The organism is Lactobacillus fornicalis (assembly GCF_055362665.1).
Genome location: NZ_JBLTIM010000024.1, coordinates 1 through 50,335 on the forward strand (window position 1 = coordinate 1; position 50,335 = coordinate 50,335).

58 protein-coding genes, 1 other RNA gene and 1 other annotated feature are annotated in these 50,335 nt (G+C 34.7%); of the genes, 50 read left to right on the forward strand and 9 right to left on the reverse strand.

Annotated features, from left to right (window positions below):
• Positions 1–37: 37 nt before the first annotated feature.
• The 3 genes from ACNDLV_RS05585 to ACNDLV_RS05595 all read right to left on the reverse strand — a co-directional run bounded on the left by ACNDLV_RS05585 (position 38) and on the right by ACNDLV_RS05595 (position 2,581).
• On the reverse strand, positions 38–1,264 hold the full coding sequence (locus ACNDLV_RS05585) for an MFS transporter (protein WP_225305987.1): 1,227 nt from the start codon (positions 1,262–1,264) through the stop codon (positions 38–40).
• Between the two features lie 132 nt (positions 1,265–1,396).
• A complete protein-coding gene (locus ACNDLV_RS05590; protein ID WP_006585839.1) occupies positions 1,397–1,933 on the reverse strand; it encodes a GNAT family N-acetyltransferase in 537 nt (178 codons plus the stop codon).
• A 75-nt stretch (positions 1,934–2,008) separates the two neighbouring features.
• Positions 2,009–2,581 (reverse strand): DJ-1 family glyoxalase III, encoded by a 573-nt coding sequence (locus ACNDLV_RS05595; RefSeq protein ID WP_006585838.1) that lies wholly within the window; start codon positions 2,579–2,581, stop codon positions 2,009–2,011.
• Positions 2,582–2,672: 91 nt separating this feature from the next.
• On the opposite strand from ACNDLV_RS05595, the gene ACNDLV_RS05600 reads away from it, so the two are divergent.
• From ACNDLV_RS05600 to ACNDLV_RS05625, 6 genes are all read left to right on the forward strand, one after another.
• Positions 2,673–3,425 carry a sulfite exporter TauE/SafE family protein gene (locus ACNDLV_RS05600; RefSeq protein WP_006585837.1) on the forward strand — a complete coding sequence of 251 codons (753 nt, stop codon included), beginning with the start codon at positions 2,673–2,675 and terminating at the stop codon, positions 3,423–3,425.
• Positions 3,426–3,489: 64 nt separating this feature from the next.
• The gene (locus ACNDLV_RS05605; protein ID WP_498882954.1) at positions 3,490–4,170 is read left to right on the forward strand and encodes a histidine phosphatase family protein; all 681 of its coding nucleotides are present in this window, start codon (positions 3,490–3,492) and stop codon (positions 4,168–4,170) included.
• 8 nt (positions 4,171–4,178) lie between these two features.
• Positions 4,179–5,069: a cation diffusion facilitator family transporter gene (locus ACNDLV_RS05610; protein WP_006585835.1), complete on the forward strand. Its 891-nt coding sequence runs from the start codon at positions 4,179–4,181 to the stop codon at positions 5,067–5,069.
• A 1-nt stretch (position 5,070) separates the two neighbouring features.
• Positions 5,071–5,238 carry a hypothetical protein gene (locus ACNDLV_RS05615; protein ID WP_022091072.1) on the forward strand — a complete coding sequence of 56 codons (168 nt, stop codon included), beginning with the start codon at positions 5,071–5,073 and terminating at the stop codon, positions 5,236–5,238.
• A gap of 10 nt (positions 5,239–5,248) precedes the next feature.
• Positions 5,249–5,926 (forward strand): 2,3-bisphosphoglycerate-dependent phosphoglycerate mutase, encoded by a 678-nt coding sequence (locus ACNDLV_RS05620; RefSeq protein WP_006585833.1) that lies wholly within the window; start codon positions 5,249–5,251, stop codon positions 5,924–5,926.
• Between the two features lie 85 nt (positions 5,927–6,011).
• On the forward strand, positions 6,012–6,947 hold the full coding sequence (locus ACNDLV_RS05625; protein ID WP_006587659.1) for an AAA family ATPase: 936 nt from the start codon (positions 6,012–6,014) through the stop codon (positions 6,945–6,947).
• Between the two features lie 48 nt (positions 6,948–6,995).
• Here the strand turns inward: ACNDLV_RS05625 and pepC are convergent, their stop codons facing one another.
• Together pepC and ACNDLV_RS05635 are read right to left on the reverse strand one after the other, a co-directional pair.
• Positions 6,996–8,345, reverse strand: coding sequence for an aminopeptidase C (gene pepC, locus ACNDLV_RS05630; protein ID WP_006585831.1), 1,350 nt, complete (start codon positions 8,343–8,345; stop codon positions 6,996–6,998).
• Between the two features lie 66 nt (positions 8,346–8,411).
• Entirely contained in the window at positions 8,412–8,705 is a 294-nt protein-coding gene (locus ACNDLV_RS05635; protein ID WP_006587660.1) for a GNAT family N-acetyltransferase, read from the reverse strand.
• A 100-nt stretch (positions 8,706–8,805) separates the two neighbouring features.
• Between ACNDLV_RS05635 and ACNDLV_RS05640 the strand changes: the two genes are divergently transcribed.
• The 43 genes from ACNDLV_RS05640 (at position 8,806) to ACNDLV_RS05850 (ending at position 37,976) form a co-directional block, all read left to right on the forward strand.
• A complete protein-coding gene (locus ACNDLV_RS05640) occupies positions 8,806–9,345 on the forward strand; it encodes a dCTP deaminase/dUTPase family protein (protein ID WP_006585829.1) in 540 nt (179 codons plus the stop codon).
• Between the two features lie 13 nt (positions 9,346–9,358).
• Positions 9,359–10,735, forward strand: coding sequence for a DNA repair protein RadA (gene radA / locus ACNDLV_RS05645; protein WP_006585828.1), 1,377 nt, complete (start codon positions 9,359–9,361; stop codon positions 10,733–10,735).
• A gap of 74 nt (positions 10,736–10,809) precedes the next feature.
• Positions 10,810–12,309: a glutamate--tRNA ligase gene (gltX, locus tag ACNDLV_RS05650; RefSeq protein ID WP_006587661.1), complete on the forward strand. Its 1,500-nt coding sequence runs from the start codon at positions 10,810–10,812 to the stop codon at positions 12,307–12,309.
• 132 nt (positions 12,310–12,441) lie between these two features.
• A complete protein-coding gene (locus tag ACNDLV_RS05655) occupies positions 12,442–12,870 on the forward strand; it encodes a hypothetical protein (protein ID WP_006585826.1) in 429 nt (142 codons plus the stop codon).
• A gap of 117 nt (positions 12,871–12,987) precedes the next feature.
• The gene (locus ACNDLV_RS05660) at positions 12,988–13,335 is read left to right on the forward strand and encodes a hypothetical protein (RefSeq protein WP_006587662.1); all 348 of its coding nucleotides are present in this window, start codon (positions 12,988–12,990) and stop codon (positions 13,333–13,335) included.
• A 219-nt stretch (positions 13,336–13,554) separates the two neighbouring features.
• Positions 13,555–13,761, forward strand: coding sequence for a DUF6007 family protein (locus tag ACNDLV_RS05665; RefSeq protein WP_034530165.1), 207 nt, complete (start codon positions 13,555–13,557; stop codon positions 13,759–13,761).
• Positions 13,762–13,855: 94 nt separating this feature from the next.
• Entirely contained in the window at positions 13,856–15,277 is a 1,422-nt protein-coding gene (gene cysS, locus ACNDLV_RS05670) for a cysteine--tRNA ligase (RefSeq protein ID WP_006585822.1), read from the forward strand.
• Complete coding sequence (locus tag ACNDLV_RS05675; protein WP_006587663.1) at positions 15,270–15,713, forward strand: Mini-ribonuclease 3; 444 nt, start codon at positions 15,270–15,272, stop codon at positions 15,711–15,713. Before cysS ends, ACNDLV_RS05675 begins: the two co-directional genes overlap by 8 nt.
• Positions 15,700–16,455 carry a 23S rRNA (guanosine(2251)-2'-O)-methyltransferase RlmB gene (rlmB, locus tag ACNDLV_RS05680; RefSeq protein WP_006585820.1) on the forward strand — a complete coding sequence of 252 codons (756 nt, stop codon included), beginning with the start codon at positions 15,700–15,702 and terminating at the stop codon, positions 16,453–16,455. The genes ACNDLV_RS05675 and rlmB overlap by 14 nt, the downstream gene beginning before the upstream one ends.
• Positions 16,456–16,558: 103 nt before the next feature.
• A complete protein-coding gene (locus tag ACNDLV_RS05685; protein ID WP_225306003.1) occupies positions 16,559–16,708 on the forward strand; it encodes a hypothetical protein in 150 nt (49 codons plus the stop codon).
• Positions 16,709–16,843: 135 nt separating this feature from the next.
• On the forward strand, positions 16,844–17,110 hold the full coding sequence (locus ACNDLV_RS05690; RefSeq protein WP_225306004.1) for a hypothetical protein: 267 nt from the start codon (positions 16,844–16,846) through the stop codon (positions 17,108–17,110).
• A 56-nt stretch (positions 17,111–17,166) separates the two neighbouring features.
• Positions 17,167–17,385 (forward strand): P8 family protein, encoded by a 219-nt coding sequence (locus ACNDLV_RS05695; protein WP_006585818.1) that lies wholly within the window; start codon positions 17,167–17,169, stop codon positions 17,383–17,385.
• A gap of 147 nt (positions 17,386–17,532) precedes the next feature.
• Positions 17,533–17,682 (forward strand): 50S ribosomal protein L33, encoded by a 150-nt coding sequence (rpmG, locus tag ACNDLV_RS05700; RefSeq protein ID WP_006585155.1) that lies wholly within the window; start codon positions 17,533–17,535, stop codon positions 17,680–17,682.
• A 2-nt stretch (positions 17,683–17,684) separates the two neighbouring features.
• A complete protein-coding gene (gene secE, locus ACNDLV_RS05705) occupies positions 17,685–17,855 on the forward strand; it encodes a preprotein translocase subunit SecE (RefSeq protein WP_006585816.1) in 171 nt (56 codons plus the stop codon).
• Positions 17,856–17,956: 101 nt separating this feature from the next.
• Positions 17,957–18,514, forward strand: a complete 558-nt coding sequence (gene nusG, locus ACNDLV_RS05710) for a transcription termination/antitermination protein NusG (protein ID WP_006585815.1) — start codon at positions 17,957–17,959, stop codon at positions 18,512–18,514.
• A gap of 130 nt (positions 18,515–18,644) precedes the next feature.
• On the forward strand, positions 18,645–19,070 hold the full coding sequence (rplK, locus tag ACNDLV_RS05715) for a 50S ribosomal protein L11 (protein ID WP_006585814.1): 426 nt from the start codon (positions 18,645–18,647) through the stop codon (positions 19,068–19,070).
• Between the two features lie 96 nt (positions 19,071–19,166).
• A complete protein-coding gene (gene rplA / locus ACNDLV_RS05720) occupies positions 19,167–19,859 on the forward strand; it encodes a 50S ribosomal protein L1 (protein WP_006585813.1) in 693 nt (230 codons plus the stop codon).
• Between the two features lie 176 nt (positions 19,860–20,035).
• Positions 20,036–21,052, forward strand: a complete 1,017-nt coding sequence (locus tag ACNDLV_RS05725) for a glycosyltransferase family 2 protein (RefSeq protein ID WP_006585812.1) — start codon at positions 20,036–20,038, stop codon at positions 21,050–21,052.
• A gap of 101 nt (positions 21,053–21,153) precedes the next feature.
• Positions 21,154–22,074 (forward strand): ROK family protein, encoded by a 921-nt coding sequence (locus ACNDLV_RS05730; RefSeq protein ID WP_006585811.1) that lies wholly within the window; start codon positions 21,154–21,156, stop codon positions 22,072–22,074.
• A gap of 37 nt (positions 22,075–22,111) precedes the next feature.
• Positions 22,112–22,238: a sequence feature (ribosomal protein L10 leader region), on the forward strand.
• Between the two features lie 32 nt (positions 22,239–22,270).
• The gene (gene rplJ / locus ACNDLV_RS05735) at positions 22,271–22,774 is read left to right on the forward strand and encodes a 50S ribosomal protein L10 (RefSeq protein ID WP_022091069.1); all 504 of its coding nucleotides are present in this window, start codon (positions 22,271–22,273) and stop codon (positions 22,772–22,774) included.
• Between the two features lie 65 nt (positions 22,775–22,839).
• Positions 22,840–23,202: a 50S ribosomal protein L7/L12 gene (gene rplL / locus ACNDLV_RS05740; RefSeq protein WP_006585809.1), complete on the forward strand. Its 363-nt coding sequence runs from the start codon at positions 22,840–22,842 to the stop codon at positions 23,200–23,202.
• A 95-nt stretch (positions 23,203–23,297) separates the two neighbouring features.
• Positions 23,298–23,897, forward strand: coding sequence for a class I SAM-dependent methyltransferase (locus ACNDLV_RS05745; protein ID WP_022091068.1), 600 nt, complete (start codon positions 23,298–23,300; stop codon positions 23,895–23,897).
• A 9-nt stretch (positions 23,898–23,906) separates the two neighbouring features.
• Entirely contained in the window at positions 23,907–24,431 is a 525-nt protein-coding gene (gene tadA, locus ACNDLV_RS05750; protein ID WP_006587666.1) for a tRNA adenosine(34) deaminase TadA, read from the forward strand.
• A 10-nt stretch (positions 24,432–24,441) separates the two neighbouring features.
• Positions 24,442–24,539: signal recognition particle sRNA small type (gene ffs, locus ACNDLV_RS05755), an RNA gene on the forward strand.
• Positions 24,540–24,589: 50 nt separating this feature from the next.
• Positions 24,590–26,371, forward strand: coding sequence for a DNA polymerase III subunit gamma/tau (gene dnaX, locus ACNDLV_RS05760; RefSeq protein WP_006587667.1), 1,782 nt, complete (start codon positions 24,590–24,592; stop codon positions 26,369–26,371).
• Between the two features lie 40 nt (positions 26,372–26,411).
• On the forward strand, positions 26,412–26,741 hold the full coding sequence (locus ACNDLV_RS05765; protein WP_006585805.1) for a YbaB/EbfC family nucleoid-associated protein: 330 nt from the start codon (positions 26,412–26,414) through the stop codon (positions 26,739–26,741).
• Positions 26,741–27,340, forward strand: coding sequence for a recombination mediator RecR (gene recR, locus ACNDLV_RS05770; RefSeq protein WP_006585804.1), 600 nt, complete (start codon positions 26,741–26,743; stop codon positions 27,338–27,340). The genes ACNDLV_RS05765 and recR overlap by 1 nt, the downstream gene beginning before the upstream one ends.
• Complete coding sequence (locus tag ACNDLV_RS05775; RefSeq protein ID WP_006587668.1) at positions 27,337–27,576, forward strand: YaaL family protein; 240 nt, start codon at positions 27,337–27,339, stop codon at positions 27,574–27,576. Before recR ends, ACNDLV_RS05775 begins: the two co-directional genes overlap by 4 nt.
• A gap of 90 nt (positions 27,577–27,666) precedes the next feature.
• The gene (gene tmk / locus ACNDLV_RS05780) at positions 27,667–28,314 is read left to right on the forward strand and encodes a dTMP kinase (RefSeq protein WP_006587669.1); all 648 of its coding nucleotides are present in this window, start codon (positions 27,667–27,669) and stop codon (positions 28,312–28,314) included.
• Complete coding sequence (darA, locus tag ACNDLV_RS05785; RefSeq protein ID WP_006585801.1) at positions 28,314–28,634, forward strand: cyclic di-AMP receptor DarA; 321 nt, start codon at positions 28,314–28,316, stop codon at positions 28,632–28,634. The genes tmk and darA overlap by 1 nt, the downstream gene beginning before the upstream one ends.
• Entirely contained in the window at positions 28,634–29,482 is an 849-nt protein-coding gene (locus tag ACNDLV_RS05790) for a DNA polymerase III delta subunit-related protein (protein ID WP_006585800.1), read from the forward strand. Before darA ends, ACNDLV_RS05790 begins: the two co-directional genes overlap by 1 nt.
• A 17-nt stretch (positions 29,483–29,499) precedes the next feature.
• Positions 29,500–29,856 (forward strand): DNA replication initiation control protein YabA, encoded by a 357-nt coding sequence (yabA, locus tag ACNDLV_RS05795; RefSeq protein WP_006587670.1) that lies wholly within the window; start codon positions 29,500–29,502, stop codon positions 29,854–29,856.
• Positions 29,840–30,694 carry a 16S rRNA (cytidine(1402)-2'-O)-methyltransferase gene (gene rsmI, locus ACNDLV_RS05800; RefSeq protein WP_006585798.1) on the forward strand — a complete coding sequence of 285 codons (855 nt, stop codon included), beginning with the start codon at positions 29,840–29,842 and terminating at the stop codon, positions 30,692–30,694. The genes yabA and rsmI overlap by 17 nt, the downstream gene beginning before the upstream one ends.
• 2 nt (positions 30,695–30,696) lie before the next feature.
• On the forward strand, positions 30,697–31,425 hold the full coding sequence (locus ACNDLV_RS05805; protein WP_006585797.1) for an acyl-[acyl-carrier-protein] thioesterase: 729 nt from the start codon (positions 30,697–30,699) through the stop codon (positions 31,423–31,425).
• Positions 31,418–31,996, forward strand: a complete 579-nt coding sequence (locus tag ACNDLV_RS05810; RefSeq protein ID WP_269255670.1) for a folate family ECF transporter S component — start codon at positions 31,418–31,420, stop codon at positions 31,994–31,996. The genes ACNDLV_RS05805 and ACNDLV_RS05810 overlap by 8 nt, the downstream gene beginning before the upstream one ends.
• Complete coding sequence (locus tag ACNDLV_RS05815; protein WP_006585794.1) at positions 31,996–32,535, forward strand: folate family ECF transporter S component; 540 nt, start codon at positions 31,996–31,998, stop codon at positions 32,533–32,535. Before ACNDLV_RS05810 ends, ACNDLV_RS05815 begins: the two co-directional genes overlap by 1 nt.
• Positions 32,535–33,263: a tRNA (adenosine(37)-N6)-threonylcarbamoyltransferase complex dimerization subunit type 1 TsaB gene (gene tsaB / locus ACNDLV_RS05820; protein ID WP_006585793.1), complete on the forward strand. Its 729-nt coding sequence runs from the start codon at positions 32,535–32,537 to the stop codon at positions 33,261–33,263. The genes ACNDLV_RS05815 and tsaB overlap by 1 nt, the downstream gene beginning before the upstream one ends.
• A complete protein-coding gene (rimI, locus tag ACNDLV_RS05825) occupies positions 33,247–33,801 on the forward strand; it encodes a ribosomal protein S18-alanine N-acetyltransferase (protein ID WP_006585792.1) in 555 nt (184 codons plus the stop codon). The genes tsaB and rimI overlap by 17 nt, the downstream gene beginning before the upstream one ends.
• Positions 33,798–34,844 carry a tRNA (adenosine(37)-N6)-threonylcarbamoyltransferase complex transferase subunit TsaD gene (tsaD, locus tag ACNDLV_RS05830; RefSeq protein WP_006585791.1) on the forward strand — a complete coding sequence of 349 codons (1,047 nt, stop codon included), beginning with the start codon at positions 33,798–33,800 and terminating at the stop codon, positions 34,842–34,844. The genes rimI and tsaD overlap by 4 nt, the downstream gene beginning before the upstream one ends.
• A 174-nt stretch (positions 34,845–35,018) precedes the next feature.
• Positions 35,019–35,870 (forward strand): NAD(P)H-binding protein, encoded by an 852-nt coding sequence (locus tag ACNDLV_RS05835; RefSeq protein WP_006585790.1) that lies wholly within the window; start codon positions 35,019–35,021, stop codon positions 35,868–35,870.
• 25 nt (positions 35,871–35,895) lie between these two features.
• A complete protein-coding gene (locus ACNDLV_RS05840; protein WP_006585789.1) occupies positions 35,896–36,324 on the forward strand; it encodes an Rrf2 family transcriptional regulator in 429 nt (142 codons plus the stop codon).
• 103 nt (positions 36,325–36,427) lie between these two features.
• Complete coding sequence (locus ACNDLV_RS05845) at positions 36,428–37,456, forward strand: S66 family peptidase (RefSeq protein WP_006585788.1); 1,029 nt, start codon at positions 36,428–36,430, stop codon at positions 37,454–37,456.
• Between the two features lie 13 nt (positions 37,457–37,469).
• On the forward strand, positions 37,470–37,976 hold the full coding sequence (locus ACNDLV_RS05850) for a GNAT family N-acetyltransferase (protein WP_006585787.1): 507 nt from the start codon (positions 37,470–37,472) through the stop codon (positions 37,974–37,976).
• 249 nt (positions 37,977–38,225) lie between these two features.
• On the opposite strand, the gene ACNDLV_RS05855 is transcribed toward ACNDLV_RS05850, so the two are convergent.
• From ACNDLV_RS05855 to ACNDLV_RS05870, 4 genes are all read right to left on the reverse strand, one after another.
• A complete protein-coding gene (locus tag ACNDLV_RS05855) occupies positions 38,226–39,551 on the reverse strand; it encodes an APC family permease (protein WP_022091066.1) in 1,326 nt (441 codons plus the stop codon).
• A gap of 260 nt (positions 39,552–39,811) precedes the next feature.
• Positions 39,812–40,945 (reverse strand): glycosyl hydrolase family 8, encoded by a 1,134-nt coding sequence (locus tag ACNDLV_RS05860; RefSeq protein WP_022091064.1) that lies wholly within the window; start codon positions 40,943–40,945, stop codon positions 39,812–39,814.
• 11 nt (positions 40,946–40,956) lie between these two features.
• The gene (locus tag ACNDLV_RS05865) at positions 40,957–42,267 is read right to left on the reverse strand and encodes a glycosyltransferase family 2 protein (RefSeq protein WP_006585784.1); all 1,311 of its coding nucleotides are present in this window, start codon (positions 42,265–42,267) and stop codon (positions 40,957–40,959) included.
• 143 nt (positions 42,268–42,410) lie between these two features.
• A complete protein-coding gene (locus tag ACNDLV_RS05870; RefSeq protein ID WP_006585782.1) occupies positions 42,411–43,280 on the reverse strand; it encodes a hypothetical protein in 870 nt (289 codons plus the stop codon).
• A 322-nt stretch (positions 43,281–43,602) separates the two neighbouring features.
• Between ACNDLV_RS05870 and ACNDLV_RS05875 the strand changes: the two genes are divergently transcribed.
• A partial coding sequence (locus tag ACNDLV_RS05875) for a Rib/alpha-like domain-containing protein (RefSeq protein ID WP_498882966.1) occupies positions 43,603–50,335 on the forward strand: 6,733 nt, incomplete at its 3' end.

Genomic DNA, 50,335 nt, shown 5'->3' on the forward strand with positions numbered 1-50,335 from the left:
ACTATTTTACGGTCTCGATTAATTCTCACGGACTTTTTTACATATCTTCTTTAGTTAATTTCTCAAGTCTCAATACTAATGCTAATGAGCAGAAACCGAAGATTGCTGAGATAAATACGATATTTCCAATGTTAAACAATCCTGAACCAATTGCCATTGATGAAACAAATGATCCAACTGCAATACCGAAGTTTGAAAATACTGGGTTGAATGTTGATGATAAATCAAGTGCACCAGGGAATTGTTCATTGGCTAAGTCAAGGAATAGCACAGTAACGTTTGCACCATAACTTACGTTAACGATGCAGACAATTGCTATCAAAACAAATCCGATAATTCCAAGAATTAATGGGAAACTTTGTGGATTTGTTAAATTGATTAATAAACCAATTAATACTAATGATACAGGCATGATGACATACAAGAATGGGATGTCTTGCATATTTCCACGGTCAGCGTAGTAGCCACCCAGCTTGTTACCGAAGATTGAAACAATACCAAGAATGAATAATAGAATACTCAACACAGAATCTGTGAAATGAAGGTATTTAGTGATAATTTCGGTAATATAAGTGTAAAAACTATATTGTGCAGCAGTAACACAAATAATAAATAAAGCATTAGTAATTGTGATAGGGTGAACAATATATTTCTTTCTATCAGCAGAAATCTTAGCTGCTTCTTCAGGAGTACCTGCATGACTTTGAGGAGTATCCTTAGGAGCGTAAATAAAAAGCAAAACAAAGATGATAACAGTTAAAATTGTAACCATCCAAAAACTATCACGCCATGAAAATACACGTGCAATGGTGTTTCCAATAGGAACCCCAGCAACGTTAGCAATACTAAAGCCTGCGAAAACCCAGGAAATTAATGCAGCCTTTTTTTCTGGTGGTGCAATGAAACTTGCCATAACAACAGTGATTGAAATAATTGAACCAGCAGTTGCCCCAGCTAAAACTCTTGATAAGAGTAATGAAATAAAGTTTGGTGCGATTGCAGTCCAAGTATTAGCAACTAAAAAAATCACTAATAATGCAAATAAAACATTGTGACGCTTAAAGCGAGCACTCAATAAAGAAATAAATGGTGTACAGATTGAGTAAACCAATGCAAATAAGGTAACTAAAATACCTAATGTAGCAAGTGGTATTCCCATATCACTGTGGATATCTTTTAACACCCCAACAATCATATATTCGTTACAGCCGAGCATAAATGCAACAAGCACAAATAAAATCGACTGAATTCTATATTTTAACATCCGATTTTGTCTCCTTTTGTATTGTATATCCTTATTAGTTTATCGAGAAAACGCTACAAAATAAAGTGAATATGTTAAATTTTTTCAAAAAAATGCTATATTCTTGTCAGAATATAGCATAAACTATGTTAATTATTCATAATCTATCAAATTAAGTTCATAAGCAACTCTTTCCGGATCAATCGGTTCATTATCTACTTCAATAATTCCGCGATATTTAAAACCTGAACTAGTTGCAAGTTTTTGAACAATTTTATTAATAGGAGCAGTATCGATTCGATAGTTTTCGATGCCTTTAACTCTCATTGCTGAAATTAAGTTACTCATTAGTTGACTGGATAAATGCTGCCCTCGATAATCGCCACTGATTGCTAAGCGATGAATTGTAGCATATGGATCTTCATCATTTGCCCATTCACCATCTTCAATATTGGCATAGGTAGGGTCTTTTCCAATTATACATGCAGCGTAACCTGCAGTTTTTCCGTTTACTTTTAAAATCCAGCCATGTCCATTGTTAATATCTTCTTTGATTATATTCTCATCAGGATAGCCATTTTGCCATTGATTACTTCCAGCTTCTTTTAAAAACTGCTTTGAACTATTAATTATTGTCATAATATCATTCAAATCGCTAATTTTTGCTGGTTCAATAAAAACTAGGCTCATTTTACAACCTCCTTTACTTGTACTAAGTATAGTTTATAAAGAAGATTGTAAAATATCTAATGATATGCATACAGGTTAAATATTATCTTTGAGATAAGTATAAAGCATTCCATCCTCTAAGGTTTTTGTTTCAATGCCAAGTGCTTGTGCTAAAGCGTATGAAAAAGCCCATGCAGTTGCTGGTCCACGGCTGGTAATGATTTTTTGTTTAGAATCAGTTACAACTATATCTTCATGAAATCTTCCTGTAGGGCATTCTTTTCCAATTTCTTTTTCAAAGCCCGGGTAGCAAGTGTAATCAGTGTCATTAAGCAAACCATAACGACTTAATGCAATTGGGGCAGCGCACATCGCAGCATTCCATTTTCCAAGTTGGTGACGTTTTTTCATTAGCTGAGCTAGCTGAGAATTATCTCTTAATGCTTCAGCACCAGGTTTACCGCCTGGGAAGGATACTAAGTCATAATCTAAAAGACTGTCATCAAGGATTTTGTCACAAGTTATATTAATATCATGATCTCCATGAACTTGAAGCTTGGTTAAACCAATCATATCAGTAGGTACGCCTAGTCGTCTTAGAACATCAACTTGGCTCAAGCCTTCAATTTCTTCACAACCATCAGCAAAAATTACTGCAACTTTTTTCATAATTTAATCCTTTCTTTGATAAAATTATCTATAGTCTATTTTACGCATTTTTTACTAAAAAGCTAAGTTAGGACTTGAAAAGAGGATTTTTATGACAGGGGAAGTTTTAGTTTTTATTTTTTTAGTTGCAGCGGGGATTTTAGCCGGAATAGTATCAGTAGTATCGAGTATGGCGTCACTAGTTTCATATCCAGCTTTATTGCTTGCTGGAGTATCGCCAGTTTATGCCAATGTTACTAATACAGCGGCTTTGATATTTACGGGGATGGGTGCAGCAGCTTCTTCTGTAAAAGAACTAAAAAAGTCATGGCGAAATTATATTAAGTACATTATTTTAATATTGATTGGTGCAGTTATTGGGAGTTTTTTAGTTGTAATATTTCCTGGGAAAATTTTTGAAAAATTAGTACCATTTTTCGTTTTATTCTCAGCTTTTTTGTTTTTGGTTAGTGGTAAAAAAATCACCTATCAAAAAAGAGAAGATAATCAACTTATTGCTCAGATTGAAATGTTTGCGGCAGGAGTTTACACAGGTTATTTTGGTGCAGCATCAGGTATTTTGATGCTAATAGCCTTGCTGAGCGTTAGTAAAGATAATTTTGTTGTTGTTAATGCCGTGAAGAATGTTATAGGGTCTTTAGGTAATTTAATTGCATTAGTTATCTTTCTTTTCACTTCAAAAGTTTATTGGTCAAAGGCCATTCCATTAGCATTGGGGTTATTCATTGGGGGCTTTTTAGGGCAAAAAATCATTAAGTTTTTACCAGTTAAAGCTGTAAGAGTCATAACGTTTATTTTTGCTGTATTTTTAGCAATTTATCTTGGATGGCAAGCATATTGCTAGCCGCTTTTAAAAATTTTTTCTTATATTTGATGGTAGAATAGAATTAGTAAAAAGGAGGATATAAATGACAACTGAAGTATATTTAATCAGACATGGTGAAACAATGTTTAATCAGCTGAATAAGGTTCAGGGCTGGGCCGATTCCCCCTTAACTATAAAAGGTATAAATGATTTGAAGAAGACAGCTGAAGTGTTGTCACAAATTCATTTTGATAATATGTATTCATCTGATTTAAAAAGAGCAATTGATACTGTTCACTTAATGAAAAACGCTAATGAAGTTTCTGAAATAGGAAAAATAAAAAAACTACCGGAATTTCGTGAAGTGTTTTTTGGGTCATTTGAAGGTGACGATATTGATAAGACCTGGGAAGCAATTGGTCAAGCAGCAGGCGTTGGACCTGAAAGAAATGTTCAAAAAATTATCAATCAAGTCGGAATTTATGAATTTAGAGAAGCTACTAAAAAAGCAGACCCACGTCATTTAGCAGAAAATTCTGAAGAACTTGATACTAGAATGGTCAGAGCAATAAAGAAACTACAAGAAGAAACAGAAAATGAAAATCGTGTTCTTTTAGTATCACATGGGGACTTTATCAAGACTTTGGGGATTAAGTATTGGAATAAGAGTGATCGCTTGCATGATATTGAATTCCCAGACAATGGTAGTATTACCCGGGGAATATTAAGCGATGATGGAAAGTTTGAGATTGTTGATTACAACATTAAAGCAGAAGAATTTTAGGAGTAATCATGAAACAAAATAAAATCACAAGTAAATATCTTTTTGTAACTATATTAAATATAGTAATTACTTTGGCTGAATTTTTAGGTGGTATTTTTTCTGGCTCATTAGCCTTACTTTCAGATGCGGTTCATAATTTAAGTGATGTGGCTGCAATTGTAATATCCTTTGTCGCTCATTTAATTGGTCAAAAAGACCGTGATAAGCATAAAACTTTTGGTTACCAAAGAGCTGAAACCTTAGCTGCATTTACTAATGGAGTTGTTTTATTTGTGATTAGTTTCTTTTTAATGATTGAAGCTTTTGAGCGTTTCAGTAAGCCACAAGAAGTAAAGGGACAATTGATGCTCATAATAGCAGTCATTGGGTTAGTGGCAAACGGCATTTCAATGTTAGTAATGAAGCATGATTCTTCCCATAATTTGAATGTTCGGTCGACTTTTTTGCACATGTTGTCTGATGCTTTATCAAGTGTTGCTGTTGTAATTGGTGCAGCTATCATTTATTTTTGGAAGAGTAATTTAGTCGATCCATTAATGACTTTGTTAGTTTCTATTTTTGTAATGTTTGAAGCGTATAAAATTACTAAAAAAGCAGCTAATATTTTGATGGAATCAAATCCTAATGTAGATTTAGATGAAGTTAAAAAGATTGTGCTTGCTTTTCCAGAAGTTACTAATTTACATCATTTGCATGTTTGGCGCTATAGTGATGATTTGATTATGATGGATGCTCATGTCAATGTAACTGAAAAAATGAGTGTAGTACAACTTGAACAACTTTATATGAAAATAGGCCAGGTACTTAAAGAAAAATTAGGTATAAATCATGTTACTTTACAGGCAGAATATCAGCGTGGACTAAAAGAAAACATGATTGTTTTGAATAAGGATGATTAATATGGAAAACAAATACTTTTTGGTAGCTGTATTACTGATAGTGGGAATCTATGATATGTCTTTTTATTATAATCGTAGACACCAACCAAATAATCAGAAAGGATTAAAGGCCTATTTGATTTTTGGTGTGATTTTGTTTGCAGCTGGAATTTTAGCCTTATTTAGATAGGATTTTGATAATGGTAAAACTTGTTTTAGTTAGACATGGCGAAAGTATTGCAAATGCTGAAAATATTTTTACTGGTTGGAATGATATTGGCTTAAGCAAACGAGGTATTGATGAAGCAAAGATGGCTGGAGAATTAATCAAAGAGATGCCAGACTTTGCACCAACACATATTCATACTTCATTATTATCACGTGCAATTATGACCGCAAATATCATCAGTGAAGTAAATGATTTTTTGTATTTGCCAATCACTAAAACTTGGCGACTAAATGAACGACATTATGGAGCTTTGCGAGGGATTAATAAAGATAAAGCTCGAGAAATCTTTGGTGTAGAACAAATTAAGAACTGGCGTAGAGGATTTGATGAAGTGCCACCACTAGCGAAAGATAGCCTTAATGATCGACGCTATGATATGATAGATCCTCAAATATTACCTAAGGCTGAAAGCTTGCATCAAACTCAAAAAAGATTGATGCCATATTATCATGAGCATGTAGCTAGCCAACTCATTCAAGGGAAAGATCAATTAATTGTTGCTCATGGTTCTAGTTTACGTGCTTTAATCAAAAAGCTTGAATCAATTGATAATCATGATATTGTTAACTTAGAAGTACCAAATGCAGAGCCGATTGTTTATACAATGAATTCTGAGCTTAAAATAATAGATAAGAAAATTTTAAGCTAATTGCATTTACAAACATAAAAAACGCATATTTTATGGTAAAATCTTTAACAGTGTAAAGAAATTTCTAGGTTATGGAGAATAAGCGATGCGCAAAATATTCTTATTAAGAGGAGCCCCAGGATCGGGGAAGTCCTCATTCATTGCCCGCCATCACTTACAGCCATATGCAATTAGTCGTGATTCGATTCGCCTACTTTTAGCTGACTTAACAGTATACTATGAAGAAGAAGCAGACTATTTGCATCAAGTGATTCCGCGGCATGTTAATGTTCGAACAGAACAATTGGTTGATAATTTAGTTGAACATAAGATGTCTTATGGAGAAACAGTTATTGTTGATGGAACGCACATTGCCCCAAGTGCAATTGAGCATTTTAGGCCATTAGTTGACAAATATCGCTATGAATTATTTGTAGTCGATTTAATGCAAAATAATACGTTAGACAACTTGCTCAAGCGTAATCAAACAAGAATGCATTATGATTGGGTTAAGCCGGAAGTTGTTAAACAGATGTTTAATACTTATAAAGCTCATCCAGAAGTTCCAGAGTGGGCCAAAATGATTACACCTAATCAAATGGAACGTGCTTTATCTCAAAGAGAAAGCAACTTGGATCATTTTGAGCATGTGATTGCAGTTCCTGATGGGGTAAAAGAAGAAGATTTTCCACATGTTCATATTTCTAACTTTTACTTCTCATTTAATGATAAGTTTACAGAAAAGTATGGAACTTATCGCAATGTAATTTCAATTGCTAAGACAAGAGAAGAAGCAATTGAGGAGTTTAAATTGCCTTATTTTGTATTCAAGTTCCATCACAAGCATTTCCTCATTTCAGCTTATCCAATTAGAAATGAGATGTTAGATCCTATTAGAAAAGTTAAGGGAGTTTGGACTTATTCAACTGGGTTATATAACTTGGCTGATTTCGTAAAGGAATTTCCTGAAAATAAACAACAACATGTACATCAATTTAATCTAAGTAAGTTGGATAACAGTCGGTTGTTACATATTTGGTAATAAAAAAGACTTCACGCGATGTGAAGCCTTTTTTGTATAAATCAATAACTAAAATTCCATTGCTAATGCGCCCATTGGATCCCATGGTAATAATTGGATAGGATTCTTACTGCCGTCTTCAAAGGTTTGTTTAAGTTCATCTGATAAGAACTTCTTATTGATAACAGCTTGGTAAACAAAGCTATTAAACCAGTCATCGCTCATAACGAAGTAGCCTTTAAAACCAGCTTTTTCACCCCATGAATTTTCGATTTTCCACTTAGTTGGTTTGCCGTCAACTAAGTCAACACCAGTAATGACCATCGCATGATCCATTAAACTTTCACCGGTATCAAGCTTTTCAGCCTTACTCATTGAAAAGTCAACGTCAAATAATTCATCTCTGCGGTAAAGCTTAGTATCTAAAAGACCAGCTCTACGTTCAGAATCTTTAACAACATTTGAGCCAAACCAAACAACTTCGCCTGATTTAAGTTGATTAATAATTAATTCCTTCATTTCGTCAATTGGTAAGTTAAGGTGACGAACTTGGCGACCGCCTACAACATTACCTAAATATTCAACTGAAAATACTTTGTGGAATGGCTTGTCTGTAGTTGGAGCATTAATAGTTGAGATATAATCGCTTAAATTCCAGCCAACATACTTTTTAAAGAATTCTTGTGGGGTAATATCACAGTCAATGTGGTAATTTTTGTCATCATCGCGATATTCAAAGTCAAATTTTTTAGGTGGAACTCCCAAAGAAATTGCTAAAACTCGAAATACTTCGTTGAGCATTTCATCTTTTGCACTTTCAATTTCTTTTGAACTTTTTCCGGCTTTAACAAGTTCTCTAAGCTTTAAACCATCTTTTCTAAGTAAAGTGTTTAAAGTGTCATTTAAAGCTGCGGAACTAGTTGCACTGAAAGTTTCTGGATATACAGACTTGGGAACAATTCCATATTTTTCAATTAATCCACAAAGCATGTCCCATTGGCCACCATCTTGTTGTGGTGTAGCAAATAAGAATGAAACTTTACGGTCGCCTAAATCTTGATTGGCAGTAGCAATTACGTTTTCAAAGAACCAATTTGATTTTTCAAATTTGTCCCAGAAGTTAGTGTAATTTTGGGATAATTCAAATCCCTTAATTTTAAAGTTCTTTTGTAATGGGTGACGCATTGTATTAAGAGCACTGAACATCCAGCAACGCCCAGAAGCCTTTTGATCAGCAACTTTACCAGTTTCAATTTCTACTGAAAAGGTAGGGTTTAAATCAATTTGGGTTTGTGTGTCTTGGCTAGCTTTAAAAATTCCGTTAGTTTGAGCAGCACGTGCAGCGATACGTGCATCCTTTCGACTTATAAAATCTGCTTTAAAGTTTTCAATTGCAGCTTGTGAAATTTCTTTTGCCATAATTTCCTCCTAAATTGTTATTTTAATAAAAGTTAAGTATATTTTAACTTAATTACTTAAATGAGTCTATAAAATTAGTGAAGGCTTATAAAATAAGTCAGTTAATGCAGCTTGGTTTTCTTTGAAATAGGCTAGGATTGTAGGACCTAGTGGCATGACTTTTAAGTGGTTGTCACGTGCATAGCTTAATGCAAATCTAATTAATTCATCAACTAAATCTGATTTAACTTCTGGACTTACAAATATATGGTCAATCGCCATAACTTGGTTATTCTTTATTAAATGATAGTGCAAGCGATATTCAGGCACGTTATTACTATTTAAATAAAAGTTATGACTTTTTAAATCATGTTTAAACAAATTTACACCTCAAAATAAAATATATTTACTTGTTTTACGTATTATTATAATAGAAAATGTAACAAGTAAGTATTTGGATATAAAGGAGAAAACCATTTTTATGAAGGTTCGTGGCTTTGAAATCTGTGAAAAATATAAGGATGCCGATATTAATTTACCTAAGCGGCAAACAATTGCTAGTGCTGGATACGATTTAGAGGCGGCGGAAGATTGTGTGATACCAAGTATTTGGCGCTTGAATTTTGTAAGAATTTTCCGTTTGATTAGAAATGGGCATGAACTTAATGAACGAGATTATGAATATGCTGATCAAATTTTGCAGCCAATCATGGTTCATACAGGTGTAAAAGCATACATGCCAGATGATGAAATGTTAATAATTGCTAATCGTTCTTCTAATACTGTAAAAAGAAGACTTTGCTTACCTAATAGTATTGGTGTGGTTGATAGTGATTACTACAATAATCCTAATAATGAAGGCGAATTAATGATTCAGTTAATTAATTATGGAGTACGCCCTATTCATATCAAGAAGGGGGAACGCGTTGCACAAGGTATTTTTATGAAGTATTTGCGCACTGATGATGATGCGCCAGTATCCCGCCAACGAATTGGTGGTTTTGGTTCGACTAAAAAGTAAAGAGATGAGATAGATGGCAAAAGCACAAACAAGATACAAGTGTCGTTCATGCGGCTATATTTCAGCTTCTTATTTGGGAAGATGTCCTAATTGTGGATCTTGGAACCAATTTGAAAAGGAAGTCCAAGAAGTGCGAAAAGCTAGTACTAAGCAGACCCCTAGTCGCTTAATGCCTACAACAGGCTTGCATGAACCTGTAACTTTAGAAAAGGTAAAAGCTGAAAAAGAAACACGTATTCCGACAAAATTTAGTGAATTAAATAGAGTATTGGGTGGAGGAATAGTTACTGGTTCACTTGTTTTAATTGGCGGTGACCCGGGAATTGGTAAGTCAACCCTGATGCTTCAAATTATGAGTACATTGGCAAGTGAGCATAAAGTATTATATGTTTCCGGTGAAGAATCAGCTAGTCAGATTAAGCTACGAGCAGATCGCTTGGGTGTGGGAAATAGTGGAATGTATCTCTACCCTGAAACTAATATGAGCAACATTCGTGATCAAATTAGTGATTTGAAACCAGATTTTGTGGTAATCGACTCAATTCAGACAATGAATGAACCGAGCCTTGATTCGATGGTGGGGTCAGCAGCGCAAGTTAGAGAAGTTACTAGTGAATTAATGCATATCGCAAAGATTGATCAAATTACGGTATTTATTATTGGTCACGTAACTAAGGAAGGTGCAATTGCTGGACCAAAAATATTGGAACACATGGTTGATACTGTGCTGTATTTTGAAGGAGATGAGCATCATGCTTATCGAATCTTGCATTCAGTAAAGAACAGATTTGGCGCTGCTAATGAAATTGGAATGTTTGAAATGGAAAATTCAGGACTCAAAGAAGTTACGAATCCATCTTCAATTTTTTTAGATGAGCGTTTGCCTAACTCTACGGGATCATGTGTAGTTGTATCACTTGAAGGAACTAGGCCTATTTTAGCTGAAGTGCAAGCGTTAGTTGCCCCTACAGCATTTGGTTATGCTAAAAGAACTACCAGTGGGATTGACTATAATAAGGCAGCCTTGTTACTAGCGGTTTTAGAAAAAAGGGGAAACTTGATGTTACAAAACCAAGATGCCTATTTAACTACGACTGGTGGAATAAAATTAACTGAACCAGCAATTGATTTGGCAATTGTTATGGCGATTGGTTCAAGTTATAAAGATATGGAAATCCCATCTGAAGACTGCTTTGTTGGAGAAGTTGGGCTAACTGGTGAGGTGCGAAGAGTTAATAAGATTGAATCTAGAATCGCTGAGGCTGAAAAAATTGGCTTTAAGAGAATTTTTATTCCCAAATTTAATATGAAGGCAAGTTTTTCGAAGCGAAAAATTGAAGTAGTACCTGTTTCAACAGTGGCTCAAGCTTTAAAATTAGTTTTTGGCTAAGGGTTTGAACTTTTCCTATAATATGCGTAAAATGAAAAAGTAACTACTATTTTTTAGTGAAAGAGGCAATTATTTTGGCTAAACAAAAAATTCGGGTTAGATATGCTCCAAGCCCAACAGGACATTTACACATCGGTAACGCAAGAACTGCATTATTCAACTTCTTGTTTGCTCGTCACAACAAAGGGACTTTGGTTTTAAGAATCGAAGATACTGATACTGCAAGAAATGTTGAAGGTGGTTCTAAGTCACAAATGGAAAACCTTCACTGGTTAGGTATTGACTGGGATGAAGGTCCAGACAAGGGTGGTAAATACGGCCCTTATCGCCAATCAGAAAGAAAAGAAATTTACAACAAGTTAATTAAGCAATTGCTTGATGAAGGTAAGGCTTACTACTCATACATGACTGAAGAAGAGCTTGAAGCTCAACGTGAAGAACAACGTGCTATGGGTATTGCACCTCACTACGTTTACGAATACCAAGATATGACAGCTGACGAAATCAAGGAAGCTCAAGCAAAAGCAGAAGCAAAGGGGCTTAAGCCAGTTGTTAGAATTCACATTCCTAAGGGTAAGACTTACGAATGGGATGATATCGTTAAGGGTCACATTAGCTTTGAAAGTGATACTATTGGTGGCGACTTCGTTATCCAAAAGCGTGATGGAATGCCAACTTACAACTTTGCCGTTGTTGTTGACGACCATTTGATGGAAATCAGTCACGTTTTACGTGGGGATGACCACATTGCCAATACTCCTAAGCAATTAGTTGTTTATGAAGCATTTGGTTGGGAACCACCTAAGTTTGGTCACATGACTTTGATTATCAATGCAGCAACTGGTAAGAAGCTTTCTAAGCGTGACGAATCAGTTTTGCAATTTATTGAACAATACCGTGACCTTGGTTACTTACCAGAAGCAATGTTCAACTTCATTACTTTACTTGGTTGGTCACCAGTTGGTGAAAGTGAAATCTTCTCACAAAGACAATTGATTAAGGACTTTGATCCTAAGCGTTTATCAAAATCACCAGCCGCCTTTGATGAAAAGAAACTTGAATGGGTAAACAACCAATATGTTAAGACTGCTAATAGAGATGAATTACTTGATTTAGCCCTTAACAACTTGCAAGAAGCAGGATTGGTTGACAAAGATATCACTCCAGAAAAGATGGAATGGGTACGTCAATTAGTTAACATTTACTCAGTTCAAATGTCTTATACTAAGCAAATTGTTGATTTCTCACACATTTTCTTTGAAGATAAGCAAGCTTTGACTGAAGAAGAAGTTGAAGAAATCAAGAATGATGAAGGTCGTGTTGTAATTGAAGAATTTAGAAAGCAACTTGACCTTGTACCACGCTTTACTGCTGTTCAAGTTATGAATGCAATTCAAGCTACTAGAAAAGCTACTGGTGTTAAGGGGAGAAAGCTCTTTATGCCAATTAGAATTGCTGCTACTGGTTCAATGGTTGGTCCTGGTATTGGTGAAGCTATTGAATTAATGGGTAAGGATAAGGTTGAACATAATATTGATTTGACTTTGTCTGAAATGACTAAGCAAGGCTTATAATGAGAAAATCGCGTTGAAAGACGCGATTTTTTTGTTTTAGGATTAAAAATTAGCTTTTGGGGATGAGCTAATTGCATTGAAAAGTAGCCTCCTTTAAACTAAAAGAAATTATTAGAATTAAGGAGAAAAATTATGCAATTAACAATGTGGTTAGTGCTACTGATATCAATTTTGGGGCTGGTTTTAATTGGACTTTCAATTAAGAAGTTCAACAACCGTTTCAACTTATTTGTCGAAGGTATCGCTTTTCTTTATGTTGCAGGGATTTTTTTACTTGATAGCTTAGTTAGTGTTAAGGATGCAATAAATTTAGCTTATTCTTATATGGCTTTACTTTTTGGCATTTTTGGGAGCTTATTTTTAATTGTTGCTTGGATTACTAAAGCATATAAGAACTTTATTTTGCAAGATTGGATATCAGCTGCTGCTTTAGGGATTATGGCTGAATTAATAGCACTTAGCTTTAAATCCCCGAATTTAGCAATGAGTGATTATGTGATTTTGGGATTTACGTTAATAATTCAATTTTTAGTAGTTGGATTCGTAAAATTTAATAAGTAATTGAAAAGAGCCTGTTTGATAAATAAGCTCCCTATATTTGGTAAAATAAAGTTAGAAAGAAAGCTGTTGAGAGGTTGGTTTATAGAGTAGAAAAGATAAACTAGGGGGAGACTAACAATGAAAAAGCGTCCAATAGTTTTATATACTTGCATGATTATATTCGACACTTTGGTTATATCTTATTTGCCAGCTGGTACAATATTTCAAATCTTAGGTAGTGTAACTCTTATTTCTCCAATCATAATAGGGATGTATGCGATAGCTAATTTTAAAAGAGATGATTTTAGATTTTCTTTACTAAATGCTTTGATTTGCATTCCATATGTATTTTTATTAGTTGAGTACTTAATTTGGAGTGGATGGATAAGAATTGTTGTTAACATTATGATAGTTCTTTTTTCAACAGTAGGTATATATGCTTATTTAAGTTTGAAATCTAATCTGAATCATAAGAAAGTTAGCTAGTTGTGGTTAATAGCTATAGCTGGTAAATTTCTAGTTTGATATACTTAATTTAGATAAAAGAATAGTAGAAATGAGGATAAAATAATTAAAAAAGAACGCGCAACTATTTTATTTATTTGTATGGTTATACTTAATACTTTAATCATATCTCGTCTACCAGATAACTCATTACTTCAAATTTTATGTAATATAGCCCTTTGCGTTCCAAGCACAATTGGGATGTACAAGGTAGCTAATTTTAAAACACAAGTTATTAGATTGTCTTGGTGGAATGTTTTTATGTGTATACCATATATTCTTTTATTAGTTGGATACTTAATTTGGAGTGGTTGGGTAACAATTATTGCCAACATTATGATAGTTATTTTTTCAACAGTAGGTATATATACTAGCTTAAATATAAAATTTAAAAATCTAACTAATTAGGTTAAAGAGGCACCTGATAAATAATCAAATGCCTCTTTTTTTCTATCATCTGGTAGAATAGTAAAATGAGAAGTTCAAGAGGGAAGGTAAGCAAATGAAAATTTATAATACTTTGACCCGCCAAAAAGAAGAATTTAAGCCACTTGTTCCTGGCAAAGTAAGCATGTATGTTTGTGGACCAACTGTGTATAACTACATTCATATTGGAAATGCTCGTTCAAGTATCGCTTTTGACACAATTCGGCGTTACTTAGAATACAAGGGCTTTGATGTAAAATATGTTTCTAATTTTACTGACGTTGACGACAAGATGATTAATGAAGCTCGAGCTGAAGGTATTACTGTGCCAGAGTTGGCTAAGCGTTATATTAATGCTTTTATGGAGGATACTACCGCTTTAAATATTGAACCAGCAACCCTTCACCCTAGAGCAACTGAAGAAATTAAAGATATTATTGCCTTTATTAAGGACTTAATTGAAAAAGGCTTTGCTTATGAAGTAGATGGCGATGTTTATTATCGTGCTAAGAAGTTCAATGGTTATGGCAAGTTGAGTGACCAAGATATTGCTAGTCTTGAAGAAGGGGCTAGTGAACACGTGAATGAGGCAGAATTTGCCAAAAAAGAAGATCCAATTGATTTTGCCTTGTGGAAAAAGCAAAAGCAAAGTGACGAAATTGCTTGGGAATCCCCATGGGGCAAAGGTCGACCAGGTTGGCATATTGAATGTAGCGTGATGTCAACTAAATATTTAGGTGATACGATTGACATTCACGGTGGTGGTCAAGATTTGGAATTTCCACACCATGAAAATGAAATCGCTCAAAGTGAAGCCAAAACTGGTAAAAAGTTTGTCAATTACTGGATGCACAATGGCTTTGTGACAGTAGGAAAAGACGAAGAAAAAATGTCAAAATCACTTCACAACTTTGTGACAGTGCATGATATTTTGAAGCGAGTTGATCCGCAAGTATTGCGCTTTTTCATGGCAAGTGTCCAATATCGCAAGCCAATTAATTATTCTGAAGAGAATTTAAAGCAGGCTGCAATTATTTTGGATAAAATTAAAAATACTGTTTTAAATGTTCAAGATAAGTTGCAAGATACTGATTCTCAAGAAAATAAAGCCTTGGCTGTAGCAATTGAAGATAGTGAAAACCGCTTTAAAGAAGCGATGGATGATGATTTTAATGTTCAAAATGCATTATCAGTAGTTTATGATTTATTGCCAATAATTAATAAAAATATTAGTGAAAGTACTAGTGACTTATCAAATCTGAAACAATTTTTACAGCACTTAGAAAATTGGATGGCAATCTTTGGAGTGGATATTCACAAGCTAACTGCTGAAAAAGTAAGTGATGATGATTCAGAAATTGAAGAACTAGTAAAAAAACGTGATGAAGCTAGAAAACATAAAGATTTTGCCACAAGTGATGCTATTCGTGACCAACTAGCTGCTATGAATATTGTTTTGCAAGATACACCGAAAGGAACTAAGTGGAGACGTGGGTAAAATAAAACAGCTTTTTGAAAAAAATATAAATCCTGATACTTTAAATGGCCAAACGCTTGCTTATTTGGGAGATGCAGTTTATGAGATTTATATTCGACGCCATTTACTAAAAGGAGGAGTAGTAAGACCCCAAGTTTTACAAAGGGATGCTACCCATTATGTGTCTGCTAAAGCACAGGCAGCTTTGATTACTAAAATGCAAGATGATCAAATTTTAACAGAAGCTGAACTTGCTACTTTTAAGCGCGGAAGAAACGCCAAAAGTCATACCCATGCCAAGAATACAAAGGTAGCTACTTATAAGTTATCCACAGGATTTGAAGCTATTTTTGGCTATTTAGAATTACTTGATAAACAAGAAAGAATTGAAGAATTGGCAACTTGGTGTATTAAGCAAGTTGAAGCAGGAGGAATTGATAATTATGACTTCAGTTAAAGGTGATTTCGTTTTTGGAAGACATGCTGGGATTGATTTTCTAAAGAATGAATCAGCTGATAAGATTAACAAGGTCTTTTTACAAAATGGTGTACAAGTAGAATTTGCTAATCAGGTCTATGGCTTAGCAAAGAAAAAGCATTTAATTGTTCAAGAAGTTCCAAAAAATAAACTTGATAAACTTGTGCCTGATGCTAATCATCAGGGCTTGGTACTTGCAATTTCTAGTTTTGAATATGCAGATTTAGATAAATTGGTTAAAAAAATTGCTGATAAAGAAAATCCATTTTTATTAATGTTAGATTCAATTGAAGATCCTCATAATCTTGGTTCTATTTTAAGAAGTGCCGATGCGACAGGTGTTGATGGAATTATTATTCCTAAAAGACGTGCTAGTGGGTTAACTAGTGTAGTAGCTAAAACTTCTACTGGTGCTATTGACCATGTCCCTGTTTGTCGTGTGAATAACCTTGTTCAAACAACAAAAGAATTGAAGAAGGCTGGCTACTGGTTCTTTGGTACTGCCATGGAAGGACAAGACTATCGCTATTGGGATGCTAAAGGAAAATGTGTTTTAGTCATTGGCAATGAAGGAAAAGGTATTAGTCCTTTACTTTTAAAACAAATGGATCAAACTTTAACTATTCCAATGGTAGGCCATGTTCAATCACTTAATGCTTCTGTAGCTACAGGTGTTTTACTGTATCAAATGTTGAACAGCAAAATGCCTTTGTCTAAATAAAATTAGACAGAATATACTACATGCTTAATTAAATTTAGGTTCGCTAAATCATAAAAAAACTTCTCTGTAGACTGATAAAAAATCTATCACAGAGGAGTTTTTTATGAATACAGTAGAAAATCTAGTTCGAAAAGTTAAAGAAAACGATGATATTGCCCTGCTTCTGCTATTTGAAAGGTATAAACCGATGATAACAGCTGTTACTAAACGGTATTTTATTCGCTGCCTTGATGAAAATGACTGGAACCAATAGGCTTTAATTGTTTGTTATGAATCCGCCGGATTATTTGATTTTGAGCGTGGGACTACATTTGGGAGCTTTTTTAAACTTCGTTTGCAAAATAAAGCAAAAAATTTATTACGCTTTGAGCTGGCAAAAAGACGGGCTTTGTATGCTAACGCAATTTCTTATGAAGCATTAAAAGAACGTGGCCAAATCTGTGATCCCAGTTATGAGCAATCCGATTTGCCAACAAGTATTGAATTAAGTAATTTTATCCAAACTTTATCTCAATTAGAAGTTGTTGCATTGATGGTAATTACTGGAATGATAGATTTGAAGCAGGCAAGTGTAACGGCTCAAACTTCACCTGAGACAATTAAAAGAGCAATAGCAAGAACTAGGATAAAAATGAGAGCGTATTTTCTGCGCTAAAATCAATAAACTGTAGTAAAATAAGAGTTGTAGAAATTATTAGGAGGTATTTTAAGATGACAGAAGATGTTTTAAAGACAAGATTGTTGGACCGTCATATGAAGGAAGTCTTCGATTGGAGTGACTCAAACATTCCTGTAAGAGATGCCATTTGGGACTACTTCATGGAAAAGAATGGTAAAAATACCCTTAAGACTGAGGAAGATATGCTTCCTTTCTTGAAAGACTCCGACGATAAGATTGAAGCCTTCGTCAACGAAAATCTTAAGAAATAAGACCAACTAAATAATTCTACGCCCGGTGGATACGCATGTTTGTCCACTATTAAAAGACCGCTAGTAAAACTAGTGGCCTTTTTACTTGTTATAATTGCGAAAGTTGTTTTTTTTTGCTAGTATTAGATACAGTTTGGAAGTGAGATTATGGCAGTGAAAAAAGCAGCGTTAGCTTGCACGATTTGTGGTTCGCGAAACTACTCAATCACCGCAAGTAAGACTCGAACTGAAAGATTAGAAATTAAGAAGTTTTGTAAACATTGTAAAAAGATGACCTTACATAAAGAAACGAGGTAGCTATGTTTAAGTTCTTTAAGAGTGTTGGTCAGGAAATGAAGAAAGTTACTTGGCCAACAGCAAAGCAAAACAGACGTGATACAACAACTGTTATTGTGACTTCAGTTTTATTTGCATTATTCTTAGGTGCTCTTGATTGGGCATTCAGCACTTTAACACAAATGACATTTTAATAGTTTCAGAGATAATTATGTGATATAATCATCTTGCTAGTTAAAGAACCTCTACTATGAGAGGTTTTTTTGTTTGTCCAAAATTTAAGGAGAAATTATAAATGGTAGAAACTTCAGCAAAAAAATGGTACGTTCTTCATACTTATGCAGGTTACGAAGATAAAGTTAAAAGTGACCTTTTATCACGTGCACAATCAATGGGGATGCAAGACTTTATTTTTAGAGTTGTAACCCCAGAAGAAACTAAAGTAGAAACTGTTCGTGGTAAAAAGCAAGAAGTTGAAGAAAAAATTTTCCCAGGTTATGTTTTAGTTGAAATGGTTATGACCGATGAAAGTTGGTTTATTGTTAGAAATACTCCAAACGTAACAGGATTTGTTGGTAGCCACGGTGGTGGTTCTAAGCCTTCACCATTATTAGATGATGAAATTGCTCGAATCTTGGAAAACCAAGGTGTAGAAGCTAAGAAACCAGATATTGATTTTGAAATTGGTGAAACGGTAACTATCACTGAAGGTGCATTCGACGGAATGGTTGGTAAAATTACCGATATTCAAGAAGATAAAGAAAAGATTTTTGTTTCAGTTGATATGTTTGGGAGAGCAACAACTGCAGAACTAGATTACGATCAAGTAAAGAAATTTGATGGTAATGAATAATTAACCTTATTTTTTTCTTGTTTTACATTACTTAAGATGGTAAGATACTAGAGTATCTTTATTATTGTGGGAGGAAGACTAGGTAAGTCTTCCATTTTAACCGCATCACGGAATCAAGGAGGTTTTGACCGTGGCAAAGAAAGTTATTAATGTTGTTAAATTACAAATCCCAGCTGGTGCAGCAACACCTGCTCCTCCAGTTGGTCCTGCATTGGGTCAAGCCGGCATTAACATTGTTGGTTTTACTAAGGACTTCAATGCAAGAACTGCAGACCAAAAGGGTATGATTATCCCTGTAGTTATTACTGTATATGAAGATCGTTCATTCGAATTCATTACTAAGACTCCACCTGCAGCTGTTTTATTAAAGAAGGCAGCTAAGGTTGAAAAGGGTTCTGGCGAACCTAACACTAAGAAGGTTGCTAAGGTAACCAAGGCTCAAGTTAAGGAAATCGCTGAAACCAAGATGCAAGACCTAAACGCAGCTGATGTTGAAGCAGCAATGCGCATGGTTGAAGGTACTGCTAGAAGCATGGGCTTCGAAGTAGAAGACTAAAGCTTACTAGGAACGTCGGATCGTTAATTAAAGTTAACGAATCAAGTGGGAGAGCTAAGAGGGCTCGTTTGACCACATTTGCAAGGAGGAAATCGCATGCCAAAGCATGGTAAACAATATTTAGAAGCTGCTAAAAAAGTTGAAAAGAACAAGTTTTACTCAGTAGCTGAAGCAATGAAGCTTGTTAAGGAAACTTCATACGCAAAGTTTGATGCAACTGTTGAAGTTGCTTTCAACCTTTCAGTTGATCCTAAGCAAGCAGACCAACAAATTCGTGGTGCCTTAGTTTTACCTAATGGTACTGGTAAGACCCAAAAGGTTATCGTTTTTGCTGAAGGTCCTCAAGCTGAACAAGCTAAGGAAGCAGGCGCAGACGAAGTTGGTTCTGACGAATTAGTTGAAAAAGTTCAAAATGGTTACTTAGACTTTGATGTTGTTATTGCAACACCAATGATGATGGCTAAGGTAGGTCGTCTTGGTCGTGTCTTAGGTCCTAAGGGCTTAATGCCAAACCCTAAGACTGGTACTGTTACTATGGACGTTAAGAAGGCAGTTGAAAACGTTAAAGCTGGTCAAGTTGAATACCGCGTTGATAAGCAAGGTTTGATTCACGCACCTATCGGCAAGGTTTCATTTGAAGATGAAAAGTTAGCTGAAAACTTTACTGCTTTAAGAGATGTTATTTTACATGCTCGTCCAGCAAGTGCTAAGGGTCAATACGTTAAGAGCGTAGCCGTAAGTGCAACTTTCGGCCCTGGTATCCACCTCGACCCATTAAACATGAACTAATAAAGTTTAAAGATATTAAGAAGGAATCGCATTAGCGATTCCTTTTTTGTTTATTTTTAATTGTTATCGCTTCCAATAAAATTGCAGATAATTTGCAATTGTTATGGTAGAATTTACAAGTTATAATAAATTCACTGATGTAAATTTTTAATAATCAATGAGAAGAGATTAGACTATTGAAAAAAGTTTTAAGTATTATCGTACCTTGTTATAATTCTGAAGATTATTTAGAAAAATGTGTAAATTCTTTAGTAGCTATTCGTGACGACGTTGAAATTATTTTGGTTGATGATGGTTCTAAAGATAAGACTCCAGAATTGATTGATCAATTTGCTCAAAAATATCCAGAACAAATTATTCCAATTCATCAAGCTAATGCAGGGCATGGTGGGGCCTTAAATAAAGGCTTTTCAATTGCTAGTGGTGAATATATTAAAGTAGTTGATAGCGATGATTGGGTTGATTATGGTGCTTACTTAGAAATTGTTACTTTTTTAAAGCACTTAATTCAGAAAAAACAATCAGTAGATTTATTGATTAGCAATTATGTTTATGACAAAGTAGGTGCTAAGCATAAAAAAGTAGTTCATTTCCCTCATTTGCCTAAAAATAAATTTTTTGGTTGGGATGATGTAAAACTATATTTAGGACAATATTTGATGATGCATTCACTTATTTATCGTAGAGAAGTAATTACCAATAGAGCTCATCTGCAATTACCAACTCATGTTTCATATGATGACAATATATATGTTTTCGAACCTTTACGTCATGTTAGAAAGATGTATTACTTGGATGTGAACTTTTACCATTATTTCATCGGTCGGGAGGATCAGTCGGTTAATGAAAGTGTAATGCTTAAAAAGATAGATCAGCAGTTGCTTATTAATAAGCGAATGATTAAGTTTTATGCAGAACATATTGATCCCAACACTTCATTAGGAAAATATATGAAGTTCTATTTAGAAATAATTACAGCTGTTTCTTCAATTATATTAATTCGTGGTAAAAAGTCTGAATATATTGAGAAGAAAGATGAGCTTTGGCAATATATAAAAATCAAAAATCCTAAGTTATATCATTCATTAAAAAGACGGCCACTTGGAATCTGTATGAATTTGCCAACACGATTGGGAAATAAAATTGCTTCGGGATTTTATATTGTAGCGCATTTAGTATATGGATTTAATTAATGATTATTTGTTCTCTATGCTAAGATAATGGTAAAATAGTAGATAATTAAAAACATCTCGCTTGTCGGGATGTTTTTTTATGGAAATAGCGAGGAAATAACATGAGACAGTATTTAGTTTTTGATATCGGTGGAACTAACTTAAAATATGCTTTGTTGGATAGCGCCGGAAATATTATTGAAAAGGACAAGAAACCAACTGTTAAATCAGGCTTAAATGATTTCTTGAAAGAAATGTATGAAATTGCTGACCAATATAAGGGAAAATTTAAAGGGATTGCAATTTCTTGTCCTGGTAAAATTGATGTAGACAATAAGATTATTCACTTTGGTGGTAGTTTACCATTTCTGGATGGTGCTAATATTCAAGAATTATTTGGTGACAAATATGGTGTCCCAGTTGGTGTGGAAAACGATGGTAAAGCAGCTGCCCTTGCAGAAATGTGGTTAGGTGCCTTAAAAGATGTAGTTAGTGGTGAAATGCTAACTTTAGGTTCTGAAGTGGGTGGCGGAATTGTTGTCGGTGGACAATTAATTCATGGTGCTCATTTCCAAGCAGGTGAGCTTAGCTTTATGCGTTATGATATGAATTGTGCTGACTGGAGTGGTTTTACTGGTCAAAAAGGTTCAGCGGTTAACATGATTAAGCGCGTGAATGAAGCTTTGGGCAATAGCGATTTGGAAGATGGGCAAAAAGCATTTGAAGCAATTAATGCTGGAAATGCACAAGCATTGCAAATCTTTGAAGAATATTGTGCGGATGTTGCTAATATAATTTTATCCGTGCAAGCGGTTGTTGATGGTGAACGAGTTGTTATTGCAGGTGGTATTAGTGCGCAAGATATTGTTATCGAAACAATTAGAAAACAATATCAAGCTTTAGCTAACAAGTTTTATCGCGTTAATAATGAATTAACTATGCCAGAAATCGTTCGAGCAAAATTTGAAAATGATGCTAATATTTATGGTGCATTGTATGCATTACTTTTAGATATTAATGGACAAAGTGAAGAAGCAAAATAATATTAATTCTTGACTTTTAGTCTAGAACTTGGTATATTATTCAAAGTAAATTCTACCTAAGACTCGGGTGACGATAGAAGTCTCAATATCCCGCCGAGGCCAGAAGATAATGATGAGTTTTACAAGCTCCATGTCTCTTGGCATGGAGTTTTTTTAGGCCTTATAGAATTTATAAAATCTCATGGAGGTGAACCAATTGAGTAAAGCTGCTATTGCTGCAAAGGAAAAGTTAGTTGATGCTTTTGCTGAAGAACTTAAAGCTGCCAAAGCTATCTTGGTAATTGACTACTTAGGTCTTACTGTTGATGAAGTTACTAACATGCGTAAGGAACTTCGTGAAAACGATGTTAAGATGAAAGTTATCAAGAACACTTACTTAAGACGTGCCGCAAAGAAGGCTGGTATCGAAGGTTTAGAAGATACTTTCGTAGGTCCTACTGCTGTTATCTACACTGATAACGCTGATGATATTACTGAACCAGCTAGAATCGTTTCTAAGTACGAAGACGACTTTGATGTAATTAACATCAAGGGTGGTATGCTTGAAGGTAAGCTTACTTCAAAGGAAGAAATCAAAGAACTTGCTTCTATCCCAGGTCGCGAAGGCTTGTTATCAATGCTTGTTTCTGTATTGCAAGCTCCTGTACGTGACTTTGCATACGCTGTTAAGGCTGTTGCTGAATCTAAGGATGAAGACTAAGATTCAAAGTTATAATTATTGTAATTGTATTTAATTTTAATATCTAAATTTCGGAGGATACTTAAATGGCTTTAGATACTGAAAAGATTATTGAAGAATTAAAGGGTGCTACTATCCTTGAATTAAACGACTTAGTAAAAGCTATCGAAGAAGAATTTGACGTTACTGCTGCTGCACCAGTTGCTGCTGCAGGTGCTGCTGCAGGTGCTGCTGCTAAGACTGAATTCGATGTTGAATTGACTGAAGCAGGTCAAGAAAAGGTTAAGGTTATCAAGGCAGTTCGTGAAATCACTGGTCTTGGCCTTAAGGATTCTAAGGATCTTGTTGATGGCGCACCTAAGGTTATTAAGGAAGGCGTTTCAGAAGACGAAGCTAACGACATCAAGGCTAAGCTTGAAGAAGTTGGCGCAACTGTTACTGTTAAGTAATTTAGTCTTTCTAAATAAAAAGGACAATCTACGTTATGTAGATTGTCTTTTTTTTGCTTATTTTTGTTATAATCTTACTAGAAATGAGGAGAGATATGGCAGAGCAATATTTTACAGAAAATCCTAATACTAAACACGATTTAAGGGTTATCGATTATCATTTAGCAGGTATTGATTTAAAGTTAACAACTGATGCAGGAGTTTTTTCAAAAAACAGAGTAGATTATGGTAGTGGTGTTTTAATCCGTAATATGCTTGAGGAAAATCCAGTTTCAGGCAATATTTTGGATGTGGGATGTGGTTATGGCCCAATTGGCCTTTTTGCTGCTAAAAAGTGGCCAGATCGTCAAGTTGATATGGTTGACGTTAATGAACGAGCAATGGACTTAGCTCGAAAAAATGCTGAAGTTAATGGTGTGACTAATGTTAATATTTTCGCTTCAAGTGTGTATGAAAATGTGGATAAACAATATGCAATGATTTTAACTAATCCACCTATTAGAGCGGGTAAGAATATTGTTAGTGAAATTTTAGAAAAAAGCTACGAACATTTACTAGTTGGTGGAAAATTACTTGTTGTTATTCAGAAAAAGCAAGGAGCGCCAAGTGCAAAGAAGTTAATGGAAACGACTTTTGGCAATTGCGAGATTGTTGAGCGTGATAAAGGATATTACATTTTAAGGAGCGTAAAATAAAGGACAATTATGTTTTCTAGTGAAGAAAAAAAGCACTATATGGAATTAGCATTTGCTGAAGCTAAAAAGGCTGAAGCACAAGATGAGGTACCAATTGGTGCAATTGTTGTCGATCCTAAGGGACAAGTTATTGGGCGAGGTTATAATCGCCGTGAATTAGATAATGTTGCAACTCACCATGCAGAAATTTTGGCAATTAATGAAGCTTGTAAAACGCTAAATTCATGGCGCTTAATAAATTGTAGCTTATTTGTGACGCTAGAGCCTTGTGCAATGTGTGCTGGTGCAATAATTAATGCTCGCTTAAAAGAAGTGTTTTACGGTGCTCCTGATCATAAAGCAGGTGCAAGTGGAAGCGTTGTAGATTTATTTGCTGTGGAAAAATTTAATCATCATCCACAAGTAATTAGAGGACTTTATCGTGATAAAGCAAGTAGCATGTTGACTAATTTTTTCAGAACAATTAGGGCTAAACAAAAAGAAAAAAAGCTAAAAGCAAAAGAAAACAAAGCTAGCTCTAGCCAAATCGACTAAAATACGTTATTATATTTATCGGGCAATGTTTGTTTTCTGAATCGTGTCAGGACCGGAAGGTAGCAGCACTAAGGAAATTCAGGCATGTGCCTTTTATTAGATAATTAACAAGCTCCTAGCAGCACTAGCTAGGAGTTTTTTTACTAAGGAGAAAACTAATGGCTTATCAAGCGCTATACCGTAAATGGCGGCCTAGGACATTCGATAGTGTAGTTGGACAAGAAGCTATTACTGATACTCTGAAAAACGCTATTATTCGAAATAAAGTTTCACATGCATTTTTATTTGCAGGACCAAGAGGTACTGGTAAGACTTCTTGTGCTAAAATTTTTGCTAAGGCCTTGAATTGCCTTAATCTGCAAGATGGTGAGCCATGCAATGAGTGTGAAAATTGTAAAGCAGCTGATTCTGGTGCTATGCCTGATATTATTGAAATTGATGCTGCCTCTAATAATGGGGTTGACGAGATTCGCGAGATTCGCGATAAGGTAAAGTATGCGCCAACACAAGGAAAGTATAAGGTTTATATCATCGACGAAGTTCATATGCTTTCAATTGGTGCTTTCAATGCCTTGCTCAAGACTTTGGAAGAGCCACCTGAACATGTGGTATTTATTTTGGCAACTACTGAATTGCAGAAAGTTCCTGCTACAATTATTTCTCGAACTCAGCGTTACAATTTTAAGCGTATTAGCAAGCAAAATTTAGTTGATCGTATGAAATTTATTCTTGAACAAGAAGATATTCCATATGAAAATCAGGCTTTGCAAGTAATTGCGCAAGTAGCTGATGGAGGGATGAGAGATTCTTTAAGTATCCTAGATCAATTGCTTAGCTTTGAAAAAGAAAAGGTCGAATATAAAGACGCTTTGAATATTACTGGCTATGCAGCCAGAGAAGCTACTGAGCAATTGTTCTTGAACTTGTTGAATCAGAAAGTCAGTGAATCATTAGAATTAAGTCATAAGCTTTTGCAAGATGGTGCAACTGCCAAGAATTTGCTATCAGAGTTAATTAGCCTAGCTACAGAAACTATGTTGGTACTCAAGGCAAATAAAGATAGTGAATTTTTGACTAAAGATTTTACTAAGCAAATTACAGATGTTCCAGAAAAGCGGTATTTTCAGCTGATTACGGCAGCTAATGAAGCGCTTAATGATTTACGATTTACTAATCAGGAAGAAATACCTTTAGATGTATTTTTGGTAAAAATAGCTAATCCGGTTAAAGAAATGGTGGAAAAGGTCGCTGATTCTCATAATTCCGAAATAAATCCAGCTATTAATCAAGAATTAGCAGACTTGAAGGCGCAAGTAGCTGCTTTAACAAAAAAAGTTAGTCAATCTAGTGGTTTTGCAACAAACAATCAAGTATTTAAAATTGATGATGCAAAAAAGAAGCCTCAATCTCCTAAAGCAAGTGAGCCACAGGCTAAACCAAAACCTAAACGCAAAAAGACGGTTAATTCTGAATTAAATCGTCAGGCAGTTTACGCTGTCTTGGAAAAGGCAACGAAAAAAGATCTAGAAGATGTACGTAATGTTTGGCCAGATTTACAATCTGTTTTAGGTGTATCTGAGCAGGCATTATTAAAGGTGTTAGAGCCGGTTGCTGCCAGTCATAATCGGGTAGTAATGAAGTGTAAATATGCCTTTTGGTTTGAACGAACTAGTGAAAATACCAACTTGATGGCTACTTTAAATTCAGAATTAGCTAAGTTTTTAAAACATGACTCTGAAATCGTTTTGGTGCCGGATGCAGATTGGCTTCAAGTTAGAAAAGATTTTCTTGCTAAGCACAAAGATGAAATCTTAGCTCGTCAAAAGCAAGGCAGTGCAGAAATTGAAGTTGACCAACAACAAGAAGACAGTCAGGAAAAAGAAGTAATTGCTAAGGCAAAAGAAGTTTTTGGTTCTGACAATATTAATGTAAAAGATTAGAATAGATAATAAGAATATAAAGAATGTAGAGGTATTTATAATGGCAAAAAGACCTAATTTTGGTGGTATGGGCGGCATGAACATGCAACAAATGATGAAGCAAGCAAAAAAATTGCAAGCCCAAATGCAAGAAGAACAAGCTAATATTACTGCACAAGAATTTGTAGGTAAATCTGCAGATGATATTGTGACAGCTACTTTTTCAGGGGATAGACGCTTAAAAGATATTCAAATTAAGCCTGAAGCAATTGATCCTGAAGATCCTGATATGTTACAAGACTTGATTATTGATGCTGTAAATAAGGGATTAACTCAAATTGATCAAGCAACTCAAGCAGGGTTAGGAAAGTATACTAAGGGGCTATTTTAATGCAATACCCATTACCGATTGCGCGATTAATTGAAAGTTATATGAAGTTACCCGGAATTGGTGAAAAAACTGCAACAAGATTAGCTTTTTATACATTGGATATGCCAGCAGATGATGTTGAACAATTTGCCCAATCTTTAAAAGATGTTAAGACACTTTTGCATCAATGTTCAATTTGTGGAAACATTACGGAAACTGATCCATGTCAAATATGTCGGGACAGTAATCGTGATCGTAGCACGGTTATGGTGGTTGAACAGCCCAAAGATGTTATGGCTTTTGAAGAAATGGGAGAATATGATGGCATGTATCATGTGTTACATGGCGTTTTATCACCAATGGAAGGAATTGGACCAGAAGATATTAATATCAAAAGTTTGATAACACGTCTTCAAAAAGATGATGATATCAAAGAAATTATTATTGCATTAAATTCAACTCCTGAAGGTGAATCTACAGCAATGTATATTGCAAAACTCTTGAAGCCAGCAGGGCTGAAAGTCACTCGTTTGGCTTCTGGGCTCGCAGTAGGAACTGATATTGAATATGCAAATTCAATCACTTTAAAACGGGCTGTTCAAGGGAGAATCGACTTATGATTTTTGGAAAAAAGACGCAAGTAAAAGAAATAGGCGATCAACACTTGATGGCGACTATTTCTAAACTGCAAAGACAGCTTTTAAATGAACAAGAGCTTGATCCTACGACAGTTGATTATTCAGAAGATAATATTATGGCCAGTAAAATTCTAAAGGCTAAATATAGCTTTTTGTACAGTGTTGCAAGACAAAGACATACAAAATCTAGTATTACTAATAATGCAATTACACAATAAATTGAGTCCCCTTTGGGGACTTTTTTTATTTCAAGTCTATTAATAAATAACTTTTTCAAGTAAAATCAATTATTGGAGGATTTTTTATTAATGGCAGGTTATTTTATTACATTTGAAGGCCCAGATGGCGCGGGCAAGACTACTGTTTTAGAAAAATTAGTTGAAGAAATAAAGAAAAAAGTTACTTGTGAAATCTTGGTAACACGTGAGCCCGGTGGTTCAAAAATAGCAGAAGCAATTAGAGATATTATTTTAAATCCTGAAAATACAGAAATGGATGATAGAACAGAAGCTTTACTGTATGCAGCAGCTAGAAGTCAACATATGGCTGAAGTTGTTTTTCCAGCATTAGAGGCAGGAAGGTTAGTTTTCTCTGATCGGTTTGTAGATTCATCATTAGCTTATCAAGGAATGGGAAGAAATTTAGGAATTGAAAAAGTTGCAGAAATTAACCAGTTTGCAACTGATGGTTTGAATCCTAACTTAACTTTGTTTTTAGACATTGATCCTAAAGCTGGACTAGCAAGAATTGCTAAGGTTCGACCAGATAAAGAAGATCGTCTTGAAAAAGAAAAATTATCTTTCCATCAAAAGGTTTATACTGGTTATCAAGAAATAGTAAAAAGGTATCCAGAAAGAATTAAAGTTGTGGATGCTAGTCAAGATATTGATCAAGTAATTGCTGATTGTTTAGCTATTTTAAAGCAGCAATTACCAGATTTATTTGAGGTAAAATAATGAAACTTATTTATGCAATTGTTCAAAATAAAGATGCAGGTCGTCTTTCTAAGAAATTTAATGAGAATAATGTACGTGCAACTAAGTTAGCATCAACTGGTGGATTTTTAAGTGAAGGTAATACTACTTTTATTATCGGAGTTCAAGATGAAAAGGTAGACTCAGTTTTAGAGCTTATTAAGGACTGTTCACAAAAGCGCCAAGAATTTGTTAATCCAGTTGTTAATAGTCATGCAGGTGAGTTTACTCAACCATTGGAAATTACTGTTGGTGGGGCAATTGTTTTCGTAACTCCAGTTGATGAGTTTAAACGATTCTAATGATTGATTTAAAACAAGCAGCACCAAAGCAAACTATTTTTTTGAAAAATGCATTTCAACAAGACAAATTGGCTCATGCCTATTTGTTTGTTGATAATTTAACGCAACGGGCTTTAGCAACCGCTTATTGGCTAGCTTGTTTGGCCAACTGTACAGGGGATAATCGACCTGATGGTACTTGTATTAACTGCAAAAGAGTTTTATCAGGAAACCATCCGGATGTTTTTTTGGTTAGACCTGAGGGGAAGCAATCTCTTTCAATTGATCAAATTAGGCCTTTAAAAGAAGAACTCGCTAAAAGTCCCGTTGAAGGAACTAGACGCTTTTTCTTCATTGAAAATGCTCAAACCTTAACTATGCCGGCAGCAAATGCGTTACTTAATTTGTTAGAAGAACCTGTTGCCCCAGTTACGACAATTCTACTTACCAATAACGCTCAGCAAATTTTGCCAACTATTCGTTCACGTACCCAAATTTTAGAGTTCAATGATTTGGTTGAAAATAGTTCTAAAGATCAAGATTTACTTTTATATGGCTTTAGCCAAGAAGATTTGGATAATTTAGGTGAAACGGGAGAACTTGATCAAGCCGTTAAGTATTTTTACCAAGAATTGTTGGAAAACAATGATTTAGCGGTTATTAGCGCCCATAAATTAGCCGGGATGATAAAAAACAAGGTGCAAGAAGAGTATGTTTTTTATCTTTTAAAAAAGTTTTGCTCAGATGGTATTAAGAAGCAGCAATTGTTTGGTAATCAAACCTTATTAGAACGATTATTAGATTGTGACAAAATGAAGTTTAGTAATGTTAGTTTCCTAAATCGACTTGATTACTTAGCACTTAGTTAAAGAAGTAGGTGAGTGAAGTGGATCCATATTCAGAATTAAGACAAGTTCATCAAAATCTTGAAGCAATGTCTAAAATGGTTGCAGGATTAGAAAATGATATTCTTGATACTTTAAAAGAAAATACTGAATTGAAGATGGAAAATCAACTTTTAAGAGAAAAGCTTGATAAATTAACTGCTGAAAAGGCAGGTAAAGAAGTCAAAAGTCAAAGCGGTTTGGCTTCCCTACGTAAAATTTATGAGTCTGGTTATCATATATGCAATATGTATTATGGAACTCACCGTGATCCTAGTTCAGATTGTATGTTTTGTTTAGATATTTTAGATAACTTTGAACATAAAGGAAAAGGGGCAGGTCATGCAAATACAAAGTAGCTTTAAAGAAGAAAAAGGAAAGTTATATCTGGTACCTACACCTATTGGTAATCTTGAAGATATAACTTTGCGAGCAAAAAGGATTTTGCAAGAAGCTGATTATATTGCTGCTGAAGATACCAGGACTAGTGGAATTATGTTGGATAAAATTGGTATCCACAATAAAATGGTGGCTTTCCATAAATTTAATTCTAAACAAAAGGCTCCTGAATTAGTCCAAATGATGAAAGAGGGAGCTGTGATTGCTGAAATTAGCGATGCAGGGATGCCTGTAATTTCTGATCCAGGCTATATTTTGGTTCAAGAATGTATAAAAGCGAATATTCCGGTCGTTCCGCTTCCGGGGCCATCTGCTTTTGCTACTGCATTAATTGCATCTGGATTTGATGCTCAGCCTTTTACTTATTATGGATTTTTGCCCAGAAAAGCTAGTGAACAAAGGCCCTACTTTGAGGCGATGAATCAAGCCAAGGCAACAGCAATTTTTTATGAAGCACCACATCGGTTAACTAAAACTTTAGCTACCCTTGCGTCAGTTTTGGACGATGATCGGCAAATTGTTTGTGCAAGAGAATTAACAAAAATTCATGAAGAATTTGTACGAGGTAGCATTAAAGAAGTTTTGGAACATTTTGAACAAGTGGATCCGCGAGGAGAGTTTGTAGTGCTTGTTTCACCAAATACTGATGAAGCTCCTAAGGTTTCAATGGAAGAATTGGTAAAATTAGTAGACCAATTAGTTGCTACCGGAGCAAGCAAAAAAGATGCCATAAAACAAGTAGCTAAGCAAAATGACGTTTCTAAGAATGATTTATATGATTTTTATCATCAAGGATAACTATGAAATATCAAGAAAACTATCAAATTCAATATGCAGATTGTGATGAAACAGGCCATGTTAAGTTACAAGCCTTGATTGATATTTTTATGCATGTTTCTAATCGACAACTTGAAAATTCTCAAGCTGGCTCTAAAGAAATGGCGATGAAAAATCAGGGCTGGGTTGTAACCCAGTATCATATGGACTTTAAACGGCTTCCAGTAGTTGCTGAACAAGTAAAAATTATAACCAAACCTGTTGGTTATAATCGTTTCTTTGAATACCGCGATTTTTCATTACTGGTAGATGATAAAGAAATTATAAAAGTTCAAAGTCAATGGGTTATTTTGGATTTAGAAAAAAGACGAATCGTTCCAGCTGATTCAGAAGTAATGGCTAGATTTGGTTCACCATTATTAAAAAAGAATCCAAAAATGCGACGGCTAAGAAAACAAGATAATTATGAACAAACAAGGCAATATCGAGTTCGATATGATGATTTGGATTTAAATCACCATATGACCAATTCGCATTATTTCTCATGGATGGAAGATATGCTTGAACGAGCTTTTTTAAATGCTTATGAACCTAAATCAGTTGATATTAAATTCGATAAAGAGGTTTTATATGGCCAAAAAGTCACGTCAAGTTTACTTATTAATGAACAAACAAGTTACCACTTAATTAGTCAGGGTGATCAAGTGGCAACAATTGCAGAAATTACGTGGAAAAAGAGGAACGATGAATAAATATAAAGATAACTTTTTCAAATTATCTCTTCAAAATTTAGTATTATTGGGTCTGGTTATTGCAATTAAACTTTGTTTATCAAGTGTTGCAATTGGGCCAGCTTTTTTTAAGATTAGCTTAGCCTTTTTAGGAAGTGTAGCATTAGGTTACTTATTTGGCCCAGTTTGGGGTGGCTTAGGTGGTCTGGTGTCGAGTCTTTTACACCTGATAATTTTTGGAGATAAAGCAAATATCTTATTAGGAACAATGCTGTCTGCAATTTTAGTACCTATGATATATGGCTTTTTCTTTTATAATAAAGAAATTAAGGCTTGGCGAGTAGTTATGGGGCATTTAACGGTCACGGTTTTAATTAATATTATGCTTAATAACTACCTCTTTTCATTAGTTTCAGGCGTTTCGCTTCAAGTGGCATTTATTCAGAGATTACCTAAGGAAGTGATTTTGCCATGGGGACAAATGATATTAATGTATTTCGTATTAAAAGGACTAGTTCCTATTAGACAAAGAATGGTTTCTTTTGAAAGAAATCATAGTGAAGCTCAAGAAGTGGAAGGAGAGGCTAATTGATGAAAAAGTTTTTCTTTAAGCTAAGTTTACAAGAATTGATATTCTTAGCATTAGTTATTGCAATAAAGATTATCTTAGGACGCTTTTCTTTTGGTCCTACATATGTAAAAGTAGGGTTAGGTTTTATTGGTAGTGTTGCCTTAGGTTACTTCTTTGGCCCAGTTTGGGGTGCAGTTGGTGGCGGAATAAGTGATTTAGTTAGCTCAGCACTTTTTGGTAATGAAGGTGGCTTTTTCATCGGTTTCACATTGACTGCAATGCTTGCGCCAATGATTTATGGGGCTTTCTTTTATAAAAAAACAATTAAAATTTGGCGAATTGTTGCGGCTAGTTTATTAGTAACAATTTTTGTAAATATATTATTGAATACGATTTGGCTACATTTTATTTATAAAATGTCGTTTACAGTAGCCTTGACGGCAAGACTATTAAAAGAAATAATTGTCCCTTGGATACAAATGATTATTATTTTCTTTGTTTTGAATGGCTTACAGCGAGTAAATGAACGCAAGGAAAAATTAGAAAAGAGTAGAATGTAATGAAAATTTTGAGTGTTTCAACTGCTACCAATTTTTTAACTATTAGTCTCAGTGAAAATGAAAAGCTCATCAAGCAAGTAGAAGAAAAAGATCAAAGAAATCATAGTGAACATCTTGATCCTATGATTGATAAACTTTTAAAAGATTGTAATTTATCTTTGAATCAAATTGATCGCTTTGCAGTTGCAATAGGTCCAGGTTCATATACTGGACTTAGAATTGGAATTACTACTATGAAAATGTTTGCTAGCATTTTAAATAAAGAGATAGTAGGAATTTCTACGCTACAAGCTTTAGCAGCCAATAAGCAAACTGCTGATAGTTTGACTTTGGTTTGTTTAGATGCAAGAAATGATAATTTCTTTGCAGGAGCTTATACAAATGGAACAGAAGTAATTCCAGATGGACATTATAGTTTGGAAGCATTATTAAAAGATCTTAAAATTGTTTTAGCTGATAAAAATATTCAGAAACTAATTATTTTAGGTTCTGGAATGGATAATCATAAAGACTTGCTAAATAGCCTTTCTTGTGACATTATTTGGGGTAATGAAGAAGAAAATCTGGTTCATGCTAGCCAAATTGCTAAGTTAGCATTAACCAGTGAAGTTATAGATGCAGATCAACTTGTACCACGCTATTTGAGACGAACACAAGCTGAAATGGATTGGCACAAGAAGACTGGTAAGCCGTTTGAACCAGATAGTAATTATGTTGAAGAAGTTTAGGCATTTTTTTAAAGAAGAACCAGAAGTTAATTTAAATTTCACACCATATGTGATTAATCTTGCAGGGCGAACTATGCAAGTTATGCAAGCTAGTGAAATGAATATACCAGATTTGTTAGAATTAGAAAAAAAGGTATATCAAGGGAAACAACCTTGGTCATCATTTTCATTTGCTAGTGAACTACGCAAAAAGCATAATTCTTTATATTTAGTTATTTATGATAAGGCTCAACTAGTAGGTTTTATTGGAGGAAGATTTATTCCTTGTGAGGGTCATATTACCAATATAGCTGTTGCCCCAGCTTATCAAGGCCAAGGAATTGGTCATTATTTAATAAACTTGATAATTGAAATCGCTAAGAAAAATGGTGCAGCGCAAGTTAGTCTTGAAGTAAGAGCTGACAATGAACCTGCACAAAAAATATATAAAAGCTTAGGTTTTGAAGCTCAATTCGTTCGGACAGGGTATTACCAAGATGATCATATGGATGCTATAAATATGGTCTTACATCTTGAAGGGAAAGAAGATACAAAGTGACAGATAAAAAGGATATTCGAATTTTAGCTTATGAAAGTTCATGTGATGAAACTTCAACTGCGGTTATTAAGAATGGCCGTGAAATTGAAAGTTTAGTTGTTGCTACACAGATAAAATCACATCAACGGTTTGGCGGAGTAGTTCCAGAGGTAGCTTCTCGACATCATATTGAAGTAATCACTCAAATTACTAAAGAAGCATTAAGTGAAGCAAAAGTCACTTGGAATGATATAGATGCAATCGCAGTGACTTATGGGCCAGGTCTAGTTGGAGCCCTTTTAATTGGTGTTAGTGCAGCAAAAGCTGCAAGTATGGCTACAGGGATTCCTTTAATCGGTGTTGATCATATTATGGGTCATATTATGGCTGCTCAACTTGAAGATGAAATAGAATATCCAGCCTTAGCTTTACAAGTATCTGGTGGGCATACAGAATTAGTTTTGATGCATGATCCGATTAATTTTGAAATTATTGGTGATACTCGTGATGATGCAGCTGGAGAAGCTTATGATAAAATTGGTCGAGTTCTAGGTGTTAATTATCCAGCTGGAAAAACTATTGATACCTGGGCTCATCAAGGAAACGACACTTTCAATTTCCCTAGAGCGATGCTTGAAGATGATGATTATGATTTTTCATTTTCAGGACTCAAGAGTGCTTTTATTAATACATGTCATCATGCAGATCAAATTGGTGAAAAGCTTGATAAATATGATTTAGCTGCTAGTTTTCAAGCCGCAGTTGTTGATGTTTTAAGTCATAAGACAATTCGGGCAATCAAAGAATTCAAGCCTAAAACTTTTGTTTTAGGTGGTGGTGTGGCAGCAAACCGAGGTTTACGTGAACGTTTAGAAGCAGAAATTGGTAAGTTAGATACTAAACCAAAGGTAATTATTCCGCCAATGAAATTATGTGGTGATAACGCTGCGATGATAGGTGCAGCTGCATATAATTTATATAAAGCAGGTAAATTTAGTGGATTAGATTTAAATGCAGATCCTTCGCTTGAATTGCCATACGCTGATGCAATTTTAGATAGATAAAAAAGCTGCTTTGTCAACTATTATTGATGAAGAATAATTTTAAGAATCAAGCCATTTATATAGCTTGATTCTTTTTTTGATCTTTTTGTTTTATAGTTGTTGACAATAAACTAACATGTGATACACTAAGCGTGTAATAAATAAATCAACAAGTAAAAAGAGAGAGGTAAAAATATGAAGTATGCAATTACTGCAGCAACAGGTAATTTTGGACAAGTAGCTGTTAAGCTCTTAAATAAGTTAGTTGGGGAAGATAACGTTATTGTTGTTGCTAGAAACTTAGAAAAAGCAAAAAAATTATTTCCAAATAATGAAGTACGTCAAGGTGATTATGATGACAAAGATGCTATGATTAAGGCATTAACAGACGTTGATAAAGTGCTATTTATTTCTTCACAACCAGGTGGCAAGGTTGATCGTGCAACAGCACAAAAGAATGTAGTAGATGCATTAGTTAAAAATAATGTTAAATTTGTTGCTTATACGAGTTTTCCTAAAGCTGAGAATTCCGATAACTGGCTTGCAAGTGATCATAAGATAACAGAAGAAGCTATTAAAAAAGCCGGACTTCATCATTCTTTCTTGCGTAATAATTGGTATCTTGAAAATGAAATGGGCTTTTTACAAAGTGGTGCAAATAAGCAAGCGGCACTTTACTGGGCAAAGGGCTATGCTGGATGGGCTTTAGAGCGTGAATATGCTGAAGCTGCAGTAAATGTTTTAACAGCAGAAACTTCAAAAGAAATTTATGAATTTTCAGGTAAGCGTGCCAACTATGAAGATTTAGGTCATGCATTGCAGGCTGCAACTGGAAATAACTTTGAAATTAAGCATGTGAGTCAAGATGAATATGTGAAGTATCTTGAAAATACTGGGTTAAAACCTGAAATGGCAACTTTATTTGCATCATTTGAACAACCAATTTATGATGGGGCACTTGATGAAGATACAACCGATTTAGCTGATGTTTTAGGTCATTCAAGCTTATCTTTAGAAGCTGCAATTAAAGAAATACTTGCACGTTAAAAATTAACAAGTTAGAATAAGTGACATGAAGTATTCTTATAAATTTAGTGATGCTATTCACTTACTCAGCTACTTAGAAATTTTTAAAAATGGGGATTTATCTAGTAAGGCAATTGCCGCTAGTATTGAGTCAAATCCAAGTATTATTAGACAATTAATGTCAGATTTACGCAATGTAGGTTTAATTGAAACTAGGCAGGGGAAAGCAAGTGCCAAATTAACTAGAAAGCCAAGTGCTATTACTTTGTTTGAGATTTATATGGCAATAGATATGGATCATGAATTAATTCATGTTGATCCCCAAACTAATCTTAAATGTCCAGTGGGGCGTAATATTCAAACAAGTTTAAATGGATTTTATGAACAGATTCAAAATAGTGCTTTTAATCAGATGAAGGCAATAACTTTGCAAGATGTTATTGATGACATTTTAGAAAAAGAAAAAATGTATTAAGTTAAAACCACTCATTTTTTATAACTGGGTGGTTTTTGTTTGGGATTAAATTTTGCTGTGCTATAATACTTCATAATTTAAATTACATTGTGAGGTGTCAGTTATGAAAGTAAAAAAAGTTGCGATTGTCAGCCTATCAAGTGGTGTTTTAGGTGAAGATGCAGTATCCCATGAACGAAAATTAGGCTTAAAAAGACTAAAAGATTATGGCTTAAAGGTAGAGTTTATGCCCCATAGTTTAAAAGGCATAGACTATATCAAGAAACATCCTGAAAAACGAGCTGAAGATTTACTAGCTGCCTTTAGAGATGATTCAATTGACATGATTTTATGTGCAATTGGTGGGGATGATACTTATAGATTATTGCCATATTTCTTTGAACATGATGAATTAAAGGAAGCTGTTAAGCAAAAAAGCTTTTTAGGATTTTCTGATACTACCAAAAATCACTTCATGCTCAATAAAGTGGGACTAAAAACTTTTTATGGACAAGCCTTTTTAACTGATGTCTGTGAATTAGATCGAGAAATGTTGCCATATAGTAAGAGCTATTTTGAAGAACTAATAAGTACAGGTACTATTAAAGAAATTCACCCAAGTGATGTTTGGTATGAAGAAAGAAGTGACTTTAGCAGGCAAGCAGTTGGCAGTCCACGAATTAGCCATAAAAATACAGGTTTTGAACTTTTAAGAGGAACAAAACAATTTAGTGGTGAAATTTTGGGAGGCTGTATTGAATCACTGTATGATTTTTTTGATAATTCACGCTATGAAGACACTGTCTCTTTAACTCAAAAATATCATTTATTCCCTAGTCTTGATGAATGGCGAGGAAAAATTTTACTCTTAGAGTCCAGTGAAGCAAAATCTACTCCAGAAAAATATCGCAAAATGGTTCGAGCTTTAGCTAATTATGGTATTTTTGATGTAGTTAATGGAGTTTTGGTAGGACAACCACAAGATAAAGTATATTATGAAGAATATAAGGATATATTACTTGAAGAGATTAAGAATGCTGACTTACCAATTGTATATAACTTAAATATTGGACACAGTACACCACGCTGCATTATTCCTTTTGGGATTAAGGCAGAAGTGGATATGAATCAACAGGTAATTAAATTTTATTAGAAATGGAATAAGTATGGATTTTAAAGCTAGCTTGCCTCAAGGAATTAGTGCAAGCCTGTTATCAGAACAGGATTTATTCCAAATTTATAAACTTTGTCAGACTCAGCCACAATATTTTAAGCAAATGGGGCAAATTTTGAGTTATCAACATTTAAAACATCTGTTAACAGCCTTGCCGGATAGTGGTTTGTCACAAGATTCAAAGCAGTTTTGGGGCTTTTGGAAAGGTAAAGAATTGATAGCTTTTTGTGAATTGATTTTAAAATTTCCAGAAGAAGATGCTGCAATAATTGGATGGTTTATGGTGAAAAAATCAGCTACTGGTCGTGGATTAGGAAGTGCATTAATTAGGTCTCTAAAAATGCATTTAGTAAATTTCAAGATTAAAGAAATAATTTTAAGTTATTCTGATAAAAATTATTCAGGTAAACATTTTTGGCAAGGACAAGGTTTTGAACCAACAGGAGAAATGGAAAAATACCCTGAAGTAACTATGATAACGATGTCTTGTAAATTGTAAACAATTTTTAGTTTATTTAAGTGAACCATCTTCTTCAAAAAGTGGTACATTTAAACTAACCTAGTTTTAGGTATTACTACAATCGAAAAGAGGAAACTACTATGAGTAAGTATGTTGTAGAACTAAATGAAGAAGATTTACAAATGTTGAAAGATTGCCATTCTAAGAATCCTTCAATTATGAAATCATTAAATGAAGCTAAAAAGGAAGATTAGTTAAAGAAAAAAGCACCAATTGGTGCTTTTTTCTTTAAATCTTTTCGCCGTAATATCTTTTTACTAGATAAAAAATAGGTAAACCTAAAACTACAAATCCCAAGAATAAAATAACTCCATGAAAATCATTGATTAACTCACAACTTAAAACAAAAACTCCGCCAGCGATTGCAACAATTGGGACTAGTGGATAAAGTGGTGTTGAGAATGGTCTGTTTTTGTTTTGTTTACGTAAAATAAAAATACCGAAAAAGGCAAGTAAATAAAAACAATAAACAGTAAACACACATAAATCTGATAGACGATCTGGATTGAAAAATAACATCATTGCAAAAGCTAGTATTGAAACAAAAATAGTTGCATTTATTGGGGCTTTGCCTTTTTTACTTAAAAAGGCTAAAGATTTTGAAAAAGGAATATCCTTTCTTTCTGCCATTGCAAAGACTATTCGTGGAAATGTTAACATCTTACCATTTAAAGTTCCAAGCATAGAAATAATAATTCCAGCTGACATTAATTTACCACCAATTGGGCCAAAGGCTTTTGTAGTCATATAAGCAGGAGCATTTTCGCCGAGCTGATGAATTAGTTCAGCTGGTAAAAAGCGTAAAATTCCAATAGTAATTAATGTATAGATAATCAAGACACAAGTAATCCCTAAAATGATGGCTTTAGGAAGTAATTTTTGAGGATTCTTCATTTCGCCACCTAGATTAGCAATTAAAATCCAACCATCATACCCGAATAAAGTTGCTAGAACCGCTACACCAAAATTCCCAGTAGATTGGTTAATTTCAGTCATTGTTTGTCCTAGTGCATTTTGATTTCCCCAGAAAAGTCCAAAAATAATGATAGCAGCGATAGGAATTAACTTACCTAAAGTTGTTACTACAGAAAAAAGAGCACTAATTTTGTTTTCTAAAAGATTCATTAGTCCAATTAAAACTATACAACTAACAGCAAAAGGAATACGCCATTCAGTTCCTAATCCAAAGAAGTTGGTTAGCAAAATACTCATAAAACCAGCAACTGATGCAATGATTGCAGGACCATAAACTATTATTTGCATCCAACCAGCTAAAAAACCAGCAATTCTTCCGTAAATATTTTCAATATAAATATAAAGACCACCGGTGTATGGCATTTGTGCGCCAATTTCTGCAATGGTTAAACCACCGGCTAAAGTAATAATCCCACCTAAAATCCAAGCCAAAATTGCTAATGTTGAATTTCCAGCACTATCTAAAACTGATCCTTGTTTGAAAAAAATTCCGGAACCAATAATTGTTCCAATAACAATTGAAATTGCAGATCCAAAACCGAGTGAGCGTTTTAAATGCTCTTTAGGCTGTTGTTTCATCTTGTTACTCCATTCTCTTGGCAATAAAAAACGACCCTTTCATTGGTTAAGTTACTATAACTTAGTGGTTGAAAGAGTCGGTAGTAATATCTTAAATTTGAAAATACCAAATTACCCAACCACAGCTATCAATGAGGTTGAGGAAAGGGAGTTATTTAATTGAGAATGACTAATTTTAATCATTTATTATCCCTCCTGGTATTAATTTATTTAAGAATATCATATCTAAAAACTAGGGTGCAAGTAATAAGCGAAGGAAATTATTCCCAACCTTCTACCGCAACTAAAGTAGTAAGAGTGGCTCCATAGTAATCATTTTTAGGTAAAGCTTTGCTGAAAATATATTTTTGGCTGACGAATAGGTTGTCATAGCCTTGGCCACGATATTGATTGACTGCATAAAAGATTGGAGCACTAAAGCTAGGTGATTGATTTTTGACTAAGCGTTCACCATTTAACTTGTAGCCACCAAAGACATTGTATTGTTTAGAAAAGTAATGCAATATACGCTTCTCCACAAATTTTGCTTTGGGACTTTCACTTTTTGCTAACATAATTGGAACGCGACAAGCATTGTAGGCATAATAGCCATCATTTTTTCCGGCAATTGTTTTTGGTGCAACTGGTTTGGCATAATTTCTTCCTACCCAAGCAAAATCAGGAACTAATCCTGCTTTATGTTGTTTTGATAATTTTACTAATTTTTCTAGCATGGAGTCTTGGACAGCATACCATTGTTTATTCCCAGTCGTTTTAGCTAAGTTAGTAAAAACAAAAGGCAATACGTCAGAAGTTCTCATTAAGTTGGCATAGTAAGAATCTAATCTAACCCAATCCCCCGTTGTTAAGGCGCCAGTTTGTGGATTATACTCGTAACGTAAAATATCATTGGCTAGTTTTGCTTCTAGACTATGGTAATAGTTTGCTTTTTGCGGCCATACTTTAGCAGCTGTATTTAAAGCAGTGGCGATATATAAGTCGCCATCAGTAGCGCTATTGTATTCACTGACCCACTTACCATGATGGTTATAATATTGCTTCCACTGCATTAAACTAACTTTTTGAGTATGGTGGTCACCTACGTAGTCTTGATGTGCAAGATAATAATTTAGTAACTTATCAAATTCCGTCTCACTTGCCCAACCGCGTTTACCAGCTTTAGCTGTAATAATTAAGCCAAATCCTTGTGCTTCAGATAATGCAACAGGGTGCTTGTTTGTTCCAGCATTGACAAATACTTGATTTGAGTTCTTAGTAACTAAATAATTCTTTTTCCAATCTTGATATGTTTTTATCTGTATTTGTTCAGGATTTTTAGTTCTAATAAAGTAAAAAGTCGCAATATAATTTGCAATAATGATCGGTAAAATTACCCACATGATTTTTTGCTTCATGATATCCTCCATTAATCATTAAAACGCCGCGTTTTAACCCAAACAGTTTTATTTCTGTGAAAAAGATCATCTAATATAACGGAGCAAACTGCATGAACAGAAACTATGATAAATAATTGTGAATAAGTAAAGTATGAAGCTAATCCAAGCCATATTTGGTGAGTGGTTGCTTGACCATACTGAGTTGACATAGCAGTATTGATTTGCAATAAATATAAAATAATCATGAACAACCAATTGAGTAGTAATAATTGTGTGATTAAAATATTACTTTCTCCAAAGGTAAACGGAATTTGAAACTCTGGATTAAATAGACGAATAATTAAGGCGATGACATTAGAAAAGAAAATCCAATCGGATAAAATAATAGCAGCATTAAACCAAAAGAAAGTACATGAATAATATAATGTTTCTAGTTTTACTCGCCAATTAGAGCAATCAAATAAATGAACAAAGTTATTAATGACCACTTGATAATTTCCCTTAGCCCAACGTAAGCGTTGGAAATAATAGTCATGTAATCGCTCAGGTTCTTGTTGAAACGCTTCGGAATTATATGCTAAGGCAATTAATTTACCTGATTGCATAATTTTAAATGAAATATCTGTATCTTCAGTTAAGGCTCCATTACGCCAACCACCGATTTCTTTAACAAAGTTTCGTTGGATTATGAAGTTAGTTCCAGGAATACGGCCAATTTGGAATAAATGCCAAATTCCACAATGTTGGATACGTTGGGTAACAACAATTTCTTGATTAATACAACGAGTTAAGAAATTTTGTTCAGCATTTCTTGTTTTATTACGTCCGAAAACTGCCACATATTTTTGCGGATTTTCAAGTGCTTTTCTAACTAGGAAGTATAGTGCATTTTTTTCTGGCATTGCATCAGCATCATAAACTGCTAAGTAGTCACCTTTGGCAATTTTCAAGGCATCATTCAATACGCCAGCTTTACCACCAGTACCTTTGCGCTCAATAATTTGAATATGATAACCATTTTTTTGTGCTGATGCTGTCACTGACCGCATGACATCGGCAGTTTTATCTACACAATTATCGGCATAAAGTAATAATTCTAACTTATCTTTAGGATAATTTAAGTCTAATAAAGCTTGAGTAGTTTGGGCAATTACTAATTCCTCATTATGAGCAGGAACAATAATTGAAATTTTAGGATATTTTTTTAGTGGTTTTACATCAACCAAGACTTTTGATTGCTTTAACCAAAAGTGTGTTGCTCCACCAAGTGTAATCATTGACATCAATATTGAGAGCCAGATTGAAATAAGAGTTATTATCATCAATACTTCGCTAAGCATTTTGTTCCTCCTTTTCGTAGGAACTTTCTTTACTTAGAATTGTTTTTTCTACTCTAAAATAAATGACCCACTGACATACTAATAAGATGATGATTAATATTGCAAAAAGAATCGTAATGACATCGGCTAAAATAAAGAAGAAATTAACCATTTATTTCAGCCCCCTTTAAGTATTCAACAACTAAGTCAGTTTCCATATCACGGGTCAAGTGACGTAAAGCGTGTTCTAATTCGGTATATGAACTTACATTAGTTTGATCTACTTTTAAGGTACCCCATTTAAATTGAGGATTGTGGTTTTCAACCTCTAATGCTTCTAGAGCTTGTTTAGTTTGCCTATTTTTATATATATAAGTATCTTCAGCTAAGGCATATGAAATAATCAAAAAAGTTGAATTGCCAATATAATATAGTTGTTCAGATGGAAAGCGCAATTGCTTTAAAACTTTTGAAATTCGTCTTAAAACAGTTTTGTATTCAATATCATGAAATTGCTTAAATTGGTTACTATGAACCCAATGAACAGTTGCTAAGTGAATACGCAAGTTGGCTTCTTTTTCATTAGCAATAAATTTTGCTTCTTTGTGATATAGTTTTGCGGCATTATATGTCGTTTGTAATTTTACAACTGGATCATAATGTGAGAGGTAGCTTTCGATTGCGTTGCGATCACGGTCAATCCAGCCCCAATGTCCAATGATTGTTTTAGCTAAAGCTGTAAGAGAAGCAACTAAAGGATAGGTAAGTAATAAAAGAATTTTTTGGGAATTATCGATAACAACGTAACCGATAAGTAAAATAGCTGCTCCTATAGTAGTTAACCCGATAATTAACCAGGTAATTAAGATTGTAGGGATTAAACTACCAGTAATAACTCCTAAAATAATTAATATTGCAGTTGAACTTAATACGAGTGGAGAAGCTAACCCAGCTAACCACATTAAAGCAGTGCATATGCATATAACTGCAGCTAGTGCTGTAATTCCAGCACTAACTAAATGTTTACGAATCATAATTGTTTATTTCCTCCATAAAACGTTAATCCCGTCCCCTAAACGGATAATTATAGAAAAATAAACAACCCCCTAAAAACATTATTTTACGTTAAAAAGTATATATGTAAATAAATATTTACTTTGTTTTAATAAAATAGTTGGCGGTATTTATAACTACATAATTAATTGAAAGGATAATTATAACCCAATAGTTAGAAAACGTTTAACTCCATGGGGGGGTAAGGTTCAGGCTGTATACCACATTGAAATAAGTAGCCAAATGTATTAATATTGTCTTAGATGAATAAATATATATAGAAATGTATTGGGAGGAATAATAATGCTTTCTAAAAATAATAAAAAGATGAGGGCCATGAAAATGGCTACTGATCGACAACAACACTTTTCTTTGAGAAAGTTAAGTGTGGGGCTAGTTTCTGTGTTAATGGGGACCACAGTTTTTTTAACTAGCCAATCAATTACAGCGAAGGCTGATACTTTACCAGTTACTACTTCTTCAACAAGTTCTTCAGCTGATAATACAAGTCAGGAAGCAAGTTCAGAAAGTAGTGCAACTAATGAAAGTAAAGTAGCATCATCTTCTTCACAATCAACAGAAAGTGAAGCAAGTACTAGTCAATCAAGCAATAATAGCCAAAATACTAGTAAAGATGAAGTAGCTACTAATCAAGCAACTTCTGCTGAAAGTAGCAACACTGATAGTCAAGTAGCTAACAATAATACAACTGAATTAAAGGTAAGTGGGACAGAAAGAGCTGCAAATACCGATGCTTTGGCTGAAAGTAAAGCTACTAATGATGCGTCTGTTCAAGAAGTTTCTAATTGGAATGACTTTGATAGGGCATTAAGAAATTCTACGATTTCTACTATTAACATAAATGCAGATTTTAGCAGTAATAATTATCAAAATAATGTAAGTCGTTATAATATTGCTTCACGTACATTAACGATTAATGGTAATGGCCATACTGTAGACATGGGATCAATTGGTTATTACATGAACCCTGCTGGTAATAAAACTGCAGATTGGACTATTAATAATGGTACTTTCTTTTCAAAGAGTGCTACTGGACCTTTTGCTTTCTTGACAGGTTATGACAGAAATTCCAAGATTGCTGAAGCTAGCGGTGCAGTTCACAGAATTACCTTAAATGATGTAACAATTTATGCTGGCCAAGCTGCATATGCTGTAAACGCAGAAATTGTTCTTTCTGGTACTGACAACTTAAATTCTGGTGCATCTTACTATTCAACACTTGCTAACAAGACTATATATACCGAAACTGGTGGTAACAGATCTGGTGTTGAAGCGCAATGGATTACTATTAGTCCAAATGCTAATGTAACAGTTAACACAGACCATGGTGCAGTTTTAACAACTGAACGTTCTGATAGTAACAATCGTAAAATTGAAGTTGGTGAAAACGCCACTTTAAACGCTAATTATTTACATACAACTTATGGTTTGCCAGATAATGGAACTAAAGTCGCAGTTTTATCAAATGGTGCTGACTACGGTACTGTGATTTTCCATGCAGGTTCAAATGCAACTTTCAGTATGCCTAACAATCGTGTCACTAACTTAAACGGTAATGGTAACTCTAGTTGGGGTGATGGCTCTGTTCTTTACTTAGGTGCTGCTAATACTACGATTGAAAAAGGCGCTACTGTAACTCTTAACAACCCTAAGGAAGCCCAAACTGATAACTCAATCTTCCTTCGTAATGACGGTACCCAATTAAATGTCTTTGGTAAGTTAATTATCAATGATGGCGCTCGTGACTATACTTTACGTATGGATAACAAGGTAACATTGAACGTTGGTCAAAAGCTTAGTGATAGCGATTTTAGCACTGATAATGGTCAAATGATTATTAACCGTGATGGTGACTTCTATTTGAACAACGATGGTGGTGCTCTTTCACTTTGGGGACCAATTACTGTCAATGTTAATTCTGGTGCTCGTTTAGAAGTTAACTCAACTGGTATCAACAACGTAAGAGGTTCTGGGAATAGCCAAGCACTTTTAAGAGTTGGTGGCAGTAGCAAATTAAATGTTTACAAGCGTGGTACTTTTATTTTAAGAGATAGTAGTAACGGTACTTTATCATTAGTTAACCAATATGGTGCAAATGGTAACTTTAATTTCGATAACACTGCTGACGTAATTTTTGATATTAGTCAAAATGGCAGTAAAAACAGTCGTATCTTCTCATTACCTGGTCAATTAGTAGCAACTAACGACTCAGTACGTGCAATGCTTAACCCAACTTCAAGTATTACTAATATGGGTACTTTTAAGCGGGTTCAATTGCCATTAAATGGCTCAGGGACTATTACTGGTACCACTTTACACTCTGAATATCAACAAGCTGGTTATAACAACATTGTAAGTATTAACAATGCTATCAGAAACGGTAAATTACGTTACCTCGAATTCTCAACTCGTGAAGTTAACAAGCCATCAATTACTGGTGAAGGTCAAGGCTTTACTGACAACGGTGCACAATTAAAGGGTAGCGTTGTAGATGAATCTACTGATACTGGTGCTGTTGCGGTAGTTTACGATTCAAATAACAATGAATTAGGTCGCGGCAATGTTGATGATAATGGTAACTTTACTATTAACTTAGCTAAGCCACTCCTTAATAAAGAAGGTGTTCGCGTTAGAATCGAAACTCCACGTGGTGCTGGTGCATTTGCAACCACAGTTGCTCCTTTAGGACCTACTGTTAAGAGTCCAATTACTGTTGGTCGTGATCAAAACTTAGTTGGTCAAGATGCAAGTCAATACATTACTAATAAAGATGCTATTTCTAACTTGAAGCCAGGTTCTACTACTTTTACTGATTCTGATTACGAACCAACATTTAGCAAGGCTACTTGGAAGAGTGTTGACTTTGATAAGAAGCAAGGTGTTATCACTGTAACTTATAAAGATAACACCACTACTGACTTGACTGTTGACTTAAACGTTAAGGATGTAATTACTGACGCTGACAAGTACACTCCTGAAGCAGGCACTATTAAAGTTGATAATAGCCATAAATTAGATGGCGATGATGCATATGATGCAATCACTAATCACGATTCATTACCAGCTGACAAGACTACTGGCTACAATTGGGTAGTTGATGATACTCACCCAGCAGTTGATACTACTAAGCCTGGTGATCACAAGGGTTATGTTCAAGTAACTTATGAAGATGGTTCTAAGTCAGACCCAGTTGAAGTGACTGTTCACGTTATTGGGGACAATGAAAAATACAACGCAGTTTCTAAGACTTTAAATGTTAAAAAGAATGATACTGTAAATCCTGAAGATTTAATTGCTAACCGTGATGGGGATGCAAGCCAAGATGGTAAAACTTACACCAAGCTACCAGATGGTACTAAATATGACTGGCAAGGTACACCAATTTCTACTAAAGATGGTGGGGTAAAACGTGGTCAAGTTAAAGTAACTTATCCAGATGGAACAACTCAAGTAGTTGATGTTACTGTTAACGTTTATGAAGATGCTAACGTATCAACTGTAGTTGGTAAAGATATCAATGCTAAGTTGAATGAAGATTTAACTAATCGTGCAATTGACGCAATTGACAAGGATAAGTCAACTAATTTGCCAACTGATTCAAGTGCTTACACTTGGGCAAGCAAGGTTGATACTTCAACTAGCGGTGACAAGCCAGCAACTGTAGTGGTAACTTATCCGGATGGTTCACAAAACAGTGTTAATGTTACTGTTCATGTTATTAGTGATGCAGATAAGTATAAAATTATTACTCAAGACATTACTGTCCCAATAAACACTGATCTTACTAATCGTGCCAAAGATGGTATTGGCAATGCCGATAAGGCTTGGGGAACAACTCCACAGTTGCCAGACGGTACTACTTATGCTTGGGAAGGTGGAGTACCTAATACTAGTGTAACTAACAAGAAGATAGGCCATGTAAAAGTAACATTTCCAGATGGAAGTTCCCAAGTAGTTGAAGTAAATATTAATGTTACTGATAACCAAAAATCAGATGCTGAAAAGCATACTCTACAGCCAAATATTCAATATGCTTATGTTGGACAAGATATGAGCGATTCTAGTTATGCTAGAAAAGGTATTTTGAATGCTGATGAACAAACTGGGGCTACATTTAGATGGAGAAATGGATTCGTTCCAGATGCTTCTAAGGCAGGCTGGACTACTGGTATTGTTGTAGTAACTTATCCAGACGGATCTATAAATGAACAAAAAGTTTGGGTAAATGTTCAAAGTGATGCTGATCGTTATCCAATTGAAACAACAACAATTACTGTAGCTAAAGGCACTAACATTAGTGATAAGAGCTGGGCAAGAAAGGGTGTTTACAACGCTGATCAAGCTGGTAAAGAAAATCCTCAATTGCCAGCCGGTACTGATGTGATTTGGTACAATGGTGCACCAGATACTTCTGCTCCTAAGCAAAAAGTTGGCTACGTTGAAGTAACATTCCCAGATAATAGTCACAAAGTTGTACCAGTTACTGTTATTGTCACTGATAATGGGGAATCAGATGCTGAAAAGAATCCAATTGAAGGCCAAGACTTTTCAGTTTATGTCAATGAAACTCCGGATCCTCAAAAGGGAATTAAGGATTTCGATACCATTAAGAATGTTAAGAGTGTTACTTGGAAGGGGAATAACACACCTGATACTTCAAAAGTTGGAGTTGTCCCAGCAACTGTTGTCGTAACTTACAACGATGATTCAAGCAACGAAGTAGCCATCAATATTACAGTAAAACAAATGGCTGATGACTATAATCCACAGGGTGGAACTATCAAGGCTAGCTTGCATGAAGATTTATCTGGTACAAATCGTGCAGAAGATGCAATTACAAATACAAGTGATATGCCAGATGGCACTACTTATGCTTGGAAAGAAAAGGTAGATACAGAAACAGCTGGTTCAAAACCTGCAACACTTATTGTTACTTTCAAGGATGGTTCTTCTAAGGAAGTTCCTGTAACTGTTCAAGTTTCTAGTCTTGCAAATGACTACAAGGATAAAATTGATGTGCGGACAGATACTAGAACAATTGTTGCTAAGTGGAAAGATGATATCAAGAACTATCCAGCAGTAGATGGTATTGCTAATGCTAAAACTGAAACTACAACTGATGGTAAGAACTATCCAAACCTAACTCCAGTTCTTAAAGATCAAAATCCTGATACTGCAATTGTTTGGAAGAGTGCACCTGATTTATCTAAGACTGGATTGACTACTGGAATTGCTACAATTACCTTTAAAGATGGTTCAACTAGGGATGTTACTATTCCAGTAATGGTTAAGTCAGAAGCTGATTTGAATACACCAGACGTACAAACAATTAAGATTAATTCTGGTGAAAGTCCAAAGGCAGAAGATGGTGTAGCTAACTTACATAAAGATGCTACTAATCCACAATTACCAGCAGGAACTGATGTTAACTTCGATAAGCAAACAGATGTTGATGACTTTGTAAAGCACGGCTTACCTGGTCAAACTAAAGAATTTTCAGCAACTGTAACTTATCCAGATGGTTCAAATGAAACAATCAGTATTCCAATTCATATAAATGCTGATAATGAAGTCTATACTCCTGTTACTCAAGGCATTAAAGCCGCAAAAGGTACTTTACCTGAAGCTAAAGCTGGTATTGCCAACTTGAAAGATTCCGTAAAACAAGATGATAAAACTATTTCAGCTTTACCTGACGGAACTAATGTTGTTTGGGCAAATCCAGGCCAAGTCATGAGTGAATTAGGTAAGATGACTACTGGACAAACTAAGGAATTTGATGCTGTAGTAATTTATCCAGATAAAACCACTGCTAACGTTAAAATTCCAGTAACTATTGCTAATGACGCTGATACTTATCCTATCGTTAAGCAACCTATCGTTTTACCAGATAGAACATTACCTGAAAATGCTGATGATGGATTAGCTAACCTACATAAAGCAATTGACTTTAAGACTCCACAACTTCCTGATGGCACTCATGCTGAATGGAAAGACAAGACTGCAGCTCAAGAAATTGTTAAGAATATGACTCCAGGTGATACAGTTTCAATTCCAGCAGATGTTGTCTTCCCAGACGGTTCAATTAAGAGTGAAGGTATGGATGTTATCGTTCACTTACATGGTCAAGCAGATGATGTTGATATTAAGACTCAACCAGTTGACTTGAACAAGGATGGTTCACTCCCAGACGCTAAAAAGGGTATTCAAGATGTTGATAATATTCCACATCTTAAACGAGTTGATTGGAGTAAAGATAAAGATGGTACTCCTGCTTCAGACTTGGTTAAGGGTATGAAACCAGGTGAAACTAGAGAAGTTCCAGCCACTGTAACATTTGATGATGGTTCAACTAAAGATGTAACTATCCCAGTACACATGCATGGTCAAGCAGATGACTATGATGTTCAAACACAAAAGGTAAATACTGATCACAATGGTCAATTACCTGAAAAAGCTAAAGATGGTATTAAGAACTATGATGAGTTACCAAAAGACACTACAGTGGAATGGGGTAAAGATGCTCAAAAGACAGTTGACCAAACTAAACCAGGTACTGATGTTGATGTTCCAGCAACTGTTACCTTCCCAGATGGTTCAAAGAAGGAAGTAACTATTCCAGTTCACAAGTATGGTATTAGTGATGATGCAACTATTACTCCTAAAAAGGTACCAACTGATGACGGTAGTTTGCCAGATGCTTCAGAAGGTATTGATCACGTAAGCTTTACCGATGGCCCAGATAAGACCCCAGCTCAAATTATTGCTGATGGTGGTCGAATTGAATGGGGCGATGATGCTGCAGATATGGTTAAGAACCTTAAGCCAGGTCAAAGTGTTGATGGTGTTCCAATTCGAGTAATATTCAGAGATGGTTCTGAAAAGAATGTTACTATAACAGTAAAACGTCCTGGTCAAGCAGAAGAATATGGTGACAAGATAGAAACCCAAACAGTTAACACTGAAAAGGGTAAGTTACCAGCAACTGCCGATGAGGGAATTAAGAACTTAGGTG

Coding starts and splice junctions, on each gene's coding strand:
- ACNDLV_RS05585 (WP_225305987.1), bottom strand. CDS start 1,264: ATGTTAAAATATAGAATTCAGTCGATTTTATTTGTGCTTGTTGCATTT.
- ACNDLV_RS05590 (WP_006585839.1), bottom strand. CDS start 1,933: ATGAGCCTAGTTTTTATTGAACCAGCAAAAATTAGCGATTTGAATGAT.
- ACNDLV_RS05595 (WP_006585838.1), bottom strand. CDS start 2,581: ATGAAAAAAGTTGCAGTAATTTTTGCTGATGGTTGTGAAGAAATTGAA.
- ACNDLV_RS05600 (WP_006585837.1), top strand. CDS start 2,673: ATGACAGGGGAAGTTTTAGTTTTTATTTTTTTAGTTGCAGCGGGGATT.
- ACNDLV_RS05605 (WP_498882954.1), top strand. CDS start 3,490: ATGACAACTGAAGTATATTTAATCAGACATGGTGAAACAATGTTTAAT.
- ACNDLV_RS05610 (WP_006585835.1), top strand. CDS start 4,179: ATGAAACAAAATAAAATCACAAGTAAATATCTTTTTGTAACTATATTA.
- ACNDLV_RS05615 (WP_022091072.1), top strand. CDS start 5,071: ATGGAAAACAAATACTTTTTGGTAGCTGTATTACTGATAGTGGGAATC.
- ACNDLV_RS05620 (WP_006585833.1), top strand. CDS start 5,249: ATGGTAAAACTTGTTTTAGTTAGACATGGCGAAAGTATTGCAAATGCT.
- ACNDLV_RS05625 (WP_006587659.1), top strand. CDS start 6,012: ATGCGCAAAATATTCTTATTAAGAGGAGCCCCAGGATCGGGGAAGTCC.
- pepC (WP_006585831.1), bottom strand. CDS start 8,345: ATGGCAAAAGAAATTTCACAAGCTGCAATTGAAAACTTTAAAGCAGAT.
- ACNDLV_RS05640 (WP_006585829.1), top strand. CDS start 8,806: ATGAAGGTTCGTGGCTTTGAAATCTGTGAAAAATATAAGGATGCCGAT.
- radA (WP_006585828.1), top strand. CDS start 9,359: ATGGCAAAAGCACAAACAAGATACAAGTGTCGTTCATGCGGCTATATT.
- ACNDLV_RS05655 (WP_006585826.1), top strand. CDS start 12,442: ATGCAATTAACAATGTGGTTAGTGCTACTGATATCAATTTTGGGGCTG.
- ACNDLV_RS05660 (WP_006587662.1), top strand. CDS start 12,988: ATGAAAAAGCGTCCAATAGTTTTATATACTTGCATGATTATATTCGAC.
- ACNDLV_RS05665 (WP_034530165.1), top strand. CDS start 13,555: ATGTACAAGGTAGCTAATTTTAAAACACAAGTTATTAGATTGTCTTGG.
- cysS (WP_006585822.1), top strand. CDS start 13,856: ATGAAAATTTATAATACTTTGACCCGCCAAAAAGAAGAATTTAAGCCA.
- rlmB (WP_006585820.1), top strand. CDS start 15,700: ATGACTTCAGTTAAAGGTGATTTCGTTTTTGGAAGACATGCTGGGATT.
- ACNDLV_RS05685 (WP_225306003.1), top strand. CDS start 16,559: ATGAATACAGTAGAAAATCTAGTTCGAAAAGTTAAAGAAAACGATGAT.
- ACNDLV_RS05695 (WP_006585818.1), top strand. CDS start 17,167: ATGACAGAAGATGTTTTAAAGACAAGATTGTTGGACCGTCATATGAAG.
- rpmG (WP_006585155.1), top strand. CDS start 17,533: ATGGCAGTGAAAAAAGCAGCGTTAGCTTGCACGATTTGTGGTTCGCGA.
- secE (WP_006585816.1), top strand. CDS start 17,685: ATGTTTAAGTTCTTTAAGAGTGTTGGTCAGGAAATGAAGAAAGTTACT.
- nusG (WP_006585815.1), top strand. CDS start 17,957: ATGGTAGAAACTTCAGCAAAAAAATGGTACGTTCTTCATACTTATGCA.
- rplA (WP_006585813.1), top strand. CDS start 19,167: ATGCCAAAGCATGGTAAACAATATTTAGAAGCTGCTAAAAAAGTTGAA.
- ACNDLV_RS05730 (WP_006585811.1), top strand. CDS start 21,154: ATGAGACAGTATTTAGTTTTTGATATCGGTGGAACTAACTTAAAATAT.
- rplL (WP_006585809.1), top strand. CDS start 22,840: ATGGCTTTAGATACTGAAAAGATTATTGAAGAATTAAAGGGTGCTACT.
- ACNDLV_RS05745 (WP_022091068.1), top strand. CDS start 23,298: ATGGCAGAGCAATATTTTACAGAAAATCCTAATACTAAACACGATTTA.
- tadA (WP_006587666.1), top strand. CDS start 23,907: ATGTTTTCTAGTGAAGAAAAAAAGCACTATATGGAATTAGCATTTGCT.
- dnaX (WP_006587667.1), top strand. CDS start 24,590: ATGGCTTATCAAGCGCTATACCGTAAATGGCGGCCTAGGACATTCGAT.
- ACNDLV_RS05765 (WP_006585805.1), top strand. CDS start 26,412: ATGGCAAAAAGACCTAATTTTGGTGGTATGGGCGGCATGAACATGCAA.
- recR (WP_006585804.1), top strand. CDS start 26,741: ATGCAATACCCATTACCGATTGCGCGATTAATTGAAAGTTATATGAAG.
- ACNDLV_RS05775 (WP_006587668.1), top strand. CDS start 27,337: ATGATTTTTGGAAAAAAGACGCAAGTAAAAGAAATAGGCGATCAACAC.
- tmk (WP_006587669.1), top strand. CDS start 27,667: ATGGCAGGTTATTTTATTACATTTGAAGGCCCAGATGGCGCGGGCAAG.
- darA (WP_006585801.1), top strand. CDS start 28,314: ATGAAACTTATTTATGCAATTGTTCAAAATAAAGATGCAGGTCGTCTT.
- ACNDLV_RS05790 (WP_006585800.1), top strand. CDS start 28,634: ATGATTGATTTAAAACAAGCAGCACCAAAGCAAACTATTTTTTTGAAA.
- rsmI (WP_006585798.1), top strand. CDS start 29,840: ATGCAAATACAAAGTAGCTTTAAAGAAGAAAAAGGAAAGTTATATCTG.
- ACNDLV_RS05805 (WP_006585797.1), top strand. CDS start 30,697: ATGAAATATCAAGAAAACTATCAAATTCAATATGCAGATTGTGATGAA.
- ACNDLV_RS05810 (WP_269255670.1), top strand. CDS start 31,418: ATGAATAAATATAAAGATAACTTTTTCAAATTATCTCTTCAAAATTTA.
- ACNDLV_RS05815 (WP_006585794.1), top strand. CDS start 31,996: ATGAAAAAGTTTTTCTTTAAGCTAAGTTTACAAGAATTGATATTCTTA.
- tsaB (WP_006585793.1), top strand. CDS start 32,535: ATGAAAATTTTGAGTGTTTCAACTGCTACCAATTTTTTAACTATTAGT.
- rimI (WP_006585792.1), top strand. CDS start 33,247: ATGTTGAAGAAGTTTAGGCATTTTTTTAAAGAAGAACCAGAAGTTAAT.
- ACNDLV_RS05835 (WP_006585790.1), top strand. CDS start 35,019: ATGAAGTATGCAATTACTGCAGCAACAGGTAATTTTGGACAAGTAGCT.
- ACNDLV_RS05840 (WP_006585789.1), top strand. CDS start 35,896: ATGAAGTATTCTTATAAATTTAGTGATGCTATTCACTTACTCAGCTAC.
- ACNDLV_RS05845 (WP_006585788.1), top strand. CDS start 36,428: ATGAAAGTAAAAAAAGTTGCGATTGTCAGCCTATCAAGTGGTGTTTTA.
- ACNDLV_RS05850 (WP_006585787.1), top strand. CDS start 37,470: ATGGATTTTAAAGCTAGCTTGCCTCAAGGAATTAGTGCAAGCCTGTTA.
- ACNDLV_RS05855 (WP_022091066.1), bottom strand. CDS start 39,551: ATGAAACAACAGCCTAAAGAGCATTTAAAACGCTCACTCGGTTTTGGA.
- ACNDLV_RS05860 (WP_022091064.1), bottom strand. CDS start 40,945: ATGAAGCAAAAAATCATGTGGGTAATTTTACCGATCATTATTGCAAAT.
- ACNDLV_RS05865 (WP_006585784.1), bottom strand. CDS start 42,267: ATGCTTAGCGAAGTATTGATGATAATAACTCTTATTTCAATCTGGCTC.
- ACNDLV_RS05870 (WP_006585782.1), bottom strand. CDS start 43,280: ATGATTCGTAAACATTTAGTTAGTGCTGGAATTACAGCACTAGCTGCA.